Below are 48,407 nucleotides of genomic sequence, written 5' to 3'. Positions count from 1 at the left end.
CGTCCGTTTCTTGAGAACTCAACAGTGTGTTAAAAGCCAGTGCATGATGCACAACCCCGTCCATTGGACGGATTCCTTTGGTTGGAACATTCATGTTTCAGCCGGGAGAAATTCTCAAACATTGTTTGGAGAGTTTGATCCTGGCTCAGGACGAACGCTGGCGGCGTGCTTAACACATGCAAGTCGAGCGGAAAGGCCCTTCGGGGTACTCGAGCGGCGAACGGGTGAGTAACACGTGAGCAACCTGCCCCTGACTCTGGGATAAGCCCGGGAAACTGGGTCTAATACCGGATACGACCGCCCCCGGCATCGGGTGGTGGTGGAAAGTTTTTTCGGTTGGGGATGGGCTCGCGGCCTATCAGCTTGTTGGTGGGGTAGTGGCCTACCAAGGCGACGACGGGTAGCCGGCCTGAGAGGGCGACCGGCCACACTGGGACTGAGACACGGCCCAGACTCCTACGGGAGGCAGCAGTGGGGAATATTGCGCAATGGGCGAAAGCCTGACGCAGCGACGCCGCGTGGGGGATGACGGCCTTCGGGTTGTAAACCTCTTTCAGCAGGGACGAAGTTGACGTGTACCTGCAGAAGAAGCGCCGGCTAACTACGTGCCAGCAGCCGCGGTAATACGTAGGGCGCAAGCGTTGTCCGGAATTATTGGGCGTAAAGAGCTCGTAGGTGGCTTGTCGCGTCTGCCGTGAAAGCTCGCAGCTTAACTGCGGGTCTGCGGTGGATACGGGCTGGCTAGAGGTAGGTAGGGGAGAACGGAATTCCTGGTGTAGCGGTGAAATGCGCAGATATCAGGAGGAACACCGGTGGCGAAGGCGGTTCTCTGGGCCTTACCTGACGCTGAGGAGCGAAAGCGTGGGGAGCGAACAGGATTAGATACCCTGGTAGTCCACGCTGTAAACGTTGGGCGCTAGGTGTGGGGATCTTCCACGATCTCCGTGCCGGAGCTAACGCATTAAGCGCCCCGCCTGGGGAGTACGGCCGCAAGGCTAAAACTCAAAGGAATTGACGGGGGCCCGCACAAGCGGCGGAGCATGTTGCTTAATTCGACGCAACGCGAAGAACCTTACCAAGGCTTGACATCGCCCGGAAAGCTGCAGAGATGTGGCCCTCTTCGGACTGGGTGACAGGTGGTGCATGGCTGTCGTCAGCTCGTGTCGTGAGATGTTGGGTTAAGTCCCGCAACGAGCGCAACCCTTGCTCCATGTTGCCAGCAGGCGCTTCGGCGTGCTGGGGACTCATGGGGGACTGCCGGGGTCAACTCGGAGGAAGGTGGGGATGACGTCAAGTCATCATGCCCCTTATGTCTTGGGCTGCAAACATGCTACAATGGCCGGTACAGAGGGTTGCGATACCGTGAGGTGGAGCGAATCCCTAAAAGCCGGTCTCAGTTCGGATTGGGGTCTGCAACTCGACCCCATGAAGTCGGAGTCGCTAGTAATCGCAGATCAGCAACGCTGCGGTGAATACGTTCCCGGGCCTTGTACACACCGCCCGTCACGTCACGAAAGTCGGCAACACCCGAAGCCCGTGGCCCAACCAGCTTGCTGGGGGGAGCGGTCGAAGGTGGGGCTGGCGATTGGGACGAAGTCGTAACAAGGTAGCCGTACCGGAAGGTGCGGCTGGATCACCTCCTTTCTAAGGAGCACCGACTGATCTTTGATCGGTCTACGTCGAGGTCATCAGCGAACGTCTGATGCTCGGCAGCTCATTAGTGGAGCACTGGCTACTCAACCAGGTTTGGTTGCCTGCGGGTTAGTACCGCCTTCTTCGGAGGGAGTGGGAACGGCCGTGAGGGGGCTTGGACTGGTTGGACACACTGTTGGGTCCTGAGGAAACGGACCGGATCGTAGGGGCCACCCGCTGCGGGTTTCGCATGGTGGCCTGATCCGTCTGTTCCACCTCATACAGGGCCAGCGAAGAACCATCATTGTGTGGTTTGGAGTTGGTTGCTGTTTGTTGTTTGAGATTTGCATAGTGGACGCGAGCATCTTTGTGGCCAAGTTTTTTAGGGCACACGGTGGATGCCTTGGCATCAGGAGCCGATGAAGGACGTGGGAGGCTGCGTTAAGCCTCGGGGAGTCGCCAACCAGACGTTGATCCGGGGATGTCCGAATGGGGAAACCTAGCACCAGTCATGTGGTGTTGCCTCCGCCTGAATGTATAGGGCGGTTGGTGGTAACGCGGGGAAGTGAAACATCTCAGTACCCGTAGGAAGAGAAAACAACAGTGATTCCGTGAGTAGTGGTGAGCGAAAGCGGATGAGGCTAAACCGGGCATGTGTGATAGCCGGCAGGCGTTGCATGTTCGGGGTCGTGGGACCCTCTGGTGGTTTCTGCCGAGACCACAAACAGTGAGAAATCGATGGGGTAGTTGAAAGCTCTGGGAAGGGCTGCCGTAGACCGTGAGAGCCGGGTAGGCGAAACCTTGTCGACTGTTTGAGGGGATCCCAAGTAGCACGGGGCCCGAGAAATCCTGTGTGAATCTGCCAGGACCACCTGGTAAGCCTAAATACTCCCTGATGACCGATAGTGCACTAGTACCGTGAGGGAAAGGTGAAAAGTGCCCCGGTGAGGGGTCGTGAAATAGTACCTGAAACCGTGTGCCTACAAGCCGTAGGAGCTTACATCAGCTTGCTGGTGTGTGATGTGACTGCGTGCCTTTTGAAGAATGAGCCTGCGAGTTATGGTGTGTGGCGAGGTTAACCCGTGTGGGGGAGCCGTAGCGAAAGCGAGTCTGAATAGGGCGTTTGAGTCGCATGCTGTAGACCCGAAGCGGAGTGATCTACGCATGGGCAGGTTGAAGCGAGGGTAAGACCTCGTGGAGGACCGAACCCACCAGGGTTGAAAACCTGGGGGATGACCTGTGTGTAGGGGTGAAAGGCCAATCAAACTCCGTGATAGCTGGTTCTCCCCGAAATGCATTTAGGTGCAGCGTCACGTGTTTCTTGCCGGAGGTAGAGCACTGGATGGCCGATGGGCCCGACAAGGTTACTGACGTCAGCCAAACTCCGAATGCCGGTAAGTGAGAGCGTGGCAGTGAGACTGCGGGGGATAAGCTCCGTAGTCGAGAGGGAAACAGCCCAGATCACCGACTAAGGCCCCTAAGCGTGTGCTAAGTGGGAAAGGATGTGGAGTCGCAGAGACAACCAGGAGGTTGGCTTAGAAGCAGCCACCCTTGAAAGAGTGCGTAATAGCTCACTGGTCAAGTGATTCCGCGCCGACAATGTAGCGGGGCTCAAGTACACCGCCGAAGTCGTGGCATTGACCCCCATGCGGGGTTGATGGGTAGGGGAGCGTCGTGCAGCCGGCGAAGCAGCAGAGTGATCTAGTTGTGGAGGCTGTGCGAGTGAGAATGCAGGCATGAGTAGCGAATGCAGGGTGAGAAACCCTGCCGCCGAATGACCAAGGGTTCCTGGGCCAGGCTAATCCGCCCAGGGTAAGTCGGGACCTAAGGCGAGGCCGACAGGCGTAGTCGATGGACAACGGGTTGATATTCCCGTACCCGCTTTAACACGCCCATATCGAACCTCGTGATGCTAAGAGTCCTTAAGCCCCGCAGCGTCCTTCGGGACAAGTGGTGAGGCTGAACGCTCGATCCGATCGGGTAGTAGGTAAGCGATGGGGTGACGCAGGAAGGTAGTCCAACCCAGGCGATGGTTGTTCCTGGGGTAAGCATGTAGGGAGCAGGGTAGGCAAATCCGCCCTGTACGTATCCTGAGATGTGATGCCGAGCCGATTGTGGCGAAGTGGATGATCCTATGCTGCCGAGAAAAGCCTCTAGCGAGTGTTGTGGCGGCCCGTACCCTAAACCGACTCAGGTGGTCAGGTAGAGAATACCAAGGCGATCGGGTGAACTGTGGTTAAGGAACTCGGCAAATTGCCCCCGTAACTTCGGGAGAAGGGGGACCTCTGCTGGTGACGAAACTAGCTTTCTGAGCTGGTGGGGGTCGCAGTGGCCAGGGGGAAGCGACTGTTTACTAAAAACACAGGTCCGTGCGAAGTCGTAAGACGATGTATACGGACTGACGCCTGCCCGGTGCCGGAACGTTAAGGGGACCGCTTAGCTGTGGCAACACAGCGAAGGTGAGAACTTAAGCGCCGGTAAACGGCGGTGGTAACTATAACCATCCTAAGGTAGCGAAATTCCTTGTCGGGTAAGTTCCGACCTGCACGAATGGCGTAACGACTTCCCCGCTGTCTCAACCGCAGACCCGGCGAAATTGCACTACGAGTAAAGATGCTCGTTACGCGCAGCAGGACGGAAAGACCCCGGGACCTTCACTACAGCTTGACATTGGCGTTTGGAACGTCTTGTGTAGGATAGGTGGGAGACTGTGAAGCTCGGACGCTAGTTCGGGTGGAGTCATTGGTGAAATACCACTCTGGTCGTTTTGAACGTCTAACTCTGGTCCGTGATCCGGATCGGGGACAGTGTCTGGTGGGTAGTTTAACTGGGGCGGTTGCCTCCTAAAGAGTAACGGAGGCGCCCAAAGGTTCCCTCAGCCTGGTTGGCAATCAGGTGTTGAGTGTAAGTGCACAAGGGAGCTTGACTGTGAGACTGACGGGTCGAGCAGGAGCGAAAGCTGGGACTAGTGATCCGGCGGTGGCATGTGGAAGCGCCGTCGCTCAACGGCTAAAAGGTACCCCGGGGATAACAGGCTGATCTTCCCCAAGAGTCCATATCGACGGGATGGTTTGGCACCTCGATGTCGGCTCGTCGCATCCTGGGGCTGGAGTAGGTCCCAAGGGTTGGGCTGTTCGCCCATTAAAGCGGTACGCGAGCTGGGTTTAGAACGTCGCGAGACAGTTCGGTCCCTATCCGCTGCGCGCGCAGGAGACTTGAAAGGGGCTGTCCCTAGTACGAGAGGACCGGGACGGACGAACCTCTGGTGTGCCAGTTGTACCGCCAGGTGCACGGCTGGTTGGCTACGTTCGGAAGGGATAACCGCTGAAAGCATCTAAGCGGGAAGCTCGCCTTGAGATGAGGTCTCCCACCACGTTGTGTGGGTAAGGCTCCCGGTAGACGACCGGGTTGATAGGCCGGAGGTGGAAGCACGGTAACGTGTGGAGCTGACCGGTACTAATAGGCCGAGGACTTGACCACAAAGCATAAGCTTTGGTTTCTGCAGCAGCTCTGTTACTCTTCGCCGGGTCCGGAGCAGCGCGAAACCAAAGGTCTTCTTGCCCGCGTCCACTATGCAATTCTGAAACAACAAGCACGTCTGTGCTTGACAGTTTCACAGGGTTGCGGCGGTTATAGCGCAGAGGAAACACCCGGTTACATTCCGAACCCGGAAGTTAAGCTCTGCAGCGCCGATGGTACTGCACTCGGGAGGGTGTGGGAGAGTAGGTCGCCGCCGCGCAATCTTCACAAAGGGCCACCCCTGTACCGGGGTGGCCCTTTTTGTTCTCCCACACGCCGTCGGCGTCCACTATGTCCTGTCCTGGGCCTTCGGGCGCAACACGAAGACGCCCCAGCCGAGGTGCTGCCTGCCGTACTCGAGGTGAGAGCGGCGGCTCTGGCGCAGGAAGTCGCGCAGAGCTGGGGCGTCTGCGTCGTCGGGGTTGGCCAGCAGCCAGTCGCTCAACGTCAGCCACTGACTGGCCATGTAGCGGTCCCAGCTGTCGGGGTTGGCCAGCACCATCTCCACCAGTTCGAACCCCGCCGCCTCGAAGCGGTCGTCGGTGCCGGCCAGCGAGGTGAAGCCCTCCAGCTCCTTCATTGCGGAGGCGGGCGGGTCGCTGATCCAGTAAGGCTCGCCGACCAGGGCCAGGCCGTCGGGGCGCAGCATCGGGCGCATCAGATCGAGGGTGCCTGTCAGCCCGCCGCCGATCCAGGTGGCGCCGATGCAGGAAACCAGGTCGAAGCGCTCCTCGGTCGTGTAGCCGCCCGCGTCGCCATGGACGAAGGTCAGGCGATCTGAGACGCCCAGCTCCGCCGCGCGCTCACGGGCGGCGGCGAGGAAGACCTCGCTGATGTCCACGCCGACGCCGGACAGGCCGTAGCGGGCCGACCAGCGGCTGAGCATCTCCGCCTTGCCGCAGGCGAGGTCGAGCTGGCGGGCGCCCTCTCTGATGCGGCAGATCTCGCCGAGCAGGTCGAGCTTGTCGTCGGTGATCGGATTGAGGATGCGGTGCCGGGATTCGGCGATCTCGTGGAAGCGCAGTGACATGGCCGCCATTGTCGGCTTGAAGGGCTCCCGGGGGCGAACGCTTTTCGCGGTGAGCCCTTGAGGCGCGGGGACATGCGAGGACTTGCTAGGCTGAAGGGGCCTGGCCACCCTCAACCACGGGTGGCCTTCGTCGCGTAAGACCCGAAGTGGGCAGCGATCAGCCACGGTGGACCGTCGCGTTGGAGCACGTGTCCGCTGAGTGAGCCAACGAAATGGACCTAGAAGTGAACAGAGACAACGGATCGGACGGCGAGGGCCGCCGCGAGCAGAGCGGCCAGGGCGGGGACACGCCCCGCGACGGGGAGAGGCGTTCGTACGGCGAGCGCGGGCAGGGACAGCCCCGCGGCGACCGGCCGTTCAGGTCCGGCGACCGGCCGCAGGGCGGCTCCCAGGGTCGCGATGAGCGCGGCGGCGGCTATCCGCGGCGCGATGACAGAGGCGGCTCGTCGCGCGACGACCGTCCTCGTGGTGGTTACCAGGGGCGTGACGACAGGGGTGGCTACCGGGGACGCGACGACCGTCCGCAGGGCGGCGGCTTCCGCGACCGCCCGCAGGGTGGCGGCTACCGGGGCCGTGATGACCGTCCCCAGGGCGGCGACCGTCCTCAGGGCGGTGGTTTCCGTGACCGTGCTCAGGGTGGCGGTTACCGTGGTCGTGATGACCGTCCGCAGGGTGGCGGCTACCGGGATCGTGACGATCGCGGTGGTGCTCCTCGTGGGGATGACAGGCCGCGTTCGTCCCGGCCGTTCCAGAACAGGGACGACCGAGGGTACGCCTCGCGCGAGGACCGTCCGCAGGGCGGCGGCTACCGGGGACGCGACGACCGCCCGCAGGGTGACCGTCCGCAGGGTGGCGGCTACCGCGGGCGTGATGACCGTCCGCAGGGTGGCGGCTACCGTGACCGTCCGCAGGGTGGCGGGTTCCGCGACAGGCCCCAGGGCGGTGGCGGTTTCCGTGATCGCGATGACCGCGCGCCCCGCAGTGACGATCGAGGTGGGTTCCGCGACCGTCCGCAGGGTGGCGGTGGGTACCGCGGTCGCGACGACCGTCCCCAGGGCGGTGGCGGCTACCGCGGTCGCGACGACCGTCCGCAGGGTGGTGGTTTCCGTGACAGGCCGCAGGGCGGTGGGTACGGTGACCGTCCCCAGGGCGGCGGGTACAGGGGCCGTGACGACCGTCCGCAGGGTGACCGCCAGAGCGGTGGATTCCGTGACAGGCCGCAGGGCGGCGGGTTCCGTGACCGTGACGACCGGGCGCCCCGCGACCGCGACGAGCGGCCTCGCGAGGGCTCTCGAGGCAACGACGAGAGGGGCGGCTTCCGCGACCGTCCTCAGGGCGGTGGCTTCCGTGACCGTCCCCAGGGTGGGGGCGGGTACAGGGGCCGTGACGACCGTCCGCAGGGCGGCGGCTTCCGCGACCGCCCGCAGGGTGGCGGCTACCGGGGCCGTGATGACCGTCCCCAGGGCGGCGACCGTCCTCAGGGCGGTGGTTTCCGTGACCGTGCTCAGGGTGGCGGTTACCGTGGTCGTGATGACCGTCCGCAGGGTGGCGGCTACCGGGATCGTGACGATCGCGGTGGTGCTCCTCGTGGGGATGACAGGCCGCGTTCGTCCCGGCCGTTCCAGAACAGGGACGACCGAGGGTACGCCTCGCGCGAGGACCGTCCGCAGGGCGGCGGCTACCGGGGACGCGACGACCGCCCGCAGGGTGACCGTCCCCAGGGTGGCGGGTTCCGTGACAGGCCGCAGGGCGGCGGGTTCCGTGACCGTGACGACCGTCCGCAGGGTGGTTTCCGCGGCCGCGAGGACCGGCCGTTCTCCCGTGACTCTCACGGGTCGGCGGATCGTCCCCCCGCGGCGTCCAGGGCCAGGTTCGGCAGGGAGGAGCGCGAGGAGGAGGCTCCCCGTCGCGAGCAGCTGCCCGACATTCCGCCGGACATCACGCTCGACGAGCTCGACAAGGACGTCCGTGACGAGCTGCGCTCGCTGCCGCTCGACCTCGCCGAGATCGTGGGGCGTCACCTTGTCGCCGCCGAGCGCGCGCTGGTCGAGGACGACACCGACAGGGCGCACGAGCACACCAAGGTCGCCCGCAGGTTCGCCGCCCGCATCGGCGTCGTCCGTGAGGCGGCGGGCATCGTCGCCTACCGCGCGGGGAACTTCTCCGAGGCGCTGAGCGATCTGCGCGCCGCGCGCAGGATGACGGGCTCCGACGCCTACCTGCCGATCATGGCCGACTGCGAGCGCGGGATGGGTCGTCCCGAGCGCGCCCTCGACCTGGTGCGCTCGCCGGAGGCCGAGCGCCTCGACAGGGCGGGACGCATCGAGCTGGCCATCGTCGAGTCCGGCGCCCGCCGCGACCTCGACCAGAAGGACGCCGCCGTCATCACCCTCCAGCGGCTGCCCGAACTGCGCGACACGAGCGCGCGTCCTTGGTCGGCCAGGCTTGCGTTCGCGTACGCCGACGCGCTCGCCGACGCGGGTCACCAGGACGCGGCGACGGACTGGTTCGCCAGGGCGATGGCCTTCGACGAGGACGGTGAGACGGACGCTGCCGAGCGGTACGCCGAGCTCACCGGCGCGGTGATCGAGGACATCGAAGAGGACTTCGAGGACGTCGACGAGGACGTCAAGGATGTCGAGGACACCGAGGATGTCGAGGACACCGAGGATGTCGAGGACACCGAGGATGTCGAGGACACCGAGGATGTCGAGGACACCGAGGATGTCGAGGGTGCCGATGAGGGCGCCAGGGGCATGCAGGCCGGCGACGAGGAGTTCGGCGACGTTCTCGATGACGAGGGCGATGCGCAGGATGGGGCGGCGGAGGCCAGGCAGCCTTCCGACGTGCTCGACGATGACGACGACGAGGACGAGGAGCCCTCGGCGGGTGAAGCCCCTTCCGTGGAGGTCTCCGGCTCGGAGGCAGCCGCTTCCTCCGTGGTCGACTTCGACGACGAGGAGGAGCTCGCGGAGATCGACTCCGACGAGGAGCCGGTCGACGAGGCTTCGGACGATGTAGACGACGTCGATGACGCTGATGAGTCGGACGGCGACGTCGAGGGCGTGGACGACGACTCCGACGACGACTTCGACGACCTGGAGGAGGACCTCGACAGAGAGCTCGCCGACTCCACGAAGGGATCGGCGACATCGACGGAGCCCAAGGCGGCCAAGGCACCGGCGGCATCGGGCGAGAGCGAGCCCGCGAAGACCGGCATCGGTCCCGCGTTCATCGAGCCCAACTTCGGTGACATCCTCGACGACCCCGAGGACTCCGAAGACAAGAAGTGATCGTGGGCTGCGCCGTACCGAAATCTTTTCGGTACGGCGCAGCCGTGCTCGCGGCGCGGATCATCCGTGCCGAGCCGTACCTCCTGGGGTTACGGGGAGACCTTGTTCAGCCAGTGAAGGATGCCCGCCACGTTGGACGGCGCCCCGCTGAGCAGTTCGAACTGCTCGGCCGTCTCGTCGTCGGACTTGAGAGCGGTGTACCGCTCGCGGGTGCGGTCGCGGACCATGGCGACGGCGTGGTCGAGGTCCATGCCCTCCTGGTGGGCCTGCTTGGTGAGATCCACCCAGACGCGTAGCTCTTCCGCGGAGCGCTCGAGAGTCTCCTGAACCGCACCGACGGGGCCGTAATGGCTGAAAAGGAGCCGCTGCGGGCCCAGGGACTGGAACAGGGCGATCGAGTCGAGGGCGGTCTGGAGGTCGAAGTCCGGCGGCGGGGTCGCGGGACGCAGGTCGCCCGTCTCCGGCAGGTAGACGCCTGCCGCGTCGCCGACGTACAGGTCGCCGGTGGCGGAGTCGACCAGGCCGACATGGTGCTTGGCATGGCCGGGGGAGTAGTGGCTGGACAGCGTCCGGCCGTTGCCCAGATCGATGGCGCCGGTGTCGCCCAGGGCGACGATGCGCTCCGACTCCGTGGGGGACAACTCCCCGAACAACGTGTCGAGCCGGTCACCCCACACCATTCGTGCGCTCGCCATGAGCCTGGACGGATCGGCCAGATGCCGAGCACCCTTCTCGTGCACCACGATCTGCGCCTGAGGAAAGAACCCCGCGATGTCTCCTACGCCGCCCGCGTGGTCGAGGTGGATGTGGGTGACGACGACGGTCGCCAGGTCGTCAGGGCCGACGCCGAGCGAGGCCAGGGCGTCGCGCACCACCGGCGCGGACGTCGACGTGCCGGTCTCGACCAGGCATGGCCGGTCTCCGAGGATGAGGTAGCCGGCCGTGATTCCGGCATACCCGGCCATCCGCGTGTCGATCTCATAGACGTCGCCGCCGAGCGCGGTGATGTTGTCCACAGCCACTCTCCCGAGCCGAACCGCTGTCCCCAGAACGGCATTCTGTCCGCTCCGGCCTTCCCCACATCGTAAAGAGTGGTCCCCCGACAAGCGCAGCCCCCGCGGGCCGCGCCGTTCCAGGAGGAGGATCACGTGGACCGCAACGACGTGACGCTGGTGGGGCGCCTGTCCGCCAGACCGGACGAGCGCGCCATGCCCAGCGGCGACACTCTGACCAAGTGGCGCATCATCGTCCGTCGCCGTCCTCTGGTACGGCGGGGCGGCTTCGTTGACACCATCCAGTGCGTCACGTTCGACGCCGAGGTGGCGGCCATGGTGAAGGCGATGCGGCCGCGAGATCCGATGAAGATCAGAGGGGCGCTGCGCTGCAGGATCTACGGCCCGCCCTCGGCGAAGAGCTGGCGATACGAGGTGGAAGTGCACTCGGTGGCCCTCGTGGCGATGGAACCATCGGCGGATCCTCCGGCCACCACGGAAGAGCTGACCGCCGAGGCCGCCCTCCCAGCCGCCTCAGTCCTCCTGACGACCCCAGCCCCCAAGCCCCGCACAGCGGCTGAGATCACACCCGAGACCCTTCCAGTGGTCGATGTGGCGTCCGAGCTTCGCGCAGGATTCGATGCGGCAGGCGAGCCAGGCTCAACCGAGCCCCATCCCACAGCGTCCAGCGCCGCACACCCTGCTGCTGACTTCGCCAAGACCCACCTCACAGGGCCCCGTCTGTCCGTGCCCTACCCGCCGCAGGCCCCAGGGAAGGGAATTCAGCCGGGGGCCGACCACACGCTCCCCACGTCGGCCGCCGCCTCCGCTCTGAACCCGCGGGTCCCGACGATGGGACCCACGATCGAGGCCGACGGTGCGCAGTCCGCTGCCACGACCGACCGTCTGGTGTCGACAGATGGAGCTTCCCCCGTGACCCTCCAGCCGGTCGACACGGCCGAAGCCGCCAGTCCAGAAGCCCGCAGGGCGACTCCGACGGCTGCTGGAGCCTCGCCCGGGACTCATCCTCAGGACACCGCCACTCCGGACAACCCTGCGAAGGCGCCGTCCGATCTGGCCGGCACCCCGCCGCGCCCGGTGGCATATCTCGCGTCCACGGGGTGAATGACGTGAATCACGTCACCTGGCGGGAGTGCCCGGCCGTCGCACCATGGAGACGTCGATGGGGTCAGCCTGCTCCACCGTGAACCCGTGGCGCTCGTACAGCCGCTGTGCGGCGCTGCCCTGCAGGACGATCAGTCGCACGGGGGCATCCTCGGCATCGGTCCGATCGAAGAGGCTGCGCAGCACGGCGGACCCGACCCCCCGACTCTGGAGCTCCGGAGCGAGGTAGAAGTGTTCGAGCCAGTGCCCGTCGTCGGCCGGTCGCAGGGTGACACAGCCTGCGAACGCGCCGCCGACCGTGATCACCGATGTGTGCTGCGACGAGAAGGCGTCCCGTAGCCGCTGCCGGACTCGATGCTCGTCGAACCGGCCCAGCCGCTCCAGATCGGGCCGCAGGACGGTCGCCCGCAGCTCCGCGATCGTCTCGATGTCTGAAATTTCCGCGGGCCGCATCGCCCAATCCAGGGGAGCGCCGGACTCTGGCCGGGACGCCTCCCGTTCCGGTCGGTGTCTCTCGTCTGCCACTGCGCCCGCATCCATAACCGAAATATCCTAACCAGCCGCTTTGTGGTGCCCGCCGACAGGACCATGCTCGTACGGGTGCCCGCTGACCCAAGATCCCTAAGGCTTCTCGTGAGGGCGGGCACCGCAATAGGCTCCATGCTCGCCTCTATCGAGCCAGCCGCTCCTCCTTGGACTTCTCATGAGGGCGGGGACCGCAGGGGGCTCCGTGCTCGCCTCTACCGACCCAGCCGCTCCTCCTTCGAGGAGTGCTGCTCCAACCGTCGGGATATGACCCGACGGCAGGCCGACCGCCTCGTCGCGCGGGCTGCGAACGCGTGATCATTGATGCGGCGGGTCCTCATCCGCACGGCAGTGTGGGTCGGGAGATGCTGCGGTCTCAGCCCGGGCTGAACCAGCGGGTGAGGGCCGCCTTCAGACCGTCGGGGTCCGCGCCTGCCCAGGCGACGTAGCCGTCGGGTCGGATGAGCAACGCGGGTGCTGGGGCGTCGTCGGCGGTCGCGGGCACGCGGCGTACCCGGTCGTTCCAGGGCTCTGCGGTGGTGGCGAGGTCGTTTCCGCCGGTGAGGTCAAGAAGCAGGGGGCGGGCGTCCCGCAGGAGCTCAGCGAGACGATGTGTGCGTCCGTCGTCGGTGGTCAGGTCGATGGGCGGCACGAACCAGCCGGTGGGCGCGGCGAGGTCTTCCTCGCCCATGTCGTAGCGGACGTCGGCGCCCGCTGTCAGGGCGGCGATCATGTGCATGTTCTCGGTGCGGTCGAGGAGTTCCGCGAAGAGCCGGCGTAGCGCGGTGACATCGCCTCCGGGTGCCGTCAGAGCGGTCGCGGCCTGGGTATGCATGAGCACGCGTTCGCCGCTCGCGTGGCGTTCGGTCTCGTAGCTGTCCAGTAGGTCTTCAGGGGCCCACCCCTGCAGTGTGGCGGCGAGCTTCCAGGCCAGGTTGGCCGCGTCCTGCAGCGCCAGATTCAGCGTCGGCCCGTGGCTTACCTGTGCGGCGTCCCCGGCGATGAAGACCCGACCGTCGCGGTAGCGGTCAGCGAGCCGGGAGTTCCGGCCGCACAGGCGGCGAAGCATGGTGGGCGCGCCCTCGGGCGGCGGAGCCAGGGGCAGGCGCACTCCGAGGACCCGTTCGATGCTCTCCTCCATCTCGGCCAGCGTCATCGGCGTACCCGGTCCAGGGAAGCTGCCTGCCGGGTGATCTTCCCATTCGGCCGTGTTGACCAGCGGCCGCTCAGGATCGTGCGCGAGGAGCGTGAAAAGGCCCCGCTCGGTACGGTGGAACACCGCCGGGATCTCGCCGAGGCCATCGATCACGACACGTCCACCCGGCGCGAGACGGAAGCGGTCGCTCGGCCCGATCAGGGCCGTCCGGTCGACGACGTTGTCGTCGCTGACGCCGGGGAAGGCGATTCCTGCCTGCTTGCGGACCAGGCTGTGGCCGCCGTCGCAGCCGACGAGGTATCGGGTCGTGAATGTCGTCTCGACTCCGTCCGAACCGCGTGCCACGACGTCGACCTGTTCCTCGCTCTGGCTGAAGGACAGCACGTCCCAGCCTCGTCGGACATCCGCGCCGAGTTCTGCCGCGCGCTCGTTGAGCACACGTTCAAGATCGCGCTGGTTGACCGGCAGGAGATACATCGGGTTCTCCTTGCCGAGCACGTGCAGCGGCAGCGGCATCCCGCCGAAGAAGAACCCAGGTGCGGGCACCGGTGCTCCTTGGCCCCCGCAGCGTTCGAAGAGGCCACGGTGGTCCAGCAGCCGCACGACCTGGCCTGCGAGGCCGTGTGCCTTGTCTGCCAGGTCTGGTTCCGGCCGTCGTTCCAACACCAGAGGCCGGACTCCCGCGAGGCGGAGCTCGCAGGCGAGGAAGAGGCCGGAGGGTCCACCGCCGACGATGATGACGTCGAACATCACTGACGACTCCTTAGGGTACGCCGCTGTATCTAACGGTGGACACCGTAAGCTGCCGGGATAAGATACGCAAGTGGATCGTATGGATGGGCGGATCGCGGGTGAGCGCGGGGCGGATGGGGCGCAGGCGGCGGAACGTCGTGCCGACGGCGGCACGACCCGCGACAGCGGCGCATCCCGTCGACGCGGTTCAAAACTCGAGGACGCGATCCTCGACGCCGCATGGGAGGTGCTGGTCGAGCATGGATATCACGGCTTCACCTACGAAGCGGTCGCCGCCCGCGCCGGCACGAGTCGTCCTGTGCTCTACCGGCGCTGGCCGCGGCGCGACGACCTGCTGCTGGCCACTCTCACCAAGTTCTGGCAGCCGATCGCGGTGCCAGACACCGGCAGCCTCCGCGAGGACGCCATCGGCTTCCTGCGCAACGCCGACGCTGACCGCGCAGGCATGATCACGTTGATGAGCGTGCAGCTGGTGGACTACTTCCGCGACACCGGTACCAGCCTCAGCGAGCTACGCGACACCCTCCTCCCGCCGGGCCAGGCGACCGCCTTCGAGACGATCGTCGCCCGCGCGGTCGAGCGTGGCGAGCTGCCCGACGTGCCGCGTGCGTCCCGCGTGGTGAACCTGCCGTTGGACCTGTTGCGCCACGACATGTTCATGACGATGCGCCCGGTGTCGGGCGAGTCGATCGTCGAGATCGTGGACGAGGTGTGGCTCCCGCTGCTGGGGGTGCCTGGGGCTCCGTCCGCGTCGCCGGCTCCTGCGCCACCGGCCTGACCTTCGTCTGCGACCCGGCCCGCCGGGTGTCGCCGTCCGTCTCGTCAAGCGGGCCGAGCATTCCGGCACCGCCTCCCAGGCCGAGCATTCCGGCGCCTCCCGCGCCAAGACGGTTCACTTCTGCGCCCTGGAAGTCGGCGACGACCTCGGCGCGATCGACCACGCTGACCTGGGCTCAGTCGAGTACCGCGATCGCGTCGACCTCGATCAGGTAGCCGGGGGCGGCCAGCGTCTCCACGCCGAGCAGGGCGTCGGTGGGCTTGTGGTCGCCGAACAGCTCGACCCTGGCCGCCTCGATGACGGGCAGGTACTCCCTGCGGTGTCCCACCACGTAGATCGTGATTCTGGTGACCTGGTCCGGACGGGCGCCCGCGGCGGCAAGGGCGCGCCCGAGATTGGCGAACACCTGCCGGGCCTGGGCTGCCAGATCGCCGGGAGCCACCAGGTCGCCGTTGCGGTCGTCGGACATCTGGCCGGCGATGAACGCCATCCGGCCGCCGGTCGCGACGATGACGTGGCTGTAGGTCTCCGGGTTGTCCAGATCTTCGGGTTGGATGATCTCGAGAGCCATCTCTGCGCGTCCTTTCGTGGGATGCCGCCGGAACACGGCAGAAGCCGGCCGCGGTGGCACTGGATGTTCGCACCTGCCCGCCATGACCTGCTGGTGAAGAAGGGCAGAAGCCGGCCGCGGGGCTCTGGATGTTCGCCTGTGCCCGACATGGCCTGCTGGAAGGAAACCGTTGCATCGTGGCAGGGTCAGGCCTGCCGTGGTGGGCGTTCGGCGGGCACGCCGGGCCCGATCGTGGCCTGGATCTCGGCCGGGTCGTCCACGCGCCCGCAGTGGGCGCACACCGTCTGCTGAATGACTCCGGTGCCGCACACCGCATGCGTGTAGAGGATCGGCGGCTCCCCGTCGGTCGCCCACCGGTCACCCCACTCGGAGAGCGCGACCAGCGCGGGCGCGAGCGCACGCCCCTTGTCGGTCACCAGGTACTCATGCAGTTCGGGCTGCTCGGAGTACCTGTGGCGCGTCATGATCCCGGCCGAGACGAAGCCGTCGAGCCGGGCCTTGAGGATGTTGGTCGCGATACCCAGGTTGCGCTGGAAGTCGCTGAAGCGGGTCGCCCCCGCGAACAGGGCGTCACGAATGATCAGCGGGCTCCAGCGCTCGCCGATCACCTCCAGCGAGCGTGCGATCGAACACTCCTGCGACTCGTAGGTCTTCCCCAGCATGCATCCGATCCTACAGAAGGCGCTTGCATCATGAAAGCGCCTCGGTTACGGTGACTTGCATGATGCAAGCAGATCAGGACTTCACCACCACCTTCTCGGTGGACCGGACTCCCCAGGAAGCCTTCGAAGCCATCACCGACGTCCGCGGCTGGTGGTCGCAAGAGGTCGAGGGCGTCACCGACCAGGTCGGCGGCGAGTTCGACTACCACTACAAGGACGTCCACCGCTGCAGGGTCCGCGTCACCGAACTCGTGCCCGGCCGGAAGGTCGCATGGCGCGTGCTGGACAACTACTTCAACTTCATCGACGACCAGGCTGAATGGAAGGACACCGAGGTCGTCTTCGAAATCTTGGAGAAGGAGGGCGGCGCCGAGATCCACTTCACCCACGTCGGCCTGGTCCCGCAGTACGAGTGCTACGACGTGTGCACCAACGCGTGGGGCGGCTACATCAGCGGCAGCTTGCGGGACCTGATCAACACGGGAACGGGCCAGCCGAACCCCAAAGAGAACGGGAACGCCCCGGAACACCAGCACGCCGCCACCGTGCAGCGCGCCAAGCGCTCACCGCGGGCCACCGACCTGGCCGCCACCGAGTCGACCGGCGTCTGAATGACCGCGACCACAGGCAAGATCGTCCTGATCACCGGCGCCAACCGAGGTATCGGGCGGGCGCTGCTGGAGGAGGCCCTGCGCAGGGGCGCCCGGCAGGTGTACGCAGGCACCCGCGAAAGCTTCACCCATTCCGACGAACGGGTCACGCCCCTGCTCCTGGACGTGACCGACGCGGCACAGACCGAGCAGGCCGCCCAGACGGTCCCCTCGCTCGACACTCTCGTCAACAACGCCGGCATGGCGCTCTACGACGATCTCAACGACCGTGCTGTGCTCGAACGCCACCTCGCAGTCAACCTCTTCGGCGTCCACGGCGTGACACAGGCGTTCCTGCCCCTGCTGGCCCGTTCGCGAGGCGCCATCGTCAACAACCTGTCCGTGGCGTCCTTCGCTCCGCTGCCGATCGTCCCGGCCTACTCGATCTCGAAGGCGGCCGCGTTCTCCCTGACGCAGTCGCAGCGGGCGCTCCTCGCCGATCTGGGAGTCAGGGTCCACGCCGTCTTCACCGGCCCGACCGACACCGAGATGTCGCGCGGACTCGACGCGCCGAAGGCCTCGCCGGAGTCGGTCGCCCGAGCCATCTTCGACGGCGTGGAGAACCAGGAGGAAGACATCTTCCCCGACTCCATGTCGCAGACCATGGCCGCCGGTTGGCAGAGGAGTCCGGCCAAGGCGCTGGAGCGCGAGTACGCCGCCGTCGCGGCAGCCGAGCGCGGCAAGTCCTACGCGTGAATCATCGGTACGCGAGCCGGGGGGAGAAGGCGTCGGACATCCCGATGAAGCGCTGAAGCGACTCTCCAGCCGAACAGCCATGCGCATACGACGAAAGGAGATCTCCAATGATCACTCTGAAAGCCGGCAGCATCCTTCTCGGCACCACCCAGCCCGCGGAGCTGCGTGACTGGTACCGCAGGGCGCTGGCACCAGGACATGAGGGTGAAGGGCCGATCGATCTCGGCGGCCTCCTGCTGGTCATCGACCAGCGCGACGACGTCGGCGCGAAGAACGACGAGCCGGGCCGAATGATCCTCAACTTCCACGTCGACGACTTCGACGCCGTCGAGGCGCAGCTGCGGGCGGCGGGCGTGGACTGGCTCGTTCCCGTCGCGGATCGCCCCTCCGGCCGCTTCGGGACGTTCGCAGACCCTGACGGGAACTACCTCCAGATCATCCAGTTCAAGAAGGACGCGTAAGTCCAGGGGGCCGCAGCCTCTGAACTGCGTCTTCCTGCGACTGGGCGGCGGCGGAAGTCGATCTTTCTGTTGGCCTGCGCGCTGGTCCGAGTCGCCGAAGACGCCGAGTCGGCCTCCGGGGAGGATCGGTCCGAATTGTGGCGCTACGGCTTGAGGGCTTGCATTCGGTACCTGGGTACAGGTTTACCGTCGAGGTATGACACAGAACATCGCCTTTGGCCAGGAATGGGTGCCCTCGGCGTGCACACTGCCCACCGCCGAGCAGCCGCTGCGGGTGGCCGAGTTCGACGCGTTGTTCGCCGACACGGTGCAGTCCCTGGCGCGGCCTGAGCGCACGCGGTTGCGGCTGGAGCTCGCGTTCAGCCCGGAGCACGCGGCGCGGGCCGCCGAACTGACGGCGCGGGAGAACGGCTGCTGCTCGTTCTTCACCTTCACCCTGACCATCGCCGACGGCAGTCTGACGCTGGAAGTGGCGGTGCCGCAGGAGCAGGTCGAGGTGCTGGACGCGCTGCAGGCCCGCGCAGGCGCGGCGTCGGCGTCGATGTGAACAGGCCGGCCGAGCAGGTGGCGGCCTTCGAGGGCGGCAGTGCGGGTGCGGGCAGCGCGGCGAGGTGGTCGGCGTGAGACAGGACGTCGACGGGCCGTACCTGCGTAGCGGGCAGGTGGCCGAGCGGGCCGGGGTCAACCTCCAGACGCTGCGCTACTACGAACGCCGTGGACTGATCGCCGAACCTGCGCGCAGCCCCGGCGGGCATCGCGCCTACCCGCCCGAGACCGTCACCCTGCTGACGGTGATCAAAGCCGCCCAGCGGCTCGGCTTCACTCTGGAGGAGGTGGCTGAGCTGATCGACACCGGCCGGCGTGGCCATCCCACCCCGGATCTGCGCGCCCGCGCCCAGGACAAGATCGCCGAGGTGGACGCGAGGATCGCCGACCTGACCACCATCCGGCAAGCGCTGACCCAGGTGGTCAGCGCCGGCTGCGACAGCCTGACCCACTGCACCTGCCCTGACTGTCCGCTGCCTTTTGCCGACCTCGCGCCACGGCCGCGTCCCGGTGAAGAGCCGATCGTGTGAGCGCCGACCACGGCCACCGCGCACCTGCCGCCGTTCCCCTCACCACCCGCGCGCGGTTGCGGTGGGCAGGCTGCCGGCTCGCCGGAGGGGAGTGGTCGTGAAGCCGGGTGCGTCCTTCCGCTATGGAAGGAAGGCGCCGGCGTTCTCGTCGGCCCATTCGGCGAAGGTCAGGGCAGGGCGGCCGAGGAGGTGCCGCACCGTGTCCGTGGAAGGGCCCGGCTGCCTCGCGTAGTCGGCCAGCGAGCCGAGCAGCCGGTCGGGCACGTCCTCGGGAAGTCCCTGGGCGAGCATGCCCTGCCTGACCTGCTCCGGCGGGAGTTCCTGGAAGGACAGTTCGCGTCCGATGGCCTGCCCGAGGAGGTGGACCTTGTCCCGCTGGGTGAGCGACTCGGGGCCGCTGATGACGTACGCGCGTTCCGCGTGGTCATCGCCCACCAGAGCCCGTACGGCCACCGCGGCGATGTCGCGCGGGTGGACGGGAGACGTGGCCGCTTCGGGGTAGGCGCCGCGCACGACACCGGCCGCGCGGATCTGCGGCGCCCAGGCGAGGGCATTGGAGGCGAAGTCCGTGCAGCGCAGGAAGGTCCATCGCAGTCCCGAGGCCGTGGCGGCCTCCTCGACCGCCCTGAAGTGGTCGGAGAAGCGGGGGTACCCGGCGGGGTGCTCCACGGTGGCGGCCGACAGGACCACCACCCTGCGCACGCCACGCTCGGCGGCGAGCGACAGCAGGTCGGCGGTGGCGTTCCCGACGGCGCGCGGGCTGAGGAGAACGGCGTCGACGCCGTCGAGCGCAGTCTCCAGGGTGTGTGGTCGAGACGGGTCCCCGTTCACCACGAAGACCCTTTCGGGCAGGTTCGCCGCGGACGGGTCGCGGGTGACGGCCGCGACCTTCACGCCCTCCCTCGACAGCAGGCCGACCGCCTCGCGTCCCACCACTCCTGTCGCGCCGGTAACCAAGATCATGGCTGACCCCTTCGTCCGCTGCCGATAGCCTGTCATGCGCAAGCCATACAATATGAGGAACATATCATATGAATTCCGTACGATCTGATGACGGGGAAGTCGCACGGCGACGGCGGCGGTTGAACGCGGCGATCAGAGACTCGATGCGGGAGCTGAGCCTTCAGCTCTCCCTGCTCGACCACCAGGTGGGCGGACGCCTCGAACTGAAGGACGTCGACGTCGACTGCCTCGATCTGGTCAACAGGTACGGCCCGCTCAGCCCCAGCGCTCTGGCCAAGCGGGCAGGGCTGCATCCGGCGACGTTGACGGGCATCCTCGACCGGCTCGAACGAGGGGGCTGGGTGGCTCGTGAACGCGACCCTTCGGACCGCCGAGCCGTCCTGGTCCGAGCGCTGCGCGAGCGGAACGCCGAACTGCTGGGGCTCTACGCGGGGATGAACGCGTCGCTGGAGGAGATCTGCGAGGGGTACGGGGCGGCCGAGCTCGAGGTGGTCGCCGACTTCCTCCACCGCATGGCGCACGCGGGCCGCGTCGCCACCGAGGAGCTGGCGGGGGGCTGACCGAGAGTCCGAGATCACCGAGCTGAGCGAGGGGCCGAGATCACCGAGAGGCCGGGGGCTGGACCGAGCGCCGAGTCACGCGGCGCCGGCGGTCTGCGGCGAGCGAAGACAGCCCCCCGCCCTGGCGCCGCGTGACGTGGCCAGCGTGAAGGGCTGCCCTCGATGCCGGACCGCTCGACGTGTATCCGACGGGCGGACGCAGGCTAGACGAAGGTGCGCAGGACCAGGCCGGTGCGGGGTTTGGGGCCGAAGGAGGTGGACTTGCGGGGCACGCGTTCCCCCTCAGCCGCCACCGCCAGCACGTCCTCCACCGCCAACGGCCTCAGAATCACCGCCGTCCCGCCCGTGCGCGCCGCCAGCCGTACGGCCGCCCTGGGGTCGTGGTGCACGATGCGGACGTTCTGCTCGTCGTCCTGCATGCCCCACACCTTGGGCAGCACGAACTCGGTCAGCACCGAGGTGTTGAGCGCGTTCCACCGCGCCGACCTGTCCGTGGGCATGGCGTGGGCCAGTTGCAGCGGGTCGGGGTCGGTGAGGAGGTGGCTCCTGCCGCCGTCCTCTCCCGCCAGCAGGAAGGCGGGCTCGGCGGTGGTCTCCAGCGCCTCAAGACCCGCCTCCAGCGAGTCGAAGTCGCGCACCTGCCACGAGCCCTTCGCCCTGGTGGCGGCCTCGGACACGGGCAGTGACGGCAGGACCCGATGGATCGCCTTGAGGTCGGGCGGATAGGCGGTGGAGTCGACCAGGAGGCTGAGACCGAAGTCCCACGGCCCGCCGGATCCTCGGGTGGCGTGCTCCTTGCGCTGCAGCACCCGGTAGGTGGCGTAGCGGTGGTGGCCGTCGGCGATCAGCGCCTGCCTGTGGCGCAGGTCGGCGTTGATGAGCTCGATCTCGGCAGGGTCGGTGACGGCCCACAGGCGGTGCCGTACGCCGTCGCCTGTGACGGCCTCCACCAGCGGGGGGCGCGTGGCCGCGACGGTGCCGACCAGGCGGGTGGCGGGGCCGTCGCCGCCGTCGTACAGCAGGAAGATGGGCTCCAGGTTCGCCTGTGTCGTGCTCATCAGGGAGAGGCGGTCGGCGACCGGGCCCGGCATGACGTTCTCGTGCGGCAGGATGACGCGCTGTTCGGGAGCGGCCAGGCCGACGTCGCCGATGAGGCCGCGCTGGAGCACACCTGGACCGGTCTGCTCGTAGACGTAGAGCGCGGGCTCGGCGTCGCGGATCAGCACACCCGACTCCAGCCAGGCGCGCAGGGTGTCTCTCGCCTGGCCGTACGGCGCGGCGGGCGCGACCCCGGAGACTGGCGCGACCTCGGGAACCGACGGGATGCCGGTGCCCGGGCGCGGAAGGATGAGACGGACCACGTTGTTGGGGTGGGCGTCCAGGAGATCCTGGACGTCACTCTCGGAGATCAGGTCGTACGGAGGGGAGGTCACCTCGGCGGGATCGTCGACAGTGAAACGGACGCCACGGAACGGGCGTAGCACCAGCCCGTCCGGCACCGGCAGTTCAGGACTCGCCATACCGGGCATGCTCCCATAAAGGCCTGAATCACCCAGGAACTGCTTCAAGGACGCAGCGGTGCCCGGTTCATCAGGGAATCGGTCGGATCTGTCGTCTGTCGATTGAGGAGGCCTCACACATGACCCAAGGGAAAAACGACCCCGAAGATTCCCCCGCCCCTGGTCAGGGGGCTCCCGCCGGGGACGTGTACGACTGGTACCAGCGCGGGATAGGGCTGCTCAAGGACGGCAGCCCTGCCGCGGCGGCGGCGCTGCTCGAGCGGGCGGCCGAGGCCGAGCCCGACTCGCGCAGCATCAGGGAGGCGCTGGCCAGGGCTCAGTTCAACTCCAGACAGTACGAGCAGGCTGCCTGCACCTTCCGCTGGATCGTCGACGCCAACCCGGCCGAGGACTACGCCTATTTCGGGCTCGGGCTGGCGCTGTGGCGGACGGGTGACATGGAGGCGGCCCAGGAGCCGCTGGCCATCGCGGCGGCCATGCGGCCCGACGAGCGTCACTACGTGTCGGCGTTGAGGAGCGTGCGCGCGACCCTGCGCGCCAGGCGGCAGGCCTAACGCGCGGCGTTGGCCAGAATGGCGTCGCGCAGGTAGAGGGCCAGCCCCGGCGCCGCCCTGTCGATGGTGGCGGTGAAGCGGGGGTCGGCCACGTACATCTCACCGAGTCCCCTGTGGATCTCCGAACCGCACTCGTAGAACCAGCGCGTGATGTGCAGGCGGTGCTCCTCGGCCAGATCCATGGCCTCGGGGCTGGAAGCGGCCACCCCCGAGGCCATCAGCGCCGCCAGCCCGGCGGAGATCTCGCCCGACTCGGCCGTGCACCGCCGCCAGTCCTCCTCGCTGTAGGAGGAGGTCCTGCGCTGGGACTCGGCCCACGCGTCGGTCCCGCCCCAGCGCTCGGCCGCCTCCTCGGCGTACGGATTGTCCATGACGTTTCTCACCTTTCGTCGCGTGATGGGTAGCTCCAGACAGGACGCTAAAGTCTCACGCGGCGTGAGAGTCAAACGGAGAAGAGGCGCGGGTGCTGATCGACGGATACGACACGTTGCTGCTGGACCTCGACGGTGTCGTCTACCTGGGCAGGCAGGCCGTTCCTCACGCCGCCGAGTCGCTGGAGCGGGCCGCGGGGCGGGTCAGGCTGGCCTACGTGACGAACAACGCCTCCAGGAGCCCCGCCGCGATCGCCGAGCACCTGACCCACCTGGGGGTGCCCGCGACGGCGGAGGACGTGGTCACCTCGGCGCAGGCCGCCGCGCGGCTGATCGCCGAACGGGTGCCGCCCGGCGCGCCGGTGCTGGTCGTCGGTGGCACGGGGCTGCGGATGGCCGTCAGGGCGCAGGGCCTGCGTCCGGTGACCGTGGCCGCCGACGAGCCCGTGGCCGTGGTCCAGGGCATCGCGCCCGACCTGTCGTACGGCCTGCTGTCCGAGGGCGCGCTCGCCGTACGGCGGGGCGCCTGGTTCGTGGCGGCCAACGGCGACGCCACGATGCCCACGGCCCGCGGCGAGCTGCCGGGCAACGGCGCGATGGTGCGGGTGATCGCCGCGGCCACCGGCGTCGAGCCGGTCTACGCGGGCAAGCCCGCCCCGCCGCTGCACCGCGAGTCGATGATCCGCACCGGTTCCGAGCGCCCGCTGGTGGTGGGCGACAGGCTCGACACCGACATCGAGGGCGCGACGAACGCGGGCGTCGACAGCCTGCTCGTGCTCACCGGCGTCGCCACGCCACGCGAACTGCTGACCGCCGCCCCCGCGCACAGGCCGACGTACGTCGCCGAGGACCTGTCGGCGCTCCACAGGGCCTATCCGAAGGAGCGGCGGGGCTGGCGGGCCGGCTGGTCGGACGGCAGGCTGCACCTCGAAGGTGACGGCGAGTGGATCGAGGGGCTGAGGACGGCCTGCGAGGCGGCGTGGAAGGCGGCGGGCGAGGGGCGGATGGACGGGGACGCGCTCAAGCCGGCGCTGGAGACGCTGCGCGTCTGAGCCCGGCGAAGGACGTCACAGCAGCCTGCGCAGGCGCAACAGGTCGCCGAAGCTCGCGTCGATCTTGACCCTGCCACCCAGGAGGGCGCGCGCCAGGTCGAGTTCGCCGTCGACCAGCGCGATAAGGTCGTCGCTCGTGATGGTCAGCTTGACGTCGGCGGGCCTGCCGTCGACCGGCGGTCTCTCGTCGAAAGGGTCGAGGCCGTCGTGGTGCAGCCTGCCGTAGAACATGACGTCGAGGTCGGAGACGCGGCAGCTGACGGTCCGCTCGACCACGTGCTTGGCCCTTGACTCCGCGTCGATGTCGTCGAACTGCTCGACGAGCTTGCCGAGCGCCGCCCTGCACTCCTCGAGGGTAGCCATGCTGGTCGTCCTTCCCGTTCTCGCCGTTCCTACGGACGGTAGCGTTCCACATGGGGAGCATCTGAGATCCGGCACGCCGGAAAACCCGCCCCCCACCCTGCCCAACGCGCGAGGGGGTCGCCAGAGTGTCGGTGCGGTCCGATACGGTCGAAGACATGATGGAGATCGGTGACGAGCGCGTCGACGCGGTGGTGGCGGGCCTCGTCCAGGCGGAGTCGCTGCCCGTGAGCGATCACGTGAAGGTGTTCGAGGAGGCGTTCTCCGCCCTTGAGGAGACGCTGGCCTCGGTGGACGACCAGTGAGCCGTCGCGTCAGGCTCGACAGCGAGCTCGTACGGCGGGGCCTGGCCAGATCCCGCGAGCAGGCGGCCCAGCTCATCACCGACGGCAGGGTGAGCGTCGGTGGCCAGGTGGCGGGCAAGCCCGCGACCCAGGTCGACACCGCCTCGGCGATCGTCGTGGCCGAGTCGGCGGAGGGCCCCGACTACGTCTCGCGCGGCGCCCACAAGCTGCTCGGCGCCTTGGAGGCCTTCCCCCGGCTGCGCGTGGCGGGCCGTCGCGCGCTCGACGCGGGCGCCTCCACCGGCGGGTTCACCGACGTCCTGCTGCGCCACGACGTCGGCCACGTGCTGGCTGTCGACGTCGGCTACGGCCAACTGGCCTGGTCGCTGCGCACCGACGAGCGCGTCACGGTGATGGAGCGCGTCAACGTCCGCGACCTCACGCCCGAGATGGTCGGCGAGGCGCCCTCGCTGATCGTGGGCGACCTGTCGTTCATCTCGCTGCGGCTCGTGCTGCCGGCCCTCGTCGCGGTGGCCGCCCCCGAGTCTGACTTCGTGATGCTGGTCAAGCCGCAGTTCGAGGTGGGCAAGGAGCGCGTGGGCGCGGGCGGCGTGGTGCGCGACCCCGAGCTCAGGGCCGGTGCGGTGCGCGATGCCGCAGCCAAGGCCGTCGAGCTGGGGCTGACCGTGCGCGGCGTCACCGCCAGCCCCCTTCCTGGTCCTTCGGGCAATGTCGAATACCTGCTCTGGCTGGGCAAGGGAGAAGGTGAGCCCGCGGTCGAGGATCTCGACGCCGCGATCGAACGGGCAGTGGCGGAGGGGCCGCAATGAAGCGCACGGTGCTGGTCACCGCACACACGGGGCGTGAGGCCGCGATCGACAGCGCGCACCTGGTGATCGACAGGCTGCTCGACGCGGGCCTGGCCGTCAGGGTGCTCGAGGCCGAGGCCGAGGACATCGGCCGCAGGGGCGTCGAGGTGATGCCCTCCGACCCCAGCGCGGCCAAGGACGCCGAGATGATGATCGTCCTCGGCGGCGACGGCTCGCTGCTGCGCTCGGCCGAGATCGCCAGGCCCGCGGGCACCCCGCTGTTCGGCGTCAACCTCGGCCACGTGGGCTTTCTCGCCGAGGCCGAGGTCGACGACCTGGCCGCCGCCGTCGACTCCGTGGTCGAGGGCCGCTACGACGTCGAGGAGCGCATGACGCTCGACGTCACCGCCAGGCAGAACGGCCAGATCATCGCCGACACCTGGGCCCTCAACGAGGCCACGGTGGAAAAGCGCGAGCGCATGCTCGAGGTCGTCGTCGAGGTCGACGGGCGGCCGCTGTCACGCTGGGGCTGCGACGGAGTGATCTGCGCGACCCCGACGGGCTCGACCGCCTACGCCTTCTCGGCGGGAGGCCCCGTCGTCTGGCCCGAGGTCGAGGCGCTGCTGCTGGTCCCGATCAGCGCGCACGCCCTGTTCGCCAAGCCGCTCGTGGTCTCGCCGCGCGCCACGCTGGCGGCCGAGATCCTGCCCAACACGCCGGGAGGTGTGCTGTGGTGCGACGGCCGCCGCCGTTTCGACCTGCCCGCCGGCACGAGGGTGGAGGTCCGCAGATCCACCCATCCCGTACGGCTGGCCCGTCTGCACGGCATCGAGAACACCGGCGCCCCCTTCACGGACAGGCTGGTCGCCAAGTTCGAATTGCCTGTACAGGGCTGGCGCGGAAGGGTGCGTCCCTGAGTCAATGGTGACGGGAGCGCGTAGGATCGCATGCGCACAGGTGTTCGGCTATGTCGACGGGACAGGAGTGGCCAGTGCGACCCAGGGTAGAGGAGGTTCGCATCCAGGGGCTCGGCGTGATCGACGAGGCCGTCCTTGAGCTCTCGCCCGGCTTCAACGTCGTCACGGGCGAGACGGGGGCGGGCAAGACGATGGTCGTCACCGGGCTCGGGCTGTTGTTCGGCGGCCGTGCCGACCCCGCCAGGGTGCGTCCTGGCGCCGACAAGGCCACGGTGGAGGGCACGCTCGTCGTCGAGTCGAAGGGCCGCGTCGCCCAGCAGGTGGAGGACGTCGGCGGCGAGGTCGAGGACGGCGAGCTGATCATCTCTCGCACCGTCTCCGCCGAGGGCCGCTCGCGCGCGTGGCTGGGCGGGCGCACGGTTCCCGTCGGCACCCTGACCTACCTGGCCGACGACCTGGTGGCCGTCCACGGCCAGATGGACCAGCAGCGGCTGCTGCAGCCGGCCAGGCAGCGCGCGGCCCTCGACCGCTACGCGGGCGAAGACCTGGTCAAGCCGCTGCGCGCCTACACGCAGACCTACAAGCGCCACAAGCAGGTCGCCGCCCTCCTGGAGGAGCTCACCACCAAGGCGAGGGAGCGCGCCCAGGAGGCCGACATGCTCCGCTTCGGCCTGGAGGAGATCGAGAAGGTCGACCCCAAGCGCGGCGAGGACGTCGAGCTGCGCGCGGAGGAGGAGCGGCTCTCCCACGCCGACGCGCTGCGCGGCGCCGCGACCACCGCCCACACCGCGCTGCTGGGCGATCCCATGGATCCCTCAGGCGACACGCGCGACGTGATCTCGCTGCTCGGCGAGGCCCGCACGGCCGTCGAGGCGGTGCGCGACTTCGACCCCCAGCTGGCCGGCGTGGCCGACCGGCTGGCCGAGGCCGGCTACCTGATCTCCGACGTGGCCACCGACCTGGCCGCCTACGCCGAGTCCATCGAGGCCGACCCGGCCAGGCTCGCGGCCGTCCAGGAACGCCGCTCCGTCCTTTCCGGGCTCGTCAGGAAGTACGCCGAGGACAGCGCGGGCGTGCTGGCCTGGGCGCAGGCCTCGGCCGCCAGGCTCACCGAGCTCGAGGGCGACGACGACCGCATCGGGGAGCTGACCACGGAGCACGAGGAGCTGAGCGCCAGGCTGGGCGAGCTGGCCGCCGAGCTCACCAAGGTCAGGTCCGCCGCCGCCGAGCGCTTCGGCGCCGCGGTCACCGAGGAGCTGACCGCGCTGGCCATGCCCCACGCGAGGGTCGTCGTCCAGCTCAGCGAGGCCGCGGAGTACGGCCCCGAGGGCGTCGACGAGGTCGAGCTGCGCATGTCGGCGCACCCCGCCGCGCCGCCGCTGCCGCTCAACAAGGGCGCCTCAGGCGGTGAGCTGAGCCGCGTCATGCTGGCCATCGAGGTCGTCTTCGCGGGCGCCGACCCCGTGCCGACGTTCGTCTTCGACGAGGTCGACGCGGGGGTGGGCGGTAAGGCCGCGGTCGAGATCGGACGGCGCCTGGCCAGGCTGGCCCGCACCGCTCAGGTGATTGTCGTCACTCACCTGCCGCAGGTCGCGGCCTTCGCCGACCAGCACCTGGTGGTGGAGAAGGCGGGTGACGGCAGCGTGGTGCGCAGCGGCGTGGTCACCCTCGACCACGACGGCAGAGTGCGTGAGCTGTCGCGCATGCTCGCCGGGCTGGAGGATTCCGAGCTGGGCAGGGCCCACGCCGAAGAGCTCCTGGGAATGGCCGCCGCCGATCGGTGATCCTCCGTGACAAATCTGACACGCCGCGCTGTCCGCGACCACCCTGCTCTCTCGCTCTGGCAGGATGGTCTTGATGAAGGTTCCGGCGAACAAGATTCCGGGCCTCCGCGGTAGGAAGGTCAACGACCTTCCCGGTGTCACGGCAGTGGCGAGAATCGATCGAAGGACGAAGAGGCTGACCAAGCGCCTCAAGTCCGGTGAAATCGCGATTATCGATCACGTCGATGTTGACCGGGTGAGCGCGGAGGCACTGGTCGCGTGCGGTGCGGCGGCGGTGGTGAACGTGGCCGCGGGCATCAGCGGCCGCTACCCCAACCTCGGCCCGCAGATCATCGTCGAGGCCGGCCTGCCCTTCGTGGACGGCGCCACGCCGGAGCTGTTCGAGAGGCTGCGCGACGGCGATGTCGTCAGGCTCCACGACGGCGTCGTCTACCACGACGAGGAAGTGATCGGCAAAGGCGAGGTGCAGACGCCCGAGACGATCGAGGCGGCGCTCGCCGAGGCGCGAGCGGGGCTCGCAGTGCAGATCGAGGCCTTCGCCGTCAACACCATGGAGTACGTCAGGGGCGAGGGCAAGCTCCTCATCGACGGGGTCGGCGTGCCCGACATCCGCACCTCCATGGAGGACAGGCACGTCCTGATCGTGGTGCGCGGCTACCACTACAAAGAGGACATCGCCACGCTGCGGCCGTACATCAGGGAGTACAGGCCCGTGCTCGTCGGGGTCGACGGCGGCGCGGACGCGCTGCTGGAGGCCGGCTACCAGCCCGACCTGATCGTCGGCGACTTCGACTCCGTCTCGGCCAAGGCGCTGACCTGCGGCGCCGAGCTGGTCGTGCACGCCTACCGCGACGGCCGCGCGCCCGGCCTCGAGCGGGTCCACCAGCTCGGGCGCGAAGCGGTGATCTTCCCCTCCACCGGCACGAGCGAGGACATCGCGATGCTGCTGGCCGACGACAAGGGGGCCGAGCTCATCGTCGCCGTCGGCACCCACGCGACACTGGTGGAGTTCCTCGACAAGGGGCGCTCCGGCATGGCGAGCACGTTCCTCACCAGGCTGATAGTCGGCAGCAAACTCATCGACGCCAAGGGCGTCAGCCGCCTCTACCGCAGCCGCATCTCCACCCCGCAGCTGATCCTGCTGGTGATCACCGCGATGATCACCATGAGCGTGGCGATCTTCATCTCGCCCATCGGCAAGACATGGCTGATCAGCCTGCAAGACGCCTGGAACTCCTTCATCTTCTGGTTGGTCGGACTCTTCTCGTGATCGATTTCCGCTATCACCTCGTCTCCATCGTCGCGATCTTCCTGGCGCTGGCCGTCGGCATCGTGATGGGCACGACGCTGCTGTCCAACCCGGCGATCGAGTCGGCCCTGCAGACCGCCGACGATCTGCGCAAGTCCAACAGCGAGTACCGCGACCAGCTGGCGGCGCTGCAGGCCAGGGAGGCGGGCAACGACGACTTCGTCACCGCCGAGGTCCCCGCGCTGGTACGGGCGCAGCTGACCGGCGAGAGCGTGCTGCTCGTGGCCGCCCCGGGCAGTTCGGGCACGCTGCGCGAGCAGAGCGTGCAGGTGCTGACCGAGGCGGGCGCCACGATCAGCGGACAGGTCACGATCGCCGAAAAGTACCTCGACCCGACGCAGGCCAACTTCATCGACCAGCTGACGACCCAGCTCAAGCCCGCGGGCCTCACGCTGCCCGGCACCGATCCGTACAAGAACGCCGCCACGGTGCTGGCAGCCGCGCTCGTCACCGCCGACGACACGCAGGCCGGCACGGAGAACACCACCACGGTGGGCGTACTCGACGGCTTCGAGAAGGCAGGGCTGCTCAGCGTCGACGGCACCCCGGCCAAGCGGGCAACGCTCGCGCTGGTCCTCGCTCCCGACACGCCGTTCGCGGGGGAGAAGGCACAGGCACAGGCCGGTGCGCTCGTCTCGCTGGCAGGAGGGCTCGACGACGGTTCCCAGGGCTCCTCGCTCGCGGGCATCCTGGCCGCGACCCAGCCAGGCGGCGTCATCGCCGCGCTGCGCGACACGGGCGACGTGGCCGCGAAGGTCTCCACCGTCGACACCCTCGATATGCCCGCGGGCCGTGTCGTGGTCGTCTACTCTCTCCGGGAGCAGCTGGACGGCCGCGCGGGCCAGTACGGCATCGGCCCCGACGCCTCGGAGTTCCAACCGGCCTCCTCCGCCGCGACCCCTTCGCCCACCACGTCAGGGAGCTGACATGGCTCGTGCTCTGCTCGGCGCGCTCGCAGGCGCCGTCCTCGGTGCCGTCGCGGCCAGGGCCGCCTACACCGCGCTCACCGCCAAGGCGCGCTCCAAGGAGTGGGAGCGCACCAACCACAGGGGCGAGACGCTCACCCTGCTGGAGGGCCCCGCCTTCGTCGCCGGCGCCGCCGGCGCGCTGGCGATCGCGCCCGGCCTCCCCGCCAAGGCGCGACTGGCCGCCGTGCTCGCGGGAGCCGGCAGCGGCGCCCTCGGCGCCTACGACGACCTCTACGGCGGCTCCTCCTCCAAGGGCTTCAAGGGCCACCTGTCGGCCCTGGCCAGAGGACAGGTCACCAGCGGCGCCGTCAAGATCTTCGGCATCGGAGCCACCGGGCTCGGCGCGGCGGCCCTGGTCTCGCGCGGCCCGCTCGACACCCTGGTCAACGGCGCGGCCATCGCGGGCAGCGCGAACCTGGCCAACCTGTTCGACCTGCGTCCCGGCAGGGCCATCAAGGTCGGGCTGATGGCAGGGGGCCCGCTGCTGGCGGCCTGCCTGCTCAGGCGCGACGCGGTCGGCGCCGCGCTGGTCGCGGTGCCGCTCGGCGCGGGAGCCGCGCTGCTGCCCGAGGACCTCGGCGAGCAGGCCATGCTGGGCGACGCGGGAGCCAACGCGCTCGGCGCGCTGCTCGGCCTGGCCGCTGTGACCACGCTGGGCCGCCGAGGCAGGTTCGCCCTGCTGGGCACGGTGGCCGCGCTGACCGCGGCGTCGGAGAAGGTCAGCTTCACCAAGGTCATCGCCGCCAACCCGGTGCTCGACAGGATCGACATGCTGGGCCGCCGCCCCGCGTGAGTTGTCGGTCGCGTCTGCCAGGATGGCCTCTGATGTCGGGGGCCCTTCAGGGAGGCGGTGGGTGGTGACGCGGGGGGTGGCGGGCGCCGCCGTGCTCATCGGCGCCATCACGGTCCTCGCCAGGATCACCGGCTTCGCCAAGCAGGCCGTCTTCGCCGGCACCGTCGGCACCAACTGTCTCGGAACGGCCTACGCGACGGCCAACCAGATTCCCAACATCGTCTTCGAGGTCGTGGTCGGCGGGGCGCTGGCCGGAATGGTGGTCCCCGTCCTCGCGGGCGCGGCCGGCAGGGCGCAGGTCGGCCGCATCACCTCGGCGCTGCTCACCTGGGTGCTGGTCGTGCTGGTGCCGCTGGCCGTGCTGACCGCCGTGCTGGCCGGTCCCGTCATGGGGCTGTTCTCCTTCGTGGGCTGCGACGCCGCCGCGGTGAGCGCGCTGGCCACCCGCATGCTGGTGGTCTTCGCCCCTCAGATCCCGCTGTACGGCCTGGCCGTCGTGCTCTACGGCGTCCTGCAGTCGCACCAGCGCTTCGCGGGCCCGGCGGTCGCGCCCCTGGTCTCCAGCATCGTCGTCATCGTGGCCTACCTGCTGTTCGTCCCGCTGAGCGGCGACATCAGAGACCCCGGCGCGCTGCCCACCCCCGCCGAGCTCGCGCTGTCGGTCGGCACCAGCCTCGGCGTGCTCGCCCTCGTCCTCACCGTCACAGGGCCCGCCCTCGGCCTGCGCCTCAGGCTGCGGCCCACGCTGCGCTTCCCCGAGGGGGTGGCGGCCCAGGTCCGCGCCCTGGCCATGGCGGGCATCGCGGGGCTGCTCGCCCAGCAGGCCACGATGGTCGTGGTGCTGCTGCTCTCGAACAACGCCATCGGCGGCGGAGCGCTCGTCGTCTACAACTACGCGTGGGCCATCTACCTCGTGCCCTACGCGGTGCTGGCCGTACCGATCGCCACCAGCACCTTCCCCGGGCTGTCCGCGCACGCGGCCGGGCAGGCGTGGGAGCCCTTCGCCGCGCTGGCCGCCCGCACGACCAGGGCGGTCGTGCTGGTCTCGGGCCTGGCCGCAGGCGCGCTGGCCGCTGCCGCGGGCCCGGGAGCGGTCGTCTTCCTCGGGTCGCTGACCGACGTGCCCCCGCCCGAGCTGGCCCGCGCGATCGCGCTGTTCGCTCCTGGCCTGGTCGGCTACGGGCTGATCGCCCACCTCAGCAGAGTCCTCTACGCGGCGGGCAGAGGCAGGGCGGCGGCGACGGGCACCGTGGTGGGGTGGGTGGTGGCGATGCTCGCCCAGGTGGGCTTCGTCCTGGCCTTCCCCGAGGGCTGGCAGGTCGGCGGCCTGGCGCTCGGCATGACCGCGGGCATGACGGTGGGCGGCGCCTGGCTGCTGGCCGCCGTGGCGAGGGCGAGGGGGTCCGCGCCGGTGGAGGGTGTGGCCCGCGCGACCCTGGCCGCCTTCGTGGGCGGTGGCGCGGGGTTCGCGGCGGGCTCGGCGCTGGTGGCCCTGGTTCCGGCGACCGGCCTGCTCGCCCTGACAGGCCTCGCGCTGCTGGCTGGCTGCGTGGCGTTGGCCGTCGGCGCGGCGGTCGTCGCCCTGGTCGACAGGGCCGACGCGGCGGCGCTGGCGGGAATGGTGCTGCGGCGACGACGTGACGAGTCACGGATGGGTGGTTGACGATGCGGGTGGCCTTCGTGCTCGGCACGACCTCGGGCGGCACGGGCAGGCACGTCATGATGCTGGCCGAAGGGCTGCTGCGGCGCGGACACCAGGTGCTGGTCGTCGGCCCCCGCAGCGTGGAGGAGCAGTTCGGCTTCCGCGCGGCCGGGGCGGTGTTCGTGCCCGTGCAGGTCTCGGATCGGCCGCATCCGGTCAACGACGTCAGGGCGGTGGCGCGCATCAGGCGCTGCCTGAAGGAGGCGGATGTCGCCCATGCCCACGGTCTGCGGGCGGGGGCCCTCGCGGCGCTGGCGGGAGGGCGCACGCCGCTGGTGGTGACCCTGCACAACGCGCTGACCGCCGGTGGGCTGGTCGGGGCGGTCTACGCGGTGCTGGAGCGCGTCGTGGCGCGCGGGGCCGATCGGGTGCTGACCGTCTCGCCCGACCTGGGCGACAGGATGCGCGCGCTGGGGGCACGCGACGTGCGCGCCGCCGTGGTGCCGGCGCCGCCGCTGCGGGCGGCCACCAGGCCTGTGCCTGAGGTGCTGGAGGAGCTGGGGGCGGCGGGACGGCCTGTGGTGCTGACGATCGCGCGGCTGGCCCAGCAGAAGGGCCTCGACACCTTGCTCGACGTCGCGGCTGAGTGCGCCCCCGGAGACGCCGGCGGCACCGGGGGCGGCGGTGACGGCGATACCGCAGGTGGCGCTCCGGGTGAGGGCGACACCGGGGGAGTGGCTGGCGGTGGGGCTGACACCAGCGGTGATGTTCGAGGTGAAGGTGACACCGGGGGAGTGGCTGGCCGTGATGCCGGCACCAGGGGTGAGGCTCGAGGCCAGGACGACACCGAGGGAGACGCCGGCGGTGAAGGCGGCGCTGGGGGTGACCGTGAGGGTGAGGGCCGCTCGGGTGACTTCGGTGGTGCCGGCCGCAGGGGATCGCGAGGTTCGGTCTCCATCGGGCAGCCGTTGTTCCTCGTGGCGGGGGAGGGACCGCTGCGTGCGGCGTTGCAGGCGAGGATCGACGCCGAGCGGTTGCCGGTGCGCCTGCTCGGCAACAGGGACGACATCCCCGACCTGCTCGCCGCCGCCACGCTGGTCGTGTGGCCGAGCCGTTGGGAGGGCCAGCCGCTGAGTTTGAGCGAGGCGCTCATGGCGGGCAAGCCCGTCGTCGCCACCGCCGTGGGGGGAATTCCCGAGCTGATGGGTGACGCGGGGGTGCTGGTGCCGTACGGGGACGTGGATGCGATGCGCGCGGCCGTACGCGAGCTGATCGACGACCCGGCCGAACGGCGGCGACGGGCGCAGGCCGCGGCGCGAAGGGGAGCAGAGCTCCCCGACGCCGCGGACGCGGTCGAGGCGGTGCTCGCGGCCTACCCGGCGCCCACCGGCGGTGGGAAGAAGTAGGCAGGTCCTTCCCTGCCGGCTGGACGCCGACCGGCAGCCGCGGGGAAGGAGACTCTCCGGTGTCGGCCGGTGGCGGGAGGGGGTGGGTGGTCGCTCCCGGTGTCGGCGGGTGGCGGGAAGGGGAGGAGGGCTGAATTCGAGGGCTCTCGGGGGGTCGGTCGGTGACAGGGGATGATTAGGCGGGGCAGGGGCGTTCTCCTATACTGCTTGGGTTAGGGAGGGGAGTATCCCTTCGCGACAGCCTCGTCATCACGGTTCGCCCCGCTCCACGGGGCTCCCGGGGCTGCCGGTCCACTTCATCGTGTGGGCGGGAGAGACCTCCGGCTGTCAGTCATGCGCGCCGGAGGGTTGGTATCACTGTGGGTGAGCCGTTGTGGGCTTGGGTCGTCGTCATCGTCGGTCTGCTTGTCGTCATCGCCGTAGACCTGTGGATCGTCGACCGCGGTGAGGCCCGCGAGTTCTCGATGAAGCAGGCCGGTTTCTGGGTCAGCTTCTACGTGCTTCTGGCCATCATCTTCGGCATCATCCTCTGGGCGACTCAGGGCGCGACCCATGCGGGACAGTTCTTCGCCGGCTACATCACCGAATACAGCCTCAGCGTCGACAACCTCTTCATCTTCTTCATCATCATGGGACGCTTCGCCGTTCCGAAGGTCTACCAGCACAGGGTGCTGCTCGTCGGCATCCTGATGGCGCTGGTCATGCGCGGCATCTTCATCGCGCTCGGCGCGGCGGCGCTGCAGAGGTTCAGCTGGCTGTTCTACGTCTTCGGCGCCTTCCTGCTCTACACCGCGATCAACCTGATCCGCCAGCACGGCCACGACGAGGACGAGTTCAGCGAGAACGCGCTGCTGCGCTGGGTGCGCAGGGCCTTCCCCACGACGCCCGACTACGTCGGCCACAAGGTGACCGTCAAGATCGACGGCAGGCGCATGGTCACCCCGATGCTGATCGTCATGGTCGCCATCGGCACCACCGACCTGCTGTTCGCGCTCGACTCGATTCCGGCCATCTTCGGCCTCACGCAGGACCCCTTCATCGTCTTCACCGCCAACGCCTTTGCGCTGATGGGGCTGCGTCAGCTCTACTTCCTGCTGGGCGGACTGCTGCAGCGGCTCGTCTACATCAGTTACGGTCTGGCGTTCATCCTGGGCTTCATCGGGGTTAAGCTGATTCTGGAGGCCCTGCACGCCAGCCATGTGTCGTGGGCTCCCGAGGTGCCCATCTGGGTGTCCCTGTCCGTGATCGGCGTGACGATGGTCGTCACCACCGTGGCGAGCCTGCTGAAGTCGCGGAGCGACGCGCGGAAGGGGAAGGAAATTCCCACCTCCGCGAGTGCCAACGAGGGCTAGCGCGACGGTGGTCAAAGGCGCTTTGCTTCGTGTAAGGGTTTCGAGTTCTGTAACATCTCGGCAAAGCGCCCGTCCATAGTCACCATCAAAGGTTGTCAGTGTCAGACGATTCCGCAAGCCGCCTGCAGAGCCGCCGCGTGCGGCTTGCCCGCGGTGTGTCTCCATGGCTCTTCCCGACCGTGGCCGCCGCGGCCGCCACGACGCTTCTCAGCCGCCGTGACCGGCGCTGGGGTGTGGCGGCCGTGCCGCTGACCGCGCTCACCGGAGCCATGCTCTGGTTCTTCCGCGACCCCGACCGTGTGCCGGGGGAGGGAAGGATCCTCTCTCCAGCCGACGGCGTCGTGCAGAGCATCGACTCCTGGCCGGACGGGCGCACGCGCGTCGCGATCTTCATGAGTCCGCTGAACGTGCACGTCAACAGGGCACCCCTTGCGGGAACTGTCACCTCCGTGCAGCATGTGGCGGGTGGGTTCCTGCCGGCTTTCAACAAGGACAGCGACCAGAACGAGCGCGTGGTGTGGCATTTCGAGACCGCGCTCGGCGACATCGAGATGGTGCAGATCGCGGGCGCGGTGGCGCGCAGGATCGTGCCGTACGTGAACGTCGGGGACAAGCTCTCGCAGACGGAGCGGATCGGCCTCATCAGGTTCGGCTCGCGCGTCGACATCTACCTTCCCGAAGGAATCTCACCCGCGGTGACCGTGGGCGACAAGACGGTGGCGGGGGTGACTCCCATTGACCGCGGCTGACGCTGGAAGCTGGCAGGCCGACGACGAGGAGCCGCGCGGACCGGTGGGCAAGGCCTTCCGGCTCTCCGCGGCCGACTCGCTGTCCCTCGGCAACGCGCTGTGCGGCTTCCTCGCCGTGTGCGTGCTCGCCTCCTCGGCCATCCAGGCGCTGAAGGCGGGAGACGGCTTCCTGCCCGACCCTCGCTACTTCGCCACCGCGGTGGTCCTGCTGCTCATCGGAGCCACCTGCGACCTGTTCGACGGCCTGGTGGCGCGGCGTTTCCGCGCCTCGGCCATGGGCGCCGAGCTCGACAACCTGGCCGACGTGATCAGCTTCGGCTTCGCGCCCGCCTTCATGGTCGTCATCTGGGGCGGCTTCACCGGCAAACTGCCGCTCACGGCGGTGATCGTGGCCGCGGCCTCGGTCCTCATCGCGGGCTGCGTGCGACTGGCCCGCTTCGCCTGCGTCAAGACCAAGAGCGGCGACTTCATGGGTCTGCCCATCCCGATGGGCGCGATGACGGTCGTCTCGATCGTGCTGCTGTTCCAGCCCAACTGGTTCTCGCTGGCCGCGGTGCTCGCGGTCGCGTGGCTGATGGTGAGCCGCATCGAATACCCCAAGCCCAAGGGGCAACTGGCGGCGGTCGTGCTCGCCTGGATCATGATCAACGTGGCCTGCCTCACGACGTGGGCGGCCTGGCCGCAGGGCGGCGACACGCTCATCCAGGTCGGCGCCACCATGCAGATCGCGCTCGTCACGGCGATCCCGCTGCGGGTGCTGTTCTTCAAGCGTGAGCAGCGCAAGGAGCGCAAGGAATCCGCGAGCGTCGGCGACTGACGAGCGCCCGCGCCTGCTGAGGGCGTGCTCGCTGGGCTTCAATGGGAGCATGCGCGAGCACACCCGCACCTACTTCCTCGGCCGGCTGGCCGGCGAGCTCGAACTGCGCGGGCTCTCCACCCGTCTGCGCGCCGACCCGCCTTCGCTGCGGGTCGGCGAGCCGGGCCCCGGCCACCTCACCGAGACCGTCGACTGCGTCGCGCTGGACGAGGGCTGGTTCTACCGGTGGTCGTGGGGCGAGGTGCTGGCCAGCACCGCCGATCCCGGGGCCGCCGCCGACCGCATCGTCCGCATCCTCTCCGGTTCCTGACCGTCATCCTGTACGGCAGGCCCCCAACGCCCCCCGCGGTCACCGGTGCCGCTCCGTCCAGGGGACGCTCCGGGGAGCCGCCGCCGCGCCGCCGCAACGGAGGGCCGCCAGCGTCTGCCGTACACGAGAAGCGCGGCTACCAGCCGCGGGCCCGCCACTCGGGCAGTGAGGGCCGCTCCGCGCCCAGGGTGGTGTCCTTGCCGTGGCCCGGGTACACCCAGGTCTGGTCGGGCAGCCGGTCGAAGAGCCGCTCCACCACGTCGTCGTAGAGCTGGGTGAAGCGCTCGGGGTCCTTGCCCGTGTTGCCCACGCCGCCGGGAAACAGCGAGTCGCCGGTGAACAGGTGCTGCTGGCCGTCGCCGCCGTCGTAGAGCAGCGCGATCGAGCCGGGCGTGTGGCCGCGCAGGTGGATGACCTCGAGCGTGACCACGCCCACCGAGATCCTGTCGCCGTGCTCCACCAGCCGGTCGGGCGCGATCGGCAGAGCGCCCGCGTCGAGCGGGTGGGCGATGGTCGCCGCGCCCGTCACCTTGACCACCTGCTCGAGCCCCTGCCAGTGGTCGCCGTGCTGGTGGGTGGTCACCACGGCGGCAAGGGGCTGGTCGGTGATCAGCGCGAGCAGCCTGTCGGGCTCGGCGGCGGCGTCGATGAGCACCCCCTCGCCGGTGTCCGTGCAGCGCAGCAGGTAGGCGTTGTTGTCGAACGGGCCCACGGCGAGTTTGGTGACGGTGAGCTTGGACAGCTCCCGCACGTCGGCGGGGCCGCCTACCTGAACATCGCCTGTGTAAGTCATGGGCTCTCCTCTGGGTAGGTGTCGGGAGGCGCCGTCGGGAGGTTCGCGGGGGCGGGCATGGTCAGCCAAGGGGGTGGCGACGGCAGCCGGTCGCCCTCGGCGCGCGGCCCCTCGTACCCCACCCTAATCCTCTCCCCGGCCGACCGTCCGGTCAGCCAGGCGAGCACGTCGCGGGCCGTGCCCCGCACCACCGGTCCCTGACCAAGCTCGGTCCACTCCAGCGCGGGCTCCTCCAGCACGATGGCGCCGACCGTGCTCCTGCCGTACGGCCAGCAGGCCAGGCAGTCGTGCAACTCCCTCAGCACGAACGCCTCCGGCCAGTCGCCGGGGGTGTAGCCGGCGCGGAGGTCGACATGGTGGAGCTCCAGCTCGCGCACCCGCCGGACCAGCACGTACCAGGCGGGGTGCGGGGGTGGTCTGAGCGCGCGGACCATGGCCGACCAGGCGGGCTGCGGCAGCTCCTCGATCGCCGCGGCCAGCCGGGCGGCGCTGAGCTCCAGGTCGGCGCGGTGCTCGGCGGCCCGCCTCGCCGCTCCCTCCTCTATCTCGGCCGCCCGCGCGGCGGGGTCCGGGTACTGCGGCGTCTCGATCCCCGTCCTGGCCCAGCGCAGCAGGTTCACCAGCCCGTCGGCGTTGCGGGCGAGGTGGGCCAGCACATGGCCTCTGCTCCAGCCCGGCAGCGCTGAGGGTGCGGTGACGTCGGCGTCGCCCAGGTCGGCGGCGGTCGCCATGAGCCTGTCGGTGGCGGCCGCGACCTCGGCACGCAGGGACGGGAGAACGCTCATGCGGGCATAATGCCGCAGTTCACGTGGTTGAACCTGCAAGGAACCGGTACCGGCTCGGGAGAAAGCCGTACTCTGGTGAGGGAAGTTTCCGACGGGGCGCCAGCGGACCCCCGAAATTGTCGGACCCTCCCTCTACCATCCCCCGTGGACCTATCAACACCTTCGACGTCGGGATCACCGTGGCAGACCGTTTGATCGTGCGTGGCGCACGTGAACACAACCTCAAGGACGTCTCGCTGGACCTTCCGCGAGACTCCCTGATCGTCTTCACCGGGCTGTCCGGCTCGGGCAAGTCGAGCCTGGCCTTCGACACGATCTTCGCCGAGGGGCAGCGCCGCTACGTCGAGTCCCTGTCCTCCTACGCCAGGCAGTTCCTCGGCCAGATGGACAAGCCCGACGTCGACTTCATCGAGGGTCTGTCTCCCGCGGTCTCCATCGACCAGAAGTCGACCAGCCGCAACCCCCGCTCCACGGTCGGCACCATCACCGAGGTCTACGACTACCTGAGGCTGCTGTGGGCGCGCATCGGCAAGCCCCACTGTCCCGCCTGCGCCCGCCCGATCGCCAGGCAGACCCCCCAGCAGATCGTCGACAGGGTGATGGAGCTCGAGGAGGGCACCCGCTTCCAGGTGCTCGCCCCCGTCGTCAGGGGCCGCAAGGGCGAGTACGCCGAGCTGTTCCGCGAGCTGCAGACCAAGGGCTTCGCCAGGGCCAGGGTCGACGGCACGGTGATCCGCCTCGAAGAGCCGCCGACGCTGAAGAAGTACGAGAAGCACGACATCGAGGTCATCGTCGACCGGCTGTCGGTGAAGGAGTCCTCGCGCAGGCGGCTGACCGACTCGGTGGAGACCGCGCTGACACTGTCCGGCGGCACGATCACGCTCGAATTCGTCGACCTGCCCGAAGACGACCCCGGCCGTGAGCGCTTCTACTCCGAGCACCTCTACTGCCCCTACGACGACCTGTCGTTCGAGGAGCTCGAGCCGCGCTCGTTCTCCTTCAACTCCCCCTTCGGCGCCTGCCCCGAGTGCACCGGCCTGGGCACCAAGATGGAGGTCGACCCCGACCTCGTCGTGCCCGACCCCGAGAAGACGCTCGGCGACGGCGCGCTCAACCCCTGGGCCGGCGGCCACACCAGCGAGTACTTCGTGCGCCTGGTCGAGGCGCTGGGCCTGACCATGGGCTTCAACCTCGACACCCCGTGGGAGAAGCTGTCGAAGAAGGCGCAGAAGTCGCTGCTCTTCGGCCACGACGAGCAGGTCCACGTCCGCTACAGCAACCGCTACGGCAGGCAGCGCTCCTACTACACCACCTACGAGGGCGTGATCCCGTGGGTGCAGCGCAGGCACGCCGAGGCCGAGAGCGACTCCACGCGTGAGCGCTTCGAGGGCTACATGCGCGAGATTCCGTGCCCGACCTGCGAGGGCCGGCGGCTCAAGCCGGTCTCGCTGGCCGTGACCGTCGCCGACAGGTCCATCGCCGACGTCTCGGGCATGTCGATCGGCGAGTGCGCCAAGTTCCTCGCCTCGCTGAAGCTGTCCGACCGCGACATGCACATCGCCGAGCGGGTGGTCAAGGAGATCAACGCCCGCATGGGCTTCCTGCTCGACGTCGGCCTCGACTACCTCACGATGGACCGCGCGGCCGGCACCCTGGCAGGTGGCGAGGCGCAGCGCATCCGCCTGGCCACGCAGATCGGCTCCGGCCTGGTGGGCGTGCTCTACGTCCTCGACGAGCCGTCCATCGGCCTGCACCAGCGCGACAACATGCGCCTTCTCGACACCCTGATCAGGCTGCGCGACATGGGCAACACGCTGATCGTCGTCGAGCACGACGAGGACACCATCGCCGCCGCCGACTGGGTGGTCGACATCGGTCCGGGCGCGGGCGAGCACGGCGGCCAGGTCGTGGTCTCGGGCACCGTCCAGGACCTCCTCGACAGCGAGGAGTCGATGACCGGCGCCTACCTGTCGGGCCGCAGGTCCATCGCCGTTCCCGCCAAGCGCCGCAAGCGCGACAAGAAGCGGCAGATCACGGTGAAGGGCGCCCGTGAGCACAACCTGAAGGGCGTCGACATCGACTTCCCGCTCGGGGTGTTCACCGCGGTCACCGGTGTGTCGGGCTCGGGCAAGTCCACGCTGGTCAACGACATCCTCTACAACGCCCTGGCCAAGGAGCTCAACGGCGCCCGCACGGTGCCCGGCCGTCACTCGCGGGTCAACGGCATGGACCAGGTCGACAAGGTGGTCCACGTCGACCAGTCGCCGATCGGGCGCACCCCGCGCTCCAACCCCGCGACCTACACAGGGGTGTTCGACCACGTCCGCAAGCTGTTCGCGGCCACGACCGAGGCGAAGGTGCGCGGCTACCAGCCGGGGCGCTTCAGCTTCAACGTCAAGGGCGGGCGCTGCGAGGCGTGCGCGGGCGACGGCACCATCAAGATCGAGATGAACTTCCTGCCCGACGTCTACGTCCCCTGCGAGGTCTGCCACGGCGCCCGTTACAACAGGGAGACGCTGGAGGTCCACTACAAGGGCAAGACCATCTCCGAGGTCCTCGACATGCCGATCGAGGAGGCGCTGTCGTTCTTCGAAGCCATCCCGGCGATCAAGCGGCACCTGCAGACCCTCAACGACGTCGGCCTGGGCTACGTGCGGCTCGGCCAGCCCGCGACCACGCTGTCGGGTGGTGAGGCGCAGCGCGTGAAGCTCGCCTCCGAGCTGCAGCGCCGCCAGACCGGCCGGACGATCTACGTGCTCGACGAGCCGACCACCGGTCTGCACTTCGAGGACATCAGGCGGCTGCTGGGCGTTCTCGGGCGGCTGGTCGACGGCGGCAACACGGTCATCGTGATCGAGCACAACCTCGACGTGATCAAGACGGCCGACTGGGTCATCGACATGGGCCCCGAGGGCGGTTCCCGCGGCGGCACCCTGGTGGCATCGGGCACGCCCGAAGAGGTGGCGCTCGTGGACGAGAGCCACACGGGCCGCTTCCTGCGCAAGATCCTTTCCGTCTGACGCCCGCGCGATCCCCGGCAGGGGCCCGGATTCGGGACCGCCGGGGGGTCTCAATAGGCTGAACAGAAGGTAAAGGCCCGGCCTGACATGGGCGTCGGGGGATCGCGGAGGGGCGACATGGCAGGCGAGGAGCGGGGTAGCGGCATGCCCGCATGGGGTCGGCGTGAGGTGCTGGGAGCGACGGGCGTGGCCGTGTGCGGAGCGGCGCTGGCGGGGTGCGCGGGCGCCGACGGCAGCGCCGCGGCCATCGTGCCGCCCGGCATCAAGGGCAAGGTCATCGCCAAGAAGGCGGACGTCCCGGTGGGCGGCGGCAAGGTGATCAACGAGTGGAAGATCGTGATCACTCAGCCCACCTCGGGCGTCTTCAAGGCGTTCACCGCCAACTGCCCGCACAAGGGCTGCTCGGTGGGGCGCCCCGAGGACGGCGTGATGACCTGCCCCTGCCACGGCAGCGAGTTCGCCCTCGACAGCGGCAAGTGCCTCAAGGGCCCGGCCAAGGCGCCGCTGGCGGAGTTCCCTCTCAAGGTCGAGGGCGACGGAATCGTCATCCTGTGAACCCGTAAAACTGCCTGGTGCGAGGGATCGGCTCAGGGGAGGCTGAACCGGCGCGCACGCGCTGCCGTACCTGAGAAGAGACAGCGAACCTGGAGGGTGATCATCATGGCAGAGACGACACGTCGCGCGGTGGTGCTGGGAGCCGGGGGTGTGAGCCTGGGCGCGCTGCTCACCGCCTGCGCCGGTTACGGCCAGCCGGCCGACACCGTGGCCGAGCAGGAGCCCACGCAGTCGGATTCGTCGGCCCCCGAGCCCACGAAGTCGAAGAAGGCAAAGAAGCCCGCAGGGGAGGAACTGGCCAGTACGGCCGACATCCCCGAGGGCGGTGGCAAGGTCTTCGCCCAGCAGAAGGTCGTGGTGACGCAGCCCTCAGCGGGCGAGTTCAAGTGCTTCTCGGCCATCTGCACCCACCAGGGGTGTCCGGTGGACAGCGTCGAGGACGGCACCATCAACTGCCCCTGCCACGGCAGCAAGTACAACATCGCCGACGGCTCCGTCGCCAACGGGCCCGCGACCAAGGCGCTGGCAGAGAAGAAGATCACGGTCGACGGCGAGAAGATCTCGCTGGGTTAGAGCGCGTCCTTTCACAATTTTCTCAGCTGTCTGCGGTTGGTTTGTTCGCATGCGAGACGATCTTAAGAGCCGCAGGACGGTTATCGCGGGTGTGGGAGCGGGCGGCATGGCCGTGATGCTGGCGGCATGTGGTGGCGACGGCGAGGCGGTGACCAGCGCGGCCCCGCAGGCGTCGGCCGGTTCGGCGGCGCCCTCCGCGTCCGCCTCCGCCTCCGCGTCCGCCAGTGGAGACACGGGCGGTGCGGCGGCGCTGACGACGAAGGCCGAGGTGCCGGTCGGAGGCGGGACGATCTTCAAGGAGCAGAAGGTCGTCGTGACCCAGCCGGTCGCCGGCGAGTTCAAGTGTTTCAGCGCCCTCTGCACCCACAAGGGGTGCCCGGTGGCGTCGGTCGGGAACGGGACGATCGACTGTCCCTGCCATGGCAGCAAGTTCAGCATCGAGGACGGGTCGGTCAAGGACGGACCCGCCACCAAGCCGCTGCCCGAGGTCCCCTTCAAGATCGACGGAGAGTCGATCTCGCTGGGCTGAGGTCGTCGCCCGCCGCACCTTCCGGTACGGCGGGCGTCTTCATGTCCGGCGTTCGCCGTCGGTCTCGCGCATGGTGTCGATCCCCGCCCCTCTCGTTCGCCGTAGGTGGTGAGGGCGTCACCACCGACGTCCTCCCCGACAGGTACAGCGGAGGAATCGACATGCGCACACTGGTGGTGACCACGTTCGTGTCCCTGGACGGCGTCATGCAGGCCCCGGGCGGCGGCGACGAGGACCGCGACGGCGGATTCGAGCACGGTGGCTGGGCCGTACCGCACATGGACCAGCAGCTCATCCAGCGGATGGCCGCGCTGGTCGGAAGGGCGGGCGCGCTCCTGCTCGGACGCAGGACCTACGACACCTTCGCCGCCACCTGGCCGCTGGCAGGCGCCGACGACCCGATCGGGGCCAGGATGAACAGCCTGCGCAAGTACGTCGCGTCGCGCACGCTGGAAAGCGTGTCGTGGCAGAACTCGACGCTGCTCACCGGTGACGTGGCGAAGGCGGTCGGCGAGCTCAAGCAGGGCGAGGGCGGCGAGATCCAGGTCCACGGCAGCGGGCGGCTGATCCAGACGCTGCTCGCGTACGACCTCGTCGACAGCTTCCACATGCTGGTCTTCCCCGTGCTCGTCGGCTCGGGCAAGCGGCTCTTCGCCGAAGGGACCATGCCGTCCGGGCTCAGGCTCGTCGACACCGCGGCGTCGGACACCGGGGTTCTCATCAGCACGTACGCCAGGGATGGCAAGGTGGAGTACGGCGCGATGGGCCCTGAGACCGGTAACTGGTGATCGGGGCGAGCGAGCAGGCAAGGAGGGGCCATGCCGCAGTACGCGATTCTGATCTACGAGAAGGAGACCCCCGGAGGCGTGGCCGACATCCCGCCCGAGGTCATGGAGGCCAACCTGCGGGCGGGAGAGAAGATCGCCGAGATGGGGGCGAAGGTCGTCTACGAACGGGCGCTGCAGCCCGGCGCCGCCGCCAGGACGATCCACAAGGGCGGCCTGGTCACTGACGGCCCCTTCATCGAGAGCAAGGAGGTGATCGCCGGGTTCTTCGTGGTCGAGACCACGGATCTCGAAGCGGCGATCGCCATCGGCAGGCTGCTGCCGATCATGGATGGCGCCGTCGAGGTGCGGCCGCTGCTCGAGCAGTGACCTCTCTTCAGCAGGTGCTGGCCGAGGTGCACCGTCGCGAGTGGGCCGCGGTGCTCGCCGCGACGGTGCGCGTCACCCGCGACCTCGACCTGGCCGAGGAGTGCGTGCAGGACGCGTACGCGGCCGCGCTCGACGCCTGGACACGCGACGGCGTGCCGGACAGGCCGGGCGCCTGGCTGACCGTCGCGGCCAGGCACAACGCGCTGGACGCCATGCGCAGGGCCAGGACGTTGCGCTCGAAGCTCCACCTGCTGGTGGAGCCCGAGGCGGTGACGGGTCAGGACGCCGCGGCAGGCCCGCAGGTCCACGACGACCGGCTGCGACTGGTCTTCCTGTGCTGCCACCCCGCCCTGGCCACCGAGGCGCAGGTCGCCCTCACCCTGCGGCTGGTCTGCGGCGTGCCGACCGCGCACGTCGCCAGGGCGTTCCTGGTCTCCGAGCCGACCATGGCGGCCAGGATCACGCGGGCGAAGAAGAAGATCGCGGCTGCTCGCATCCCCTTCAGCATGCCCGCGGCCGACGAGCTGCCGGAGCGGCTCGACGCGGTTCTCACCACGATCCACCTGCTCTTCACCACGGGACACACCGCGCCGGAGGGTCCCTCGCTGACCAGGACCGACCTCGAGGGGCGCGCGCTCGAGCTGGCGCGGATGCTCCACGGCCTGATGCCAGGCGAGCGCGAGGTGCGAGGACTGCTCGCCCTGCTCCTGGCCAACCACGCCCGCAGGGCCACCCGCACGGCCGGGGACGGCCGCCTGCTGCCACTGGCCGGCCAGGACCGTTCGGCATGGGACCAGGAGGCCATCGCGCAGGCGCACGAGCTGGTCCTGGGGGCGCTTGACGGCGGCGACCCCGGCCGGTTCGCCCTGCAGGCCGCCATCGCGGCGCTGCACGCGAGCGCGCCGACGTACGACGACACCGACTGGCCGCAGATCCTGCTGCTCTACGACCGGCTGTTGCAGGTGTGGCCGTCCCCGGTGGTGGCGCTCAACAGGGCCGTGGCGGTCGCGATGGTCGCAGGGCCGGCGAGCGCGCTGGCCGAGATCGAGGCGCTCGAGCAGGACGAGCGCCTGGCCGCCTATCGCTATCTGCCTGCGATCAAGGCGGACCTGCTCCGCAGGCTGGGCCGCGAGGCCGACGCCGCCGTGGCCTACGAAAGGGCGCTCTCACTGGCGGGCAACGACGCCGAGCGCGCCTTCCTCGCCGGCCGTCTCGCCGAGGCGGGCCCAGACCGCTGAGCCATGGCGGGGTTCAGGTCGCCGGCTCCACGACCGTGATGTCCGGCGGCGCGCCGGCCCTTGGTGGCCCGTTGTCAGCTAACGGGTTGCGGGGAGTGGGTTCGCGAATCGCTCAGCAGGAGACCGCCGGCGAGTATGACTGCCGCGGCGGTGGCGCCATGTACGCCGAAGGCGGTTGCGGGTACTCCGCTGGAGAACAGCACGATGAGCATGCCGCCGATCGGGGTGAGCGCCGTGGCCAGCATGACCCAGCCCAGGACGCGGCGGTTCCCTGTGGCGAGGACCGCGAGGATCACCAGGCCGGACACTACGTCGCGGACTCCTTTGACGGCAAGGAATCCCGCGCCCTCGCCCCGCGGCCAGCTCGGCAGGCCGAAATCGGGCGCGGTGGACTGGGGGCCAGCAGATGGCTCGCTCCGATGTAGATGATGAAGAAGCTGCCCAGGGCGGCGAGAACGGTGTCGACGGTGGTCCGGGACGGCATCTTGGCGGCATGATGATCTCCTTCGGCGAGGGTCCGGGATCAGGACGCCTGGCGGTCGCGTGTCCAGGCGGGGCTGTCGAGGAAGTGGTTGTCGTACAGATCCTGGGAGGCCCGCAGTACCTCGAGCGTGGCCTCGCCCCTGCGGAGGCGGTCGAGCAGTCGGAAGTAGGCGAAGCGCTGGATGCCGGCGGCGACGACGACATCCGCCCACGAGCACGCCGCCGGCCCGCGCTGATCGAAGCGCCGGAACCACACGCACGCCAGTGGCGCAGAGCATCGGCGGCTGCCGCGAGCACGGCGACGATCAAGCGGCCTGCCGGCCCAGCAGCCGCGACACTGTCTTCCCCTGGGGCACCTTCACCGTCAACGTGGTCGACTCGCCCGCCGGGTGGACCGTGTCGTGGATCCTCGCGACTCTTTGCCGTGCCGCGGGGCGAGCTTGGTTGTCGGTGGCGACCTATAGGCTTTTGGATGTGGCGAGCACCTTGAGTTTCCGGCCCAAGCCCGGGTCGATCCCCGACTCTCCAGGGGTCTACCGATTCCGTGACGCCAACGCCCGGGTGATCTACGTGGGCAAGGCGAAGAGCCTGCGTCAGCGGCTCAACTCCTACTTCGCCGACTTCGCGGGGCTGCACCCGCGCACGCAGACCATGCTCACCACCGCGGCGAGCGTCGACTGGACCGTCGTCGGCACCGAGGTCGAGGCGCTCCAGCTCGAATACTCCTGGATCAAGGAGTTCGATCCGCGCTTCAACGTCAAGTACCGCGACGACAAGTCCTATCCCTACCTCGCGGTCACAATGGGCGAGGAGTTCCCCCGCGTGCAGGTCCTGCGCGGGGCCAAGAAGAAGGGCACCCGCTACTTCGGGCCCTACTCCCACGCCTGGGCCATCCGCGAGACCGTCGACCTGCTGCTGCGCGTCTTTCCCGTACGCACCTGCTCGGCAGGGGTGTTCAAGAGGGCGGGCCAGATCGGCAGGCCGTGCCTGCTCGGCTACATCGACAAGTGCTCGGCGCCGTGCGTGGGCAGGGTCACCCCCGAGGAACACCGCGACCTGGCCGAAGACTTCTGCGACTTCATGGCGGGCAACACCGGGCGTTTCATCAGGCGCCTCGAGCAGGACATGCGCGAGGCGGCCGGTCAGCAGGAGTACGAAAGGGCCGCCAGGATCCGCGACGACGTCCAGGCCCTGCAGCGGGCGCTGGAGAAGCAGGCCGTCGTGCTCGGCGACGCCACCGACGCCGACGTGGTGGCCCTGGCGGAGGATCCGCTCGAGGCCGCGATCCAGGTCTTCTACGTGCGCGGCGGGCGCATCAGGGGCCAGCGCGGCTGGGTGGTCGACAAGGTCGAGGAGACCACGCCGGGCGATCTGGTCGAGCACTTCCTGCTGCAGATCTACTCCGAGGGCGAGATCCCCAGGGAGGTGCTCGTCGCGGCGATGCCGCCCGACGCCGAGGCCGTCACCGAGCTGCTCTCCGAGCAGCGTGGCGCGCGCGTGGAGCTTCGGGTGCCGCAGCGCGGCGACAAGAAGTCGCTGATGGAGACCGTCGAGCGCAACGCCAAGGAGTCCCTGGCCCAGCACAAGATCCGCAGAGCCAGCGACCTGACGACGCGCAGCAAGGCGCTGCAGGAGATCGCCGACGCGCTCGACCTCGACCAGGTGCCGCTGCGCATCGAGTGCTACGACGTCTCCCACCTTCAGGGCGAGAACGTGGTGGCCTCGATGGTGGTGTTCGAGGACGGGCTGGCGCGCAAGAGCGAGTACCGGCGCTTCGCCGTACGGACGAAGGAGGGTGACGTCGCCTCGATCCACGAGGTGATCACCCGGAGGTTCAA

General features: G+C 68.9%; 47 protein-coding genes and 3 rRNA genes (1 of these 50 running past the window's edge). 35 read left to right on the top strand and 15 right to left on the bottom strand.

Features of this window, described 5'->3' with window-relative positions:
• Positions 1 to 122 precede the first annotated feature (122 nt).
• The 3 genes from ABFX55_RS18245 (at position 123) to rrf (ending at position 5,371) form a co-directional block, all read left to right on the top strand.
• Positions 123 to 1,644, top strand: a 16S ribosomal RNA gene (locus ABFX55_RS18245).
• A 359-nt stretch (positions 1,645 to 2,003) separates the two neighbouring features.
• Positions 2,004 to 5,112: ribosomal RNA gene (locus ABFX55_RS18240) — 23S ribosomal RNA — on the top strand.
• 142 nt (positions 5,113 to 5,254) lie between these two features.
• Positions 5,255 to 5,371, top strand: a 5S ribosomal RNA gene (gene rrf / locus ABFX55_RS18235).
• Together the 16S, 23S and 5S rRNA genes form the textbook arrangement of a ribosomal RNA operon.
• Positions 5,372 to 5,440: 69 nt before the next feature.
• Here the strand turns inward: rrf and ABFX55_RS18230 are convergent.
• Complete coding sequence (locus ABFX55_RS18230; RefSeq protein ID WP_346122514.1) at positions 5,441 to 6,181, bottom strand: SAM-dependent methyltransferase; 741 nt, start codon at positions 6,179 to 6,181, stop codon at positions 5,441 to 5,443.
• A 218-nt stretch (positions 6,182 to 6,399) separates the two neighbouring features.
• A complete protein-coding gene (locus tag ABFX55_RS18225) occupies positions 6,400 to 8,253 on the bottom strand; it encodes a hypothetical protein (RefSeq protein ID WP_346122512.1) in 1,854 nt (617 codons plus the stop codon).
• Between ABFX55_RS18225 and ABFX55_RS18220 the strand changes: the two genes are divergently transcribed.
• Positions 8,191 to 9,474 (top strand): hypothetical protein, encoded by a 1,284-nt coding sequence (locus ABFX55_RS18220; RefSeq protein ID WP_346122510.1) that lies wholly within the window; start codon positions 8,191 to 8,193, stop codon positions 9,472 to 9,474. The genes ABFX55_RS18225 and ABFX55_RS18220 overlap by 63 nt on opposite strands.
• 89 nt (positions 9,475 to 9,563) lie before the next feature.
• Here the strand turns inward: ABFX55_RS18220 and ABFX55_RS18215 are convergent, their stop codons facing one another.
• Positions 9,564 to 10,490, bottom strand: coding sequence for an MBL fold metallo-hydrolase (locus ABFX55_RS18215; RefSeq protein WP_346122508.1), 927 nt, complete (start codon positions 10,488 to 10,490; stop codon positions 9,564 to 9,566).
• Between the two features lie 132 nt (positions 10,491 to 10,622).
• Here ABFX55_RS18215 and ABFX55_RS18210 point away from each other — a divergent pair, with 132 nt between their 5' ends.
• Positions 10,623 to 11,591: a single-stranded DNA-binding protein gene (locus ABFX55_RS18210; protein ID WP_346122506.1), complete on the top strand. Its 969-nt coding sequence runs from the start codon at positions 10,623 to 10,625 to the stop codon at positions 11,589 to 11,591.
• A gap of 15 nt (positions 11,592 to 11,606) precedes the next feature.
• On the opposite strand, the gene ABFX55_RS18205 is transcribed toward ABFX55_RS18210, so the two are convergent.
• Together ABFX55_RS18205 and ABFX55_RS18200 are read right to left on the bottom strand one after the other, a co-directional pair.
• Positions 11,607 to 12,044, bottom strand: a complete 438-nt coding sequence (locus tag ABFX55_RS18205; RefSeq protein WP_346122504.1) for a GNAT family N-acetyltransferase — start codon at positions 12,042 to 12,044, stop codon at positions 11,607 to 11,609.
• A 448-nt stretch (positions 12,045 to 12,492) separates the two neighbouring features.
• Positions 12,493 to 14,022: an FAD-dependent monooxygenase gene (locus ABFX55_RS18200; protein ID WP_346122536.1), complete on the bottom strand. Its 1,530-nt coding sequence runs from the start codon at positions 14,020 to 14,022 to the stop codon at positions 12,493 to 12,495.
• A gap of 82 nt (positions 14,023 to 14,104) precedes the next feature.
• Here ABFX55_RS18200 and ABFX55_RS18195 point away from each other — a divergent pair, with 82 nt between their 5' ends.
• Positions 14,105 to 14,803, top strand: a complete 699-nt coding sequence (locus tag ABFX55_RS18195; RefSeq protein ID WP_346122534.1) for a TetR/AcrR family transcriptional regulator — start codon at positions 14,105 to 14,107, stop codon at positions 14,801 to 14,803.
• Positions 14,804 to 14,978: 175 nt separating this feature from the next.
• Here the strand turns inward: ABFX55_RS18195 and ABFX55_RS18190 are convergent, their stop codons facing one another.
• Together ABFX55_RS18190 and ABFX55_RS18185 are read right to left on the bottom strand one after the other, a co-directional pair.
• Positions 14,979 to 15,374 carry a RidA family protein gene (locus ABFX55_RS18190; RefSeq protein WP_346122502.1) on the bottom strand — a complete coding sequence of 132 codons (396 nt, stop codon included), beginning with the start codon at positions 15,372 to 15,374 and terminating at the stop codon, positions 14,979 to 14,981.
• A 185-nt stretch (positions 15,375 to 15,559) separates the two neighbouring features.
• Positions 15,560 to 16,036, bottom strand: a complete 477-nt coding sequence (locus tag ABFX55_RS18185) for a winged helix-turn-helix transcriptional regulator (RefSeq protein ID WP_346122500.1) — start codon at positions 16,034 to 16,036, stop codon at positions 15,560 to 15,562.
• Positions 16,037 to 16,095: 59 nt separating this feature from the next.
• On the opposite strand from ABFX55_RS18185, the gene ABFX55_RS18180 reads away from it, so the two are divergent.
• From ABFX55_RS18180 to ABFX55_RS18160, 5 genes are all read left to right on the top strand, one after another.
• Positions 16,096 to 16,647 carry an SRPBCC family protein gene (locus tag ABFX55_RS18180; RefSeq protein WP_346122499.1) on the top strand — a complete coding sequence of 184 codons (552 nt, stop codon included), beginning with the start codon at positions 16,096 to 16,098 and terminating at the stop codon, positions 16,645 to 16,647.
• Positions 16,648 to 17,382, top strand: coding sequence for an SDR family NAD(P)-dependent oxidoreductase (locus ABFX55_RS18175; protein ID WP_346122497.1), 735 nt, complete (start codon positions 16,648 to 16,650; stop codon positions 17,380 to 17,382). It begins immediately after the preceding gene.
• A 107-nt stretch (positions 17,383 to 17,489) separates the two neighbouring features.
• Positions 17,490 to 17,843, top strand: coding sequence for a VOC family protein (locus ABFX55_RS18170; protein WP_346122495.1), 354 nt, complete (start codon positions 17,490 to 17,492; stop codon positions 17,841 to 17,843).
• 196 nt (positions 17,844 to 18,039) lie between these two features.
• Positions 18,040 to 18,390 (top strand): hypothetical protein, encoded by a 351-nt coding sequence (locus ABFX55_RS18165; RefSeq protein ID WP_346122493.1) that lies wholly within the window; start codon positions 18,040 to 18,042, stop codon positions 18,388 to 18,390.
• Between the two features lie 73 nt (positions 18,391 to 18,463).
• Positions 18,464 to 18,919: a MerR family transcriptional regulator gene (locus ABFX55_RS18160; RefSeq protein WP_346122491.1), complete on the top strand. Its 456-nt coding sequence runs from the start codon at positions 18,464 to 18,466 to the stop codon at positions 18,917 to 18,919.
• A gap of 120 nt (positions 18,920 to 19,039) precedes the next feature.
• Here the strand turns inward: ABFX55_RS18160 and ABFX55_RS18155 are convergent, their stop codons facing one another.
• Positions 19,040 to 19,882: an NAD(P)H-binding protein gene (locus ABFX55_RS18155; RefSeq protein WP_346122490.1), complete on the bottom strand. Its 843-nt coding sequence runs from the start codon at positions 19,880 to 19,882 to the stop codon at positions 19,040 to 19,042.
• A 143-nt stretch (positions 19,883 to 20,025) separates the two neighbouring features.
• Here ABFX55_RS18155 and ABFX55_RS18150 point away from each other — a divergent pair, with 143 nt between their 5' ends.
• Complete coding sequence (locus ABFX55_RS18150; RefSeq protein ID WP_346122488.1) at positions 20,026 to 20,442, top strand: MarR family transcriptional regulator; 417 nt, start codon at positions 20,026 to 20,028, stop codon at positions 20,440 to 20,442.
• A 203-nt stretch (positions 20,443 to 20,645) separates the two neighbouring features.
• On the opposite strand, the gene ABFX55_RS18145 is transcribed toward ABFX55_RS18150, so the two are convergent.
• Positions 20,646 to 21,962, bottom strand: a complete 1,317-nt coding sequence (locus ABFX55_RS18145) for a DUF1015 family protein (RefSeq protein WP_346122486.1) — start codon at positions 21,960 to 21,962, stop codon at positions 20,646 to 20,648.
• A gap of 119 nt (positions 21,963 to 22,081) precedes the next feature.
• Here ABFX55_RS18145 and ABFX55_RS18140 point away from each other — a divergent pair, with 119 nt between their 5' ends.
• Entirely contained in the window at positions 22,082 to 22,516 is a 435-nt protein-coding gene (locus ABFX55_RS18140; protein WP_346122484.1) for a tetratricopeptide repeat protein, read from the top strand.
• On the opposite strand, the gene ABFX55_RS18135 is transcribed toward ABFX55_RS18140, so the two are convergent.
• Positions 22,513 to 22,887, bottom strand: coding sequence for a TipAS antibiotic-recognition domain-containing protein (locus ABFX55_RS18135; RefSeq protein WP_346122482.1), 375 nt, complete (start codon positions 22,885 to 22,887; stop codon positions 22,513 to 22,515). The genes ABFX55_RS18140 and ABFX55_RS18135 overlap by 4 nt on opposite strands.
• 92 nt (positions 22,888 to 22,979) lie before the next feature.
• On the opposite strand from ABFX55_RS18135, the gene ABFX55_RS18130 reads away from it, so the two are divergent.
• The gene (locus ABFX55_RS18130) at positions 22,980 to 23,939 is read left to right on the top strand and encodes an HAD-IIA family hydrolase (protein WP_346122480.1); all 960 of its coding nucleotides are present in this window, start codon (positions 22,980 to 22,982) and stop codon (positions 23,937 to 23,939) included.
• A 15-nt stretch (positions 23,940 to 23,954) separates the two neighbouring features.
• Here ABFX55_RS18130 and ABFX55_RS18125 read toward each other — a convergent pair whose 3' ends face one another.
• Positions 23,955 to 24,302 (bottom strand): SCP2 sterol-binding domain-containing protein, encoded by a 348-nt coding sequence (locus tag ABFX55_RS18125; RefSeq protein ID WP_346122478.1) that lies wholly within the window; start codon positions 24,300 to 24,302, stop codon positions 23,955 to 23,957.
• A gap of 155 nt (positions 24,303 to 24,457) precedes the next feature.
• Between ABFX55_RS18125 and ABFX55_RS18120 the strand changes: the two genes are divergently transcribed.
• The 13 genes from ABFX55_RS18120 (at position 24,458) to ABFX55_RS18060 (ending at position 37,439) form a co-directional block, all read left to right on the top strand.
• Positions 24,458 to 24,604, top strand: coding sequence for a hypothetical protein (locus ABFX55_RS18120; RefSeq protein ID WP_183662050.1), 147 nt, complete (start codon positions 24,458 to 24,460; stop codon positions 24,602 to 24,604).
• A complete protein-coding gene (locus tag ABFX55_RS18115) occupies positions 24,601 to 25,413 on the top strand; it encodes a TlyA family RNA methyltransferase (protein WP_346122476.1) in 813 nt (270 codons plus the stop codon). Before ABFX55_RS18120 ends, ABFX55_RS18115 begins: the two co-directional genes overlap by 4 nt.
• Positions 25,410 to 26,309 (top strand): NAD kinase, encoded by a 900-nt coding sequence (locus tag ABFX55_RS18110; protein ID WP_346122474.1) that lies wholly within the window; start codon positions 25,410 to 25,412, stop codon positions 26,307 to 26,309. The genes ABFX55_RS18115 and ABFX55_RS18110 overlap by 4 nt, the downstream gene beginning before the upstream one ends.
• Before the next feature lie 50 nt (positions 26,310 to 26,359).
• A complete protein-coding gene (gene recN, locus ABFX55_RS18105) occupies positions 26,360 to 28,093 on the top strand; it encodes a DNA repair protein RecN (protein WP_346122472.1) in 1,734 nt (577 codons plus the stop codon).
• A gap of 73 nt (positions 28,094 to 28,166) precedes the next feature.
• Positions 28,167 to 29,363 (top strand): putative cytokinetic ring protein SteA, encoded by a 1,197-nt coding sequence (steA, locus tag ABFX55_RS18100; protein WP_183662042.1) that lies wholly within the window; start codon positions 28,167 to 28,169, stop codon positions 29,361 to 29,363.
• A complete protein-coding gene (locus ABFX55_RS18095; protein WP_346122470.1) occupies positions 29,360 to 30,328 on the top strand; it encodes a copper transporter in 969 nt (322 codons plus the stop codon). Before steA ends, ABFX55_RS18095 begins: the two co-directional genes overlap by 4 nt.
• A gap of 1 nt (position 30,329) precedes the next feature.
• On the top strand, positions 30,330 to 31,163 hold the full coding sequence (locus tag ABFX55_RS18090; protein WP_346122468.1) for a hypothetical protein: 834 nt from the start codon (positions 30,330 to 30,332) through the stop codon (positions 31,161 to 31,163).
• Positions 31,164 to 31,224: 61 nt separating this feature from the next.
• A complete protein-coding gene (murJ, locus tag ABFX55_RS18085) occupies positions 31,225 to 32,826 on the top strand; it encodes a murein biosynthesis integral membrane protein MurJ (RefSeq protein WP_346122466.1) in 1,602 nt (533 codons plus the stop codon).
• 2 nt (positions 32,827 to 32,828) lie between these two features.
• Positions 32,829 to 34,211, top strand: a complete 1,383-nt coding sequence (locus tag ABFX55_RS18080; RefSeq protein ID WP_346122532.1) for a glycosyltransferase family 4 protein — start codon at positions 32,829 to 32,831, stop codon at positions 34,209 to 34,211.
• A gap of 359 nt (positions 34,212 to 34,570) precedes the next feature.
• On the top strand, positions 34,571 to 35,563 hold the full coding sequence (locus ABFX55_RS18075) for a TerC family protein (protein WP_379479244.1): 993 nt from the start codon (positions 34,571 to 34,573) through the stop codon (positions 35,561 to 35,563).
• A gap of 155 nt (positions 35,564 to 35,718) precedes the next feature.
• Complete coding sequence (locus tag ABFX55_RS18070; RefSeq protein WP_376773320.1) at positions 35,719 to 36,312, top strand: phosphatidylserine decarboxylase; 594 nt, start codon at positions 35,719 to 35,721, stop codon at positions 36,310 to 36,312.
• Positions 36,299 to 37,129, top strand: coding sequence for a CDP-diacylglycerol--serine O-phosphatidyltransferase (pssA, locus tag ABFX55_RS18065; protein ID WP_346122462.1), 831 nt, complete (start codon positions 36,299 to 36,301; stop codon positions 37,127 to 37,129). The genes ABFX55_RS18070 and pssA overlap by 14 nt, the downstream gene beginning before the upstream one ends.
• Before the next feature lie 49 nt (positions 37,130 to 37,178).
• A complete protein-coding gene (locus ABFX55_RS18060) occupies positions 37,179 to 37,439 on the top strand; it encodes a hypothetical protein (RefSeq protein WP_183662030.1) in 261 nt (86 codons plus the stop codon).
• Between the two features lie 136 nt (positions 37,440 to 37,575).
• Here ABFX55_RS18060 and ABFX55_RS18055 read toward each other — a convergent pair whose 3' ends face one another.
• The gene (locus ABFX55_RS18055) at positions 37,576 to 38,232 is read right to left on the bottom strand and encodes an MBL fold metallo-hydrolase (RefSeq protein ID WP_346122460.1); all 657 of its coding nucleotides are present in this window, start codon (positions 38,230 to 38,232) and stop codon (positions 37,576 to 37,578) included.
• The gene (locus ABFX55_RS18050) at positions 38,229 to 39,017 is read right to left on the bottom strand and encodes a maleylpyruvate isomerase family mycothiol-dependent enzyme (RefSeq protein ID WP_346122459.1); all 789 of its coding nucleotides are present in this window, start codon (positions 39,015 to 39,017) and stop codon (positions 38,229 to 38,231) included. The genes ABFX55_RS18055 and ABFX55_RS18050 overlap by 4 nt, the downstream gene beginning before the upstream one ends.
• Positions 39,018 to 39,196: 179 nt before the next feature.
• On the opposite strand from ABFX55_RS18050, the gene uvrA reads away from it, so the two are divergent.
• The 7 genes from uvrA (at position 39,197) to ABFX55_RS18015 (ending at position 46,086) form a co-directional block, all read left to right on the top strand.
• Positions 39,197 to 42,037, top strand: a complete 2,841-nt coding sequence (uvrA, locus tag ABFX55_RS18045) for an excinuclease ABC subunit UvrA (RefSeq protein WP_346122457.1) — start codon at positions 39,197 to 39,199, stop codon at positions 42,035 to 42,037.
• A gap of 144 nt (positions 42,038 to 42,181) precedes the next feature.
• Positions 42,182 to 42,592, top strand: coding sequence for a Rieske (2Fe-2S) protein (locus ABFX55_RS18040; RefSeq protein WP_246453722.1), 411 nt, complete (start codon positions 42,182 to 42,184; stop codon positions 42,590 to 42,592).
• Positions 42,593 to 42,697: 105 nt separating this feature from the next.
• Positions 42,698 to 43,165 (top strand): Rieske (2Fe-2S) protein, encoded by a 468-nt coding sequence (locus tag ABFX55_RS18035; RefSeq protein WP_346122455.1) that lies wholly within the window; start codon positions 42,698 to 42,700, stop codon positions 43,163 to 43,165.
• A 49-nt stretch (positions 43,166 to 43,214) separates the two neighbouring features.
• The gene (locus tag ABFX55_RS18030) at positions 43,215 to 43,694 is read left to right on the top strand and encodes a Rieske (2Fe-2S) protein (RefSeq protein ID WP_346122453.1); all 480 of its coding nucleotides are present in this window, start codon (positions 43,215 to 43,217) and stop codon (positions 43,692 to 43,694) included.
• A gap of 161 nt (positions 43,695 to 43,855) precedes the next feature.
• Positions 43,856 to 44,482 carry a dihydrofolate reductase family protein gene (locus ABFX55_RS18025; RefSeq protein WP_346122452.1) on the top strand — a complete coding sequence of 209 codons (627 nt, stop codon included), beginning with the start codon at positions 43,856 to 43,858 and terminating at the stop codon, positions 44,480 to 44,482.
• 30 nt (positions 44,483 to 44,512) lie between these two features.
• Positions 44,513 to 44,848, top strand: coding sequence for a YciI family protein (locus ABFX55_RS18020; RefSeq protein WP_346122451.1), 336 nt, complete (start codon positions 44,513 to 44,515; stop codon positions 44,846 to 44,848).
• Complete coding sequence (locus ABFX55_RS18015; protein ID WP_346122449.1) at positions 44,845 to 46,086, top strand: RNA polymerase sigma factor; 1,242 nt, start codon at positions 44,845 to 44,847, stop codon at positions 46,084 to 46,086. Before ABFX55_RS18020 ends, ABFX55_RS18015 begins: the two co-directional genes overlap by 4 nt.
• Before the next feature lie 74 nt (positions 46,087 to 46,160).
• Here ABFX55_RS18015 and ABFX55_RS18010 read toward each other — a convergent pair whose 3' ends face one another.
• Together ABFX55_RS18010 and ABFX55_RS18005 are read right to left on the bottom strand one after the other, a co-directional pair.
• Positions 46,161 to 46,610 (bottom strand): DUF4267 domain-containing protein, encoded by a 450-nt coding sequence (locus ABFX55_RS18010; protein ID WP_346122530.1) that lies wholly within the window; start codon positions 46,608 to 46,610, stop codon positions 46,161 to 46,163.
• On the bottom strand, positions 46,610 to 46,825 hold the full coding sequence (locus ABFX55_RS18005) for a hypothetical protein (protein ID WP_346122538.1): 216 nt from the start codon (positions 46,823 to 46,825) through the stop codon (positions 46,610 to 46,612). The genes ABFX55_RS18010 and ABFX55_RS18005 overlap by 1 nt, the downstream gene beginning before the upstream one ends.
• A 212-nt stretch (positions 46,826 to 47,037) precedes the next feature.
• On the opposite strand from ABFX55_RS18005, the gene uvrC reads away from it, so the two are divergent.
• Positions 47,038 to 48,407: the 5' portion of an excinuclease ABC subunit UvrC gene (gene uvrC / locus ABFX55_RS18000; RefSeq protein WP_346122528.1), read on the top strand. The gene runs 535 nt beyond the window's last position; only the first 1,370 of its 1,905 coding nucleotides appear in the window; it begins with the start codon at positions 47,038 to 47,040; its stop codon lies off the right edge, out of view.

This window comes from Nonomuraea roseola (genome assembly GCF_039535395.1).
Taxonomy (GTDB): domain Bacteria; phylum Actinomycetota; class Actinomycetes; order Streptosporangiales; family Streptosporangiaceae; genus Nonomuraea; species Nonomuraea roseola.
Note: the sequence above shows the minus strand (reverse complement) of the source record. Positions and strands in the feature narration are given on the sequence as shown.

Coding starts and splice junctions, on each gene's coding strand:
- ABFX55_RS18145 (WP_346122486.1), bottom strand. CDS start 21,962: ATGGCGAGTCCTGAACTGCCGGTGCCGGACGGGCTGGTGCTACGCCCG.
- ABFX55_RS18110 (WP_346122474.1), top strand. CDS start 25,410: ATGAAGCGCACGGTGCTGGTCACCGCACACACGGGGCGTGAGGCCGCG.
- ABFX55_RS18230 (WP_346122514.1), bottom strand. CDS start 6,181: ATGTCACTGCGCTTCCACGAGATCGCCGAATCCCGGCACCGCATCCTC.
- ABFX55_RS18205 (WP_346122504.1), bottom strand. CDS start 12,044: ATGCGGCCCGCGGAAATTTCAGACATCGAGACGATCGCGGAGCTGCGG.
- recN (WP_346122472.1), top strand. CDS start 26,360: ATGTCGACGGGACAGGAGTGGCCAGTGCGACCCAGGGTAGAGGAGGTT.
- ABFX55_RS18040 (WP_246453722.1), top strand. CDS start 42,182: ATGCCCGCATGGGGTCGGCGTGAGGTGCTGGGAGCGACGGGCGTGGCC.
- ABFX55_RS18175 (WP_346122497.1), top strand. CDS start 16,648: ATGACCGCGACCACAGGCAAGATCGTCCTGATCACCGGCGCCAACCGA.
- ABFX55_RS18135 (WP_346122482.1), bottom strand. CDS start 22,887: ATGGACAATCCGTACGCCGAGGAGGCGGCCGAGCGCTGGGGCGGGACC.
- ABFX55_RS18200 (WP_346122536.1), bottom strand. CDS start 14,022: ATGTTCGACGTCATCATCGTCGGCGGTGGACCCTCCGGCCTCTTCCTC.
- ABFX55_RS18050 (WP_346122459.1), bottom strand. CDS start 39,017: ATGAGCGTTCTCCCGTCCCTGCGTGCCGAGGTCGCGGCCGCCACCGAC.
- ABFX55_RS18150 (WP_346122488.1), top strand. CDS start 20,026: ATGCGGGAGCTGAGCCTTCAGCTCTCCCTGCTCGACCACCAGGTGGGC.
- ABFX55_RS18055 (WP_346122460.1), bottom strand. CDS start 38,232: ATGACTTACACAGGCGATGTTCAGGTAGGCGGCCCCGCCGACGTGCGG.
- ABFX55_RS18030 (WP_346122453.1), top strand. CDS start 43,215: ATGCGAGACGATCTTAAGAGCCGCAGGACGGTTATCGCGGGTGTGGGA.
- ABFX55_RS18080 (WP_346122532.1), top strand. CDS start 32,829: ATGCGGGTGGCCTTCGTGCTCGGCACGACCTCGGGCGGCACGGGCAGG.
- ABFX55_RS18195 (WP_346122534.1), top strand. CDS start 14,105: ATGGATGGGCGGATCGCGGGTGAGCGCGGGGCGGATGGGGCGCAGGCG.
- ABFX55_RS18060 (WP_183662030.1), top strand. CDS start 37,179: ATGCGCGAGCACACCCGCACCTACTTCCTCGGCCGGCTGGCCGGCGAG.
- ABFX55_RS18020 (WP_346122451.1), top strand. CDS start 44,513: ATGCCGCAGTACGCGATTCTGATCTACGAGAAGGAGACCCCCGGAGGC.
- ABFX55_RS18140 (WP_346122484.1), top strand. CDS start 22,082: ATGACCCAAGGGAAAAACGACCCCGAAGATTCCCCCGCCCCTGGTCAG.
- ABFX55_RS18155 (WP_346122490.1), bottom strand. CDS start 19,882: ATGATCTTGGTTACCGGCGCGACAGGAGTGGTGGGACGCGAGGCGGTC.
- ABFX55_RS18090 (WP_346122468.1), top strand. CDS start 30,330: ATGGCTCGTGCTCTGCTCGGCGCGCTCGCAGGCGCCGTCCTCGGTGCC.
- ABFX55_RS18165 (WP_346122493.1), top strand. CDS start 18,040: ATGACACAGAACATCGCCTTTGGCCAGGAATGGGTGCCCTCGGCGTGC.
- ABFX55_RS18120 (WP_183662050.1), top strand. CDS start 24,458: ATGATGGAGATCGGTGACGAGCGCGTCGACGCGGTGGTGGCGGGCCTC.
- ABFX55_RS18025 (WP_346122452.1), top strand. CDS start 43,856: ATGCGCACACTGGTGGTGACCACGTTCGTGTCCCTGGACGGCGTCATG.
- ABFX55_RS18035 (WP_346122455.1), top strand. CDS start 42,698: ATGGCAGAGACGACACGTCGCGCGGTGGTGCTGGGAGCCGGGGGTGTG.
- ABFX55_RS18170 (WP_346122495.1), top strand. CDS start 17,490: ATGATCACTCTGAAAGCCGGCAGCATCCTTCTCGGCACCACCCAGCCC.
- ABFX55_RS18185 (WP_346122500.1), bottom strand. CDS start 16,036: ATGCTGGGGAAGACCTACGAGTCGCAGGAGTGTTCGATCGCACGCTCG.
- steA (WP_183662042.1), top strand. CDS start 28,167: ATGAAGGTTCCGGCGAACAAGATTCCGGGCCTCCGCGGTAGGAAGGTC.
- ABFX55_RS18180 (WP_346122499.1), top strand. CDS start 16,096: ATGATGCAAGCAGATCAGGACTTCACCACCACCTTCTCGGTGGACCGG.
- ABFX55_RS18125 (WP_346122478.1), bottom strand. CDS start 24,302: ATGGCTACCCTCGAGGAGTGCAGGGCGGCGCTCGGCAAGCTCGTCGAG.
- ABFX55_RS18190 (WP_346122502.1), bottom strand. CDS start 15,374: ATGGCTCTCGAGATCATCCAACCCGAAGATCTGGACAACCCGGAGACC.